This is a genomic window from Providencia sp. UF-224, from assembly GCF_058245955.1.
Genome location: NZ_JBSICC010000009.1, coordinates 1 through 57,671, shown reverse-complemented (window position 1 = coordinate 57,671; position 57,671 = coordinate 1). Strand labels below are relative to the sequence as shown.

General features: G+C 41.6%; 55 protein-coding genes, 1 tRNA gene and 1 pseudogene (1 of these 57 running past the window's edge). 25 read left to right on the top strand and 32 right to left on the bottom strand.

What is annotated here, in order from left to right:
• On the top strand, positions 1–315 hold the 3' portion of the coding sequence (hypA, locus tag AC4IFO_RS10715; RefSeq protein ID WP_219244791.1) for a hydrogenase maturation nickel metallochaperone HypA. The gene continues 27 nt to the left of window position 1, outside the view; 315 of the gene's 342 nt are visible here — the last part of the coding sequence; its start codon lies beyond the left edge, outside the window; it ends in the stop codon at positions 313–315.
• 21 nt (positions 316–336) lie between these two features.
• Positions 337–609 carry a hydrogenase maturation factor HybG gene (hybG, locus tag AC4IFO_RS10710; RefSeq protein ID WP_219244792.1) on the top strand — a complete coding sequence of 91 codons (273 nt, stop codon included), beginning with the start codon at positions 337–339 and terminating at the stop codon, positions 607–609.
• Between the two features lie 52 nt (positions 610–661).
• Here hybG and hycI read toward each other — a convergent pair whose 3' ends face one another.
• From hycI to AC4IFO_RS10655, 11 genes and pseudogenes are all read right to left on the bottom strand, one after another.
• Positions 662–1,114, bottom strand: a complete 453-nt coding sequence (hycI, locus tag AC4IFO_RS10705; RefSeq protein ID WP_490734384.1) for a hydrogenase maturation peptidase HycI — start codon at positions 1,112–1,114, stop codon at positions 662–664.
• A gap of 162 nt (positions 1,115–1,276) precedes the next feature.
• A pseudogene (locus AC4IFO_RS10700) lies at positions 1,277–1,648 on the bottom strand (formate hydrogenlyase maturation HycH family protein); the annotation flags it as partial.
• The gene (locus AC4IFO_RS10695; protein ID WP_273838393.1) at positions 1,641–2,423 is read right to left on the bottom strand and encodes an NADH-quinone oxidoreductase subunit B family protein; all 783 of its coding nucleotides are present in this window, start codon (positions 2,421–2,423) and stop codon (positions 1,641–1,643) included. The pseudogene AC4IFO_RS10700 and the gene AC4IFO_RS10695, both read right to left, overlap by 8 nt.
• The gene (hyfH, locus tag AC4IFO_RS10690) at positions 2,423–2,971 is read right to left on the bottom strand and encodes a hydrogenase 4 subunit H (RefSeq protein WP_219244795.1); all 549 of its coding nucleotides are present in this window, start codon (positions 2,969–2,971) and stop codon (positions 2,423–2,425) included. Before hyfH ends, AC4IFO_RS10695 begins: the two co-directional genes overlap by 1 nt.
• Before the next feature lie 14 nt (positions 2,972–2,985).
• Positions 2,986–4,719, bottom strand: coding sequence for a hydrogenase large subunit (locus AC4IFO_RS10685; RefSeq protein ID WP_490734199.1), 1,734 nt, complete (start codon positions 4,717–4,719; stop codon positions 2,986–2,988).
• Position 4,720: 1 nt separating this feature from the next.
• Positions 4,721–6,301: a hydrogenase 4 subunit F gene (locus AC4IFO_RS10680; RefSeq protein WP_490734197.1), complete on the bottom strand. Its 1,581-nt coding sequence runs from the start codon at positions 6,299–6,301 to the stop codon at positions 4,721–4,723.
• A gap of 4 nt (positions 6,302–6,305) precedes the next feature.
• Positions 6,306–6,956, bottom strand: a complete 651-nt coding sequence (hyfE, locus tag AC4IFO_RS10675; RefSeq protein WP_273803478.1) for a hydrogenase 4 membrane subunit — start codon at positions 6,954–6,956, stop codon at positions 6,306–6,308.
• A 12-nt stretch (positions 6,957–6,968) separates the two neighbouring features.
• On the bottom strand, positions 6,969–8,411 hold the full coding sequence (locus tag AC4IFO_RS10670; RefSeq protein ID WP_490734194.1) for a hydrogenase 4 subunit D: 1,443 nt from the start codon (positions 8,409–8,411) through the stop codon (positions 6,969–6,971).
• A 13-nt stretch (positions 8,412–8,424) separates the two neighbouring features.
• Complete coding sequence (locus AC4IFO_RS10665) at positions 8,425–9,375, bottom strand: respiratory chain complex I subunit 1 family protein (protein ID WP_490734192.1); 951 nt, start codon at positions 9,373–9,375, stop codon at positions 8,425–8,427.
• Between the two features lie 11 nt (positions 9,376–9,386).
• Positions 9,387–11,402 (bottom strand): hydrogenase 4 subunit B, encoded by a 2,016-nt coding sequence (hyfB, locus tag AC4IFO_RS10660; protein WP_490734190.1) that lies wholly within the window; start codon positions 11,400–11,402, stop codon positions 9,387–9,389.
• Position 11,403: 1 nt separating this feature from the next.
• On the bottom strand, positions 11,404–12,021 hold the full coding sequence (locus AC4IFO_RS10655) for a 4Fe-4S dicluster domain-containing protein (protein ID WP_219244801.1): 618 nt from the start codon (positions 12,019–12,021) through the stop codon (positions 11,404–11,406).
• Positions 12,022–12,738: 717 nt separating this feature from the next.
• Between AC4IFO_RS10655 and AC4IFO_RS10650 the strand changes: the two genes are divergently transcribed.
• Positions 12,739–14,145 (top strand): cytochrome c peroxidase, encoded by a 1,407-nt coding sequence (locus tag AC4IFO_RS10650; protein WP_490734188.1) that lies wholly within the window; start codon positions 12,739–12,741, stop codon positions 14,143–14,145.
• Positions 14,146–14,493: 348 nt separating this feature from the next.
• Here AC4IFO_RS10650 and AC4IFO_RS10645 read toward each other — a convergent pair whose 3' ends face one another.
• From AC4IFO_RS10645 to AC4IFO_RS10620, 6 genes are all read right to left on the bottom strand, one after another.
• On the bottom strand, positions 14,494–15,423 hold the full coding sequence (locus AC4IFO_RS10645; protein ID WP_490734186.1) for a nucleotidyl transferase AbiEii/AbiGii toxin family protein: 930 nt from the start codon (positions 15,421–15,423) through the stop codon (positions 14,494–14,496).
• A complete protein-coding gene (gene abiEi, locus AC4IFO_RS10640; RefSeq protein ID WP_490734184.1) occupies positions 15,416–15,949 on the bottom strand; it encodes a type IV toxin-antitoxin system AbiEi family antitoxin in 534 nt (177 codons plus the stop codon). The genes AC4IFO_RS10645 and abiEi overlap by 8 nt, the downstream gene beginning before the upstream one ends.
• Before the next feature lie 297 nt (positions 15,950–16,246).
• On the bottom strand, positions 16,247–16,885 hold the full coding sequence (gene dmsD, locus AC4IFO_RS10635; RefSeq protein WP_490734182.1) for a Tat proofreading chaperone DmsD: 639 nt from the start codon (positions 16,883–16,885) through the stop codon (positions 16,247–16,249).
• 63 nt (positions 16,886–16,948) lie between these two features.
• Entirely contained in the window at positions 16,949–17,800 is an 852-nt protein-coding gene (locus AC4IFO_RS10630) for a DmsC/YnfH family molybdoenzyme membrane anchor subunit (protein ID WP_490734180.1), read from the bottom strand.
• A 1-nt stretch (position 17,801) separates the two neighbouring features.
• Positions 17,802–18,419, bottom strand: coding sequence for a DMSO/selenate family reductase complex B subunit (locus tag AC4IFO_RS10625; RefSeq protein WP_206083314.1), 618 nt, complete (start codon positions 18,417–18,419; stop codon positions 17,802–17,804).
• Positions 18,420–18,433: 14 nt separating this feature from the next.
• Positions 18,434–20,869, bottom strand: a complete 2,436-nt coding sequence (locus tag AC4IFO_RS10620; protein ID WP_490734178.1) for a DMSO/selenate family reductase complex A subunit — start codon at positions 20,867–20,869, stop codon at positions 18,434–18,436.
• Between the two features lie 907 nt (positions 20,870–21,776).
• On the opposite strand from AC4IFO_RS10620, the gene AC4IFO_RS10615 reads away from it, so the two are divergent.
• The 13 genes from AC4IFO_RS10615 to AC4IFO_RS10555 all read left to right on the top strand — a co-directional run bounded on the left by AC4IFO_RS10615 (position 21,777) and on the right by AC4IFO_RS10555 (position 31,862).
• Positions 21,777–22,325, top strand: coding sequence for a tyrosine-type DNA invertase (locus tag AC4IFO_RS10615; protein ID WP_154627310.1), 549 nt, complete (start codon positions 21,777–21,779; stop codon positions 22,323–22,325).
• Between the two features lie 409 nt (positions 22,326–22,734).
• Entirely contained in the window at positions 22,735–23,049 is a 315-nt protein-coding gene (locus AC4IFO_RS10610; protein WP_206083310.1) for a helix-turn-helix domain-containing protein, read from the top strand.
• A 10-nt stretch (positions 23,050–23,059) separates the two neighbouring features.
• Positions 23,060–23,290, top strand: coding sequence for a helix-turn-helix domain-containing protein (locus AC4IFO_RS10605; RefSeq protein ID WP_490734175.1), 231 nt, complete (start codon positions 23,060–23,062; stop codon positions 23,288–23,290).
• 183 nt (positions 23,291–23,473) lie between these two features.
• Positions 23,474–24,010, top strand: coding sequence for a fimbrial protein (locus AC4IFO_RS10600; RefSeq protein WP_490734174.1), 537 nt, complete (start codon positions 23,474–23,476; stop codon positions 24,008–24,010).
• Between the two features lie 68 nt (positions 24,011–24,078).
• Entirely contained in the window at positions 24,079–24,615 is a 537-nt protein-coding gene (locus AC4IFO_RS10595) for a fimbrial protein (RefSeq protein WP_490734172.1), read from the top strand.
• 92 nt (positions 24,616–24,707) lie between these two features.
• On the top strand, positions 24,708–27,377 hold the full coding sequence (locus AC4IFO_RS10590) for an outer membrane usher protein (RefSeq protein ID WP_490734170.1): 2,670 nt from the start codon (positions 24,708–24,710) through the stop codon (positions 27,375–27,377).
• Positions 27,378–27,433: 56 nt separating this feature from the next.
• Positions 27,434–28,222: a fimbria/pilus periplasmic chaperone gene (locus AC4IFO_RS10585; RefSeq protein WP_490734168.1), complete on the top strand. Its 789-nt coding sequence runs from the start codon at positions 27,434–27,436 to the stop codon at positions 28,220–28,222.
• Positions 28,223–28,261: 39 nt separating this feature from the next.
• Positions 28,262–28,870: a fimbrial protein gene (locus AC4IFO_RS10580; protein WP_490734166.1), complete on the top strand. Its 609-nt coding sequence runs from the start codon at positions 28,262–28,264 to the stop codon at positions 28,868–28,870.
• 10 nt (positions 28,871–28,880) lie between these two features.
• Positions 28,881–29,417 carry a fimbrial protein gene (locus AC4IFO_RS10575; RefSeq protein WP_490734164.1) on the top strand — a complete coding sequence of 179 codons (537 nt, stop codon included), beginning with the start codon at positions 28,881–28,883 and terminating at the stop codon, positions 29,415–29,417.
• Positions 29,418–29,427: 10 nt separating this feature from the next.
• Positions 29,428–29,925 (top strand): fimbrial protein, encoded by a 498-nt coding sequence (locus AC4IFO_RS10570; RefSeq protein ID WP_434721022.1) that lies wholly within the window; start codon positions 29,428–29,430, stop codon positions 29,923–29,925.
• A 2-nt stretch (positions 29,926–29,927) separates the two neighbouring features.
• Entirely contained in the window at positions 29,928–30,440 is a 513-nt protein-coding gene (locus tag AC4IFO_RS10565) for a fimbrial protein (protein WP_490734161.1), read from the top strand.
• 18 nt (positions 30,441–30,458) lie between these two features.
• Positions 30,459–30,989: a fimbrial protein gene (locus tag AC4IFO_RS10560; RefSeq protein WP_490734159.1), complete on the top strand. Its 531-nt coding sequence runs from the start codon at positions 30,459–30,461 to the stop codon at positions 30,987–30,989.
• 6 nt (positions 30,990–30,995) lie between these two features.
• Positions 30,996–31,862, top strand: coding sequence for an MrpH family fimbial adhesin (locus AC4IFO_RS10555; RefSeq protein WP_490734157.1), 867 nt, complete (start codon positions 30,996–30,998; stop codon positions 31,860–31,862).
• A 627-nt stretch (positions 31,863–32,489) separates the two neighbouring features.
• Here the strand turns inward: AC4IFO_RS10555 and AC4IFO_RS10550 are convergent.
• The 8 genes from AC4IFO_RS10550 to AC4IFO_RS10515 all read right to left on the bottom strand — a co-directional run bounded on the left by AC4IFO_RS10550 (position 32,490) and on the right by AC4IFO_RS10515 (position 40,011).
• A complete protein-coding gene (locus AC4IFO_RS10550) occupies positions 32,490–34,436 on the bottom strand; it encodes a hypothetical protein (protein WP_490734155.1) in 1,947 nt (648 codons plus the stop codon).
• 106 nt (positions 34,437–34,542) lie between these two features.
• A complete protein-coding gene (locus AC4IFO_RS10545; RefSeq protein ID WP_490734153.1) occupies positions 34,543–35,244 on the bottom strand; it encodes a hypothetical protein in 702 nt (233 codons plus the stop codon).
• A 170-nt stretch (positions 35,245–35,414) separates the two neighbouring features.
• Entirely contained in the window at positions 35,415–36,251 is an 837-nt protein-coding gene (locus tag AC4IFO_RS10540; RefSeq protein ID WP_490734151.1) for a DUF932 domain-containing protein, read from the bottom strand.
• Positions 36,252–36,312: 61 nt separating this feature from the next.
• Entirely contained in the window at positions 36,313–36,756 is a 444-nt protein-coding gene (locus AC4IFO_RS10535) for an antirestriction protein (protein ID WP_490734149.1), read from the bottom strand.
• A gap of 115 nt (positions 36,757–36,871) precedes the next feature.
• Positions 36,872–37,210 (bottom strand): hypothetical protein, encoded by a 339-nt coding sequence (locus tag AC4IFO_RS10530; protein ID WP_490734147.1) that lies wholly within the window; start codon positions 37,208–37,210, stop codon positions 36,872–36,874.
• Positions 37,211–37,252: 42 nt separating this feature from the next.
• The gene (locus tag AC4IFO_RS10525) at positions 37,253–37,936 is read right to left on the bottom strand and encodes a helix-turn-helix transcriptional regulator (protein WP_036973759.1); all 684 of its coding nucleotides are present in this window, start codon (positions 37,934–37,936) and stop codon (positions 37,253–37,255) included.
• Between the two features lie 246 nt (positions 37,937–38,182).
• A complete protein-coding gene (locus tag AC4IFO_RS10520; RefSeq protein ID WP_490734144.1) occupies positions 38,183–39,067 on the bottom strand; it encodes a GTPase family protein in 885 nt (294 codons plus the stop codon).
• A 59-nt stretch (positions 39,068–39,126) separates the two neighbouring features.
• Positions 39,127–40,011: a hypothetical protein gene (locus tag AC4IFO_RS10515; RefSeq protein WP_490734142.1), complete on the bottom strand. Its 885-nt coding sequence runs from the start codon at positions 40,009–40,011 to the stop codon at positions 39,127–39,129.
• Positions 40,012–40,533: 522 nt separating this feature from the next.
• Here AC4IFO_RS10515 and AC4IFO_RS10510 point away from each other — a divergent pair.
• The 5 genes from AC4IFO_RS10510 to AC4IFO_RS10490 all read left to right on the top strand — a co-directional run bounded on the left by AC4IFO_RS10510 (position 40,534) and on the right by AC4IFO_RS10490 (position 44,369).
• Positions 40,534–41,169, top strand: a complete 636-nt coding sequence (locus AC4IFO_RS10510; RefSeq protein WP_490734140.1) for an inovirus Gp2 family protein — start codon at positions 40,534–40,536, stop codon at positions 41,167–41,169.
• 95 nt (positions 41,170–41,264) lie between these two features.
• On the top strand, positions 41,265–41,489 hold the full coding sequence (locus AC4IFO_RS10505; RefSeq protein ID WP_490734138.1) for a helix-turn-helix transcriptional regulator: 225 nt from the start codon (positions 41,265–41,267) through the stop codon (positions 41,487–41,489).
• A 127-nt stretch (positions 41,490–41,616) separates the two neighbouring features.
• On the top strand, positions 41,617–42,012 hold the full coding sequence (locus AC4IFO_RS10500; RefSeq protein ID WP_490734136.1) for a putative zinc ribbon protein: 396 nt from the start codon (positions 41,617–41,619) through the stop codon (positions 42,010–42,012).
• 308 nt (positions 42,013–42,320) lie between these two features.
• Positions 42,321–42,758 (top strand): hypothetical protein, encoded by a 438-nt coding sequence (locus AC4IFO_RS10495; RefSeq protein ID WP_490734134.1) that lies wholly within the window; start codon positions 42,321–42,323, stop codon positions 42,756–42,758.
• A 102-nt stretch (positions 42,759–42,860) separates the two neighbouring features.
• On the top strand, positions 42,861–44,369 hold the full coding sequence (locus tag AC4IFO_RS10490) for an SIR2 family protein (RefSeq protein WP_490734132.1): 1,509 nt from the start codon (positions 42,861–42,863) through the stop codon (positions 44,367–44,369).
• Positions 44,370–44,451: 82 nt separating this feature from the next.
• Here AC4IFO_RS10490 and AC4IFO_RS10485 read toward each other — a convergent pair whose 3' ends face one another.
• Entirely contained in the window at positions 44,452–46,059 is a 1,608-nt protein-coding gene (locus tag AC4IFO_RS10485; protein ID WP_490734130.1) for a DNA cytosine methyltransferase, read from the bottom strand.
• Positions 46,060–46,334: 275 nt separating this feature from the next.
• Here AC4IFO_RS10485 and AC4IFO_RS10480 point away from each other — a divergent pair, with 275 nt between their 5' ends.
• Complete coding sequence (locus AC4IFO_RS10480) at positions 46,335–48,098, top strand: MvaI/BcnI family restriction endonuclease (RefSeq protein WP_490734128.1); 1,764 nt, start codon at positions 46,335–46,337, stop codon at positions 48,096–48,098.
• Between the two features lie 151 nt (positions 48,099–48,249).
• Here AC4IFO_RS10480 and AC4IFO_RS10475 read toward each other — a convergent pair whose 3' ends face one another.
• The 4 genes from AC4IFO_RS10475 to AC4IFO_RS10460 form a co-directional block, all read right to left on the bottom strand.
• Positions 48,250–49,353, bottom strand: coding sequence for a PDDEXK-like family protein (locus tag AC4IFO_RS10475; RefSeq protein ID WP_490734126.1), 1,104 nt, complete (start codon positions 49,351–49,353; stop codon positions 48,250–48,252).
• 40 nt (positions 49,354–49,393) lie between these two features.
• Positions 49,394–50,644, bottom strand: a complete 1,251-nt coding sequence (locus AC4IFO_RS10470) for a tyrosine-type recombinase/integrase (protein ID WP_490734124.1) — start codon at positions 50,642–50,644, stop codon at positions 49,394–49,396.
• A gap of 197 nt (positions 50,645–50,841) precedes the next feature.
• A tRNA-Leu gene (locus AC4IFO_RS10465) sits at positions 50,842–50,926 on the bottom strand.
• Positions 50,927–51,170: 244 nt separating this feature from the next.
• A complete protein-coding gene (locus AC4IFO_RS10460; RefSeq protein WP_273839056.1) occupies positions 51,171–51,326 on the bottom strand; it encodes a hypothetical protein in 156 nt (51 codons plus the stop codon).
• 17 nt (positions 51,327–51,343) lie between these two features.
• Here AC4IFO_RS10460 and ampH point away from each other — a divergent pair, with 17 nt between their 5' ends.
• The gene (gene ampH, locus AC4IFO_RS10455) at positions 51,344–52,567 is read left to right on the top strand and encodes a D-alanyl-D-alanine-carboxypeptidase/endopeptidase AmpH (protein WP_490734121.1); all 1,224 of its coding nucleotides are present in this window, start codon (positions 51,344–51,346) and stop codon (positions 52,565–52,567) included.
• A 198-nt stretch (positions 52,568–52,765) separates the two neighbouring features.
• Positions 52,766–53,269, top strand: a complete 504-nt coding sequence (locus tag AC4IFO_RS10450) for a hypothetical protein (protein ID WP_490734119.1) — start codon at positions 52,766–52,768, stop codon at positions 53,267–53,269.
• Positions 53,270–53,324: 55 nt separating this feature from the next.
• On the opposite strand, the gene lptG is transcribed toward AC4IFO_RS10450, so the two are convergent.
• Both lptG and lptF read right to left on the bottom strand, forming a co-directional pair.
• On the bottom strand, positions 53,325–54,401 hold the full coding sequence (gene lptG, locus AC4IFO_RS10445; protein ID WP_219244846.1) for an LPS export ABC transporter permease LptG: 1,077 nt from the start codon (positions 54,399–54,401) through the stop codon (positions 53,325–53,327).
• Positions 54,401–55,498: an LPS export ABC transporter permease LptF gene (gene lptF, locus AC4IFO_RS10440; protein WP_490734116.1), complete on the bottom strand. Its 1,098-nt coding sequence runs from the start codon at positions 55,496–55,498 to the stop codon at positions 54,401–54,403. Before lptF ends, lptG begins: the two co-directional genes overlap by 1 nt.
• Before the next feature lie 339 nt (positions 55,499–55,837).
• On the opposite strand from lptF, the gene pepA reads away from it, so the two are divergent.
• A complete protein-coding gene (pepA, locus tag AC4IFO_RS10435) occupies positions 55,838–57,349 on the top strand; it encodes a leucyl aminopeptidase (protein WP_219244848.1) in 1,512 nt (503 codons plus the stop codon).
• Positions 57,350–57,671: the final 322 nt, after the last annotated feature.

Sequence of the window (57,671 nt, the reverse complement as noted above, 5' to 3'; positions counted from 1 at the left end):
GCCTTTGAAATCATTGAGCAACACGCCAAGCAAAACCATGCCCAGCGCGTCACAGGGGTGTGGCTCGAATTAAGTGCGGTCTCCTGTGTCGAAGAGTCAGCGGTGCATTTTTGCTTCGACATTATTTGTCGCAATACCCTTGCGCAAGGCGCTACGCTCCATGTGTCTACCGTACCCGCTCAGGCACAATGCCGCGATTGCCAACGTACCGTGCAAATCACCCAATTTGAAGCGGGCTGCCCACACTGTGGCAGCCGAAATTTGCACGTGGATAGCAGCAGTAGCATGCAGGTCAAACAGATTGAAGTTGAATAATATTCTATGTAGGAGTTTGTTATGTGTTTAGGCATCCCCGGAAAAGTGGTCAGCGTAGGCGAGTCCCCGATGGATACCGCCCAAGTTGAAGTTTGTGGCGTCAAACGCGATGTGAATATTGCGCTAGTATGTGAAGGGGAAACCGCAGCAATGATTGGCAAATGGGTGCTTGTCCATGTGGGCTTTGCGATGAGCATCATTGATGAACAAGAAGCACACGATACCCTTGCCGCACTCATGGCGATGGAAGAAGTCGAGGAAGATGTTGGCTACTTTTTGCGAGGTAATGCTTAAGTCGAGGACAAATCGCAGCGCCTCACCGCACTGCGATCTTCCCCCTAGGCGTTTATTCCCCCTCAAATAGGGTAAAGCCGCCTAACCCTTGCCACTGAGGTAATGCAGCATACACTTGTTGCACTGCCGAAATCACCTTCTCATTCATTGGCATATAAAAACCCACTAAGTCTGGCTGAATACCTAAGAAAATAATCTCTTCAATATCCTCTTTTAATTGGTCGATTAAAAAATTTAACGGCAAATTATGGGTGCTCATGATAAACATTTCAGCGATATCATCGGGGTCAATAATTCGTATTTCACCCGGTGCTAAACCAATATCGGCAGCATCCACAATCAATAAGCGCTGGGGTTTTAATGCACGCACTTGGTGAGATACACTTTCAGGGCTGCTCCCGCCGTTAATCGCCAGCCAGCCATCAATCGAGTTGGCTTCCATTAAATCGAATAACATCGGCCCGGCACCGTCATCCCCCATCATGCTGTTTCCGACGGCCAACATCAGGTTTTGCACAGAGGGTTGGTTTGGTTCGGCTAATACCTTGTTTTCAGCAAATTCATCATCTAATAATAGAGAGCCTTGTCGGGTTGTATGCCCCACGCCCTGCCGCTTCACAATCAAATAAATCGCGGGTTCCCGCTCAATTTCGCCGAGAAGCTGGATCAGCGTTTCGCTCCACGCTTGATAAGGGGACTGCGGGTCTTTAGCAAAACCATCTAATGCCAGCGCCAACATATTGGTGTGGGTCGAGTCGATATTAATTTCACCAAAGGTGATTAAGCCTTGTAACTTACGACGAGCCTCCCCCTCAGGTAAGGCTTGAACCCAAGACTGATAGCCCGCTAGCGGGCAGACTAACTCGGTTTTTAGGCAATCAATCATCCCAACGTGGTGACCTATCGCCAACGAGTAATACATCACTTGCTGGGCATCTTCTGGAATGTCATCGTCACTGTCGACAAACTTTTGGCGCAAAGACCAAAAAAAGACTTCGCCTTCCGTTGGCGAAGGGCTAGCCGAAGCTGGACTAGTCATGAATGCCTCCTTGCTTCAACACAGCGACTAAACGGTTAACAATGTCACGCAAACGAGGGTCTTGCTCTTCGTTGAGCCACGTTTGTAATGTGCTTTGAACTTGGACTGGGCTCGCGCCATCTAATAAGGATAAAAACCGGTCGCTAATTTCGCGGCCTTGGTAATAACCCGCTTGGCGGCGCGCTTCACGTTCGATCATCACCCGAGTGGCAAGCGGAATAGATGGCAATATAAGCTCAACACGCTCGTCATCGGCTTCATGATGGTCTTGCGCTGACAATTTTTGTTTCAGTAAACCCAGTGCCACGGCAAAGCCATAAATGGTCGCCGCAGGGGTTGGCGGGCAACCTGGGATCCACACATCGATAGGCACGATGTGCTCGCTACCACCCCACACGCAATACAGATCATGGAAAATACCGCCACCACAACCACAAGCCCCATAGGAGATACAAATTTTGGGATCAGGTGCGGACTCATAAGCCCGTAATGCAGGCATGCGCATAGCGCGAGTGACCGCTCCAGTGAACAGCAAAATATCTGCGTGGCGAGGGGAGGCAACCACTTTGATCCCGAAGCGTTCTGCGTCAAAAACGGGGGTAATTGCTGAGAAAATTTCGATTTCGCAGCCATTACAGCCACCGCAGTCAACACGGTACACATAGGCGGAGCGCTTGATGTCTTTGAGCAGCGTGCTTTTCAGCTTAGCCACTTGCTCATCCAATTGAATAGGCTGGCTAACGTGATGATTAATAGGAATATCTGGCAGACTCATTATTTATCTCCCTCAATGTGCAAGCGGAAATTTTGGCGGCCATTGTTCAGCAAATTGTTTTTTTGTTTACAGGATGGGCAGGTTTCATACATCGGGCGTAGCGCTTCAATACCGCTTTCTTCAATACCTGACGCCACCATTAACGCCATCGCGTAATCCACCGATTTTTTAGGGGCGAATGCTTCGCCACATTGGCGGCAATGTTGTAAGCGGAAGGTGCCTTTCATGTACAAGTCAGCCTTATTCATGACCGCCGTTTCGAATTCTTCCGTTAAATGAATGGCGCGAGTTGGGCACACTTCTTCACAACGGGCACAATAGATGCAGCGCCCGAGGAATAACTGCCAACGACGCTCACCGCTTGCCAAGTCAGTTTCCATGGTTAACGCATTGGCAGGGCACGCGGAAATACAGGCGCCGCAGGCAATGCATTGTTGCGGGTCATATTCAGGTTTACCACGAAATCCGTGAGCCACTTCAAGGGGCTTGAACGGGTATTTCACCGTCGCCGTTCCTGCATTTTGAAGGGTTTTAAACAGTTTAAACATAATATGCCCTCCGCCTATTTCATTATCGACGTTTTACGGTCGATACTGTGCTGCTCAAGTTCTTTGTATGCCACGGTTTTGGCTTTGCGTTTTTTCACGTCCACCAGCGTCACACGGTCAGTACAAGAGTAACAAGGGTCAAGGCTACCAATGATCAACGGCGCATCGGAAACCGTATTGCCTTGCAGCATATAGCGCAACACTGGCCAGTTGGCATAGGTCGCCGCACGGCAACGCCAGCGGTACAGTTTTTGGTTATCCCCTAACATGCTCCAGTGAACATCCTCCCCGCGCGGCGCTTCCGTATAACCCAGCGCAAATTTATGTGGCTGATAAGTAAAGCCTTCCGTGAGGATTGGCCCTTCTGGCATGTTATCTAGCGCGTATTCAATCATCGACAAGGAATCCAGCGTTTCTTTAATACGCACCATCACCCTTGAATACACATCGCAGCCATCAAGGCTGAATAAGGTTTTTGGTAAGTTGCCATAATCGGCAAATGGGTGGTCAAAGCGCACATCGCGTTTAAAGCCGCTCGCGCGGATCATCGGCCCCACAGGGCTGTAATCACGGGCAATTTGTGGTTCTAAACGCCCTACGCCAACAGTACGTTGTTCCATATTTGGCGTGCTCAGTAACATGTCCACCAATTGGGTTACATCACGGCGCATCTCCTGCACCAACTGAATGGTTTTCACACGCTGTTCTTTGAGGAAATCACGGCGAACGCCGCCAATCAGGTTCGTGCCGTACGTTTTACGTGCGCCTGTTAGCAATTCCGCCATGGTCATGGATTTTTCACGCACGCGGAAAAACTGCATAAACCCCGTGTCGAACCCGGTAAAGTGGCTTGCGAGGCCAATATTCAGTAAGTGGCTGTGAAGACGCTCGACTTCTAAAAGCACACTGCGAATGGTGTGCGCACGTTGAGGTACATAAATACCAAGGGCATTTTCCACCGAAGAGGTATACGCCACGCTATGGGTAAAACCACAAATTCCGCAAACACGGTCAGATAAAAACGTGACTTCGTTATAGCCCATGCGGGTTTCTGCCAGTTTTTCCATCCCACGGTGGACATAAAACATACGGTAATCCGCATCGACAATACGCTCGCCATCAACGAATAAGCGAAAATGCCCAGGTTCATCGGAGGTGATATGCAGCGGGCCAATAGGTACAACGCGGCTTTGGGTTTTGCTGTCGTTAATAAACTCGTAGGTTTCGGTGTCGGTGGTTGGCGCAGGGCGCTGGCGATAATCCATGGTGTCTTTACGCAACGGGTATAAATCTTCTGGCCAATCATCAGGCAGTACTAAGCGGCGTTCATCGGGCAAGCCAACGGGGCGCAGGCCGTACATATCGCGGATTTCTCGCTCCCCCCAAACGGCAGCAGGAACACGCGGCGTCACAGACGGGAACTCTTGGGTGATTGGGCTAACAAAGGCTTTCACTGTCACCCAACATTTTTCCCCTTCTTCCATGGAAAGCGCGTAATACACGGCAAATTGGCCATTGAGTGGGCGTTCATCATTGCCCCATAAAACAGGTAACCAACCGCCACAGCCGTAGTAAAGAAACTCCACCACCTCAGGTAGCATATCCGTTTTCACGGTAATGGTGAGCTGATTAGCGGTCTGCCACTCTTCATCCAGCACCGCATGGGGAAATTTCTCGCGCACTTGAGTCAGATAGCCAACGCCTTTGCGAACGCCTTGAAGGGTATCTGTATAGTTCTGATAGCTCACGTTATTTCTCCTGCACTGATGCGGTAGAGGCGCTAACACCCCACGGCCATTGGTAATGTAATTGAGTTGATTCTGTTGAAGTTGCCGCGCTATCGGTTAATACAATAGTGGCGGCATTTTCGAGTAAGCGGCTAACTGGTTGTGGAATGTGGGTTCCCATCACTAACATCAATACGATGAGGACTGCCATTGGCAACGTCGTTAAAATACCCAGTTCACCACGAGACACACAGTCGGGTTGCTCGCCAAATAAGGTTTTCGAGATCATGCGCACCAACCCGCCTAACACGATAGTGATCAACACCAAAACCAGCAGGGTTAACCAGAAATGATTAGCGGCGATCCCCGCGACCACAATCATGAATTCGCTGAGGAAAATATTGAATGGCGGCATACCGCCCAGAGCCAATGCGCCGCCGGCAAACACCACTGCCGTAAATGGCATAGTACGCAGTAAGCCTTTCACCACGGTGATATCTCGCGTGCCGTATTTCAGTAAAACGTTCCCTGAACCGCAGAACAGCAAGGTTTTACCCAAGCTATGGTTCAAGGTGTGCAGCAAGGCCGCTAACACCCCTAATGGGCCACCAATACCCAATGCCACTGCAATCAGCCCCATGTTTTCCACACTGGAATAGGCCAGCAGGCGTTTCATGTCTTTTTGCACTAAGATGAAAAATGCGGCAACGGCCACTGAGAGCAAGCCGAATACCAGCAATAGCGTTTGAGTGAATTCACCGCCAATCGCGGAGGTTACGATGATGTAGTAGCGAATGATGATCAGCAGTGCGCAGTTAAGCAGTACTGCGGAAAGTAACGCAGAGGTTGGGCTTGGTGCTTCACTGTGCGCATCAGGTAACCAAGCGTGCATTGGGAACAGACCCGTTTTGGTACCAAAACCAATCAGCACGAAGACAAACGCTAAATGCATCAAGGTTGGGTCAAGTAACTCGGTGTATTTCAGCACTTCGGTCCAGAAAATAGCGAGCTCAGGGTTTGGCATCACATTGACCGCATTGGCGTACACCAAAATTGTCCCAAACAGGCCAAATGCCACGCCCACGCTACAAATAATGATGTATTTCCACGCCGCTTCCAGTGACGAACGCTGCCCATAAATCCCCACTAAGAACGCCGAGCTCAGTGTGGTCGCTTCCACCGCTGCCCACATTAAAATTAGGTTATTACTGGTGATCACCAACAGCATGGTAAATAAGAACAGGTGGAAGAAACCATAGTAATTACATAAGGTTCCTACACTGATCTCGCCATCTGCCACTTCGTGATTCATGTAGCCGATGGAATATAACCCCGTTAAGAAGCCGACAATACCTAAAATAGCGAGAAATAACCCTGCGAGGCTATCGAGGTGGATCCAGTTCCCCGCCATCAGCAAATCACCGACCTCACTGATGGTATTGACCATCCACAATGACAAAACCAACAACACCACAATGCCGACAGTATGCACCAGTGTAACGGCGGGTTTTGCGCCGCTACCGAGCAATCGGCACGCAAAGGCCAGCAGTGAAATCACCAGCGGCGTTGCCATTAATAACGTTAACAACATACTTTGACTCATCTCATCACCCCTTCAGCGCGGTCAGTTGATCCACGTTCAGTGTGTTGAGCGTGCGATAAATTTTACGTGCCAGTACCGCCATGATAATCACGGCGAAAATCGCATCGGTGGCGATACCAATTTCCACCAGCTCAGGCGCTTTATAAGCCAGTAAAGCCAAGGTCAAGTGAGAGCCGTTTTCCATCAAGCAGTAACCAAACGCCTGTTTGAGGATATTGCGCTGTGTGACAATGCACAGCAGGCCTAACATAAAGTGACCGAGGGAAACCGCCAGCGCAGGTTTTAGCTCCGTGGCAATCGGCAATTTGATAGGCTCGACCACAAACCAGCACAGCACCACTATCACTGCCGCGGCTAGCATCAACCATGCAGGGCTGATCACCCCGCCATTGGCTGACGGGTCTGACAGCTTGCGAAATGCATAACCTAAAATCACAGGGACTAAAATCACCTTGGTGATAAATGCCGAACCCGCCCACATCGCGAGTTCAGGGGCATGGAGGGTCTGGGACAAGGTGCCAAAAATCGCCACTAACACCAGCGATTGCAAGGCATAGAACCAGCACGAGGTCACAGGACGCTTCGCCCCGATAACCAACAGCGAGGTGATCATCATCAATCCCGCTAAATTATTCACAATCATGGAACCAGTCATACTTTCTCTCCCTTAATTGAGCCAGATGACGGCTATCACGCTCGAACCGAAGGACATCACGATCAGCAAACCAATCACCCACTGCATTGCCCATGGCACAGCACTGCCGTTTGCCACGTCTTCACTTGGCTCACCGGGCACCACTTTGCCGAACCAGTACAGTAGCCATGCAAAGCTAGCGACCGATTCAATCAACACCAGCACCATAATTGGTGTGAGGATCCAGAAGTGTTCAGAAAGGGCGAAGCCTGCCGCGAAGATAGGGAATTTGCTGAAGAAGCCGTTAAGCGGTGGTACCCCTGCAATTGCCAGTGCGGCAACGCAGAAACCAACACCCAACAGCGGGTAACGTTTTGCTAAGCCGCGTAAACGTGGCAGCATCCGTGTTCCACAGCTATAACTCAGCGCACCCGCAACAAGGAAGAACAAGCTTTTGGCAAATGCGTGGTTGAAGATATAGGCGATACCGCCTTGGAACGCTTCTTTCGACCCAAATACGGATAACGACAGGGCAAGGAAGATGTAAGCCAGCTGAGTGATAGTTGACCATGCCAGCAGACGTTTCATGTCTTTTTGTGGCAGGTACATCATAAAACCATACACCAGAGTGATAACTGCCATCACCACACCGACCCAACCAATGATTTCAGGCACATGATCCGAGGACATCAAGCTACGGGCGAAGATATATACCCCGACTTTCACCATTGATGCCGCATGTAAGTAAGCACTCACTGGGGTAGGTGCTTCCATTGCATCAGGCAACCACGCTTGCAGAGGCAGTTGAGCTGATTTCCCCCACGCAGCGAATAAAATCCCACCAAACACAATCAAACTTGCAGACTCATTGAGCTGGCCAATGGCGCTCAGCGCGAATGTCCCTGTGTTGATAAATAAAGTGGCAGCAGCTAAATACAGCCCTAACGAACCAATGTGAGTGATAAGCAGCGCTTTCATCGCACTGCGTTGGGATTTTTCAGTTTGGTAATAACCAATCAATGCCCAAGAACATCCCCCCGTAATTTCGAAGAAGACTAACTGGCCTAAAATGGTGGAAGATAACACCACACCAGCCATTGCCCCGATAAATATCAGCAAGAATGCATAATAACGACGAGTTGGTCCATGGGCGTGCTCGCGGTTCCCCTCAGTTAAATAACCCGTTGAATATAAACAGATTAAGAAACCTAAGAACACGACTGCAAAGGCAATCAATGTGCTAACGCCGTCAATAGTGAAGCCGAATAGCTCGACATCCCCTGCTTGGATCAGGGTCAGCGTAGTGGCCACTTTGCCACCGGATAAATACAGCCAGCCGAGTATCCCCGTACCGATTGAAGCAATCAGTGCAACAACGGTGCTCAGCCACGGTGCCATACGAGTGGGCAAGCTACTCACCAGTAATGCGCCAATAAAGGGAATAAGTAGCGTGGCGAGTGCAATATTTTCTAACATGCTGTGTCGCTCCTTATAGGCCAGTGAGGTAAAAAACGAATCCGAGTGCCGCAACACCGAACCCTAACCACGTCACATGGTGCGTCAGTAAAAAACGCCCACGCGCCAGACTGTTTTCCACCAGCGACGCCAGCACAAAAATCACAAGTAATTTCACCAGCAACAGCACTAACGCAATCAGCAAGCTGCCCACCGTCAACACACTGGCATTACCAAATGGGAAGAAGATGGATAAAAACAGTACCGCCACAATCACTTGTTTGAGACCAATGCCCCATTTTACCAACGCTAAGCCTGAACCTGAGTACTCCGTTAATGGCCCTTCTTGAAGCTCTTGCTCTGCTTCTGCCACGTCAAACGGGATTTTCCCCATTTCAATAAAGGTGGCAAAACCACACGCTAACAAGGCTAAAAAAGTGGCGGTGGGCGAAATCCAGCCTTCACTCATCACCGAGCTAATGGTCCCGATATTGGTTGAGCCGGCAATCAGCGCCACCACCAATAGGCCAAGGAATAAAATCGGTTCGACTAATACCCCAAGCGTGAGCTCACGGCTTGCGCCAATTCCTGCGAATGGGCTACCCGTGTCCAAACCTGAGAGTGAAAAGAAAAAACGGAACAGCGCAAAAATGTACAGCACGATAATTAAGTCGCCCGCCCCGCTAAACAGCGAGTTCAACGTGAAAACGGGCAAAGCCATCGCCAACAGCAGCATGCTACCAAGCAGCACATACGGCATGATGCGAAAGATAGCACCTGAGTCACGAGGTGCAACGGATTGGCGTTTTAGCAGTTTGGTAATATCGCGATAATCCTGCCAAATACCAGGGCCTTGGCGCGAGTGCATTTTGGCGCGAATTTGCCGTGAAATACCGGTGAATAACGGGGTTAACAGCAGCAAAATAACGGCTTGAATTACGGCAAAGAGCCCCATCATCAATGTCGGTGTTTCTTGAATTGTCATGGTTTCTCCCCTTACGCCGCGATCACGACGAGCAGCACCACTAACGCAGCAACGACATACAGGCAATACAACCTGAAGTCCCCACCTTGTAAGCACTGCATGCGCTTCGCAATTCGATTAATACAACGGACGAACGGGTAAATAATTTTTTCATCCCAGAAAGGCTCAACTTTCCCCGCTCCTACTTTCGTGACTTCTAAGGTTTGCGCCAACCGCGCCGATGGGTCGAGTTGCTCACGCATACGGTATAGTGGTGCAAACATTGAACGCAGCGGTTGAGTAAAGCCCCCCGCAGATACTGACATGTCTTTTTCCCACGCGTAGCCACATGCCCACGCATCGCCTTTACGGCGAAAGCCCATTTGTTTGCCTTTGAATGCCAAGTAAATAATGAACGGAATAAGCGGTAAGGCGAGTAACAGAACGAAGGTCATCGCTGGGGAGATCATCGCTTGTGCCGCGCTATCTGGCATGAGCATCGCCCCTTGGGCAACCGTAATATCCGTGGCGCTGGTTAATGACATCGCCACATTCGCCAATACGGGGGCAATCACGCTGGCACCCACACCTAGAACCACACAGATAGCCGCTAAAATCAGCATCGCCGCGGTCATTGTCCAAGGCACTTCCCGCGCTTTGGTGGCTTGTTCGCTACGCGCGCCGCCACAGAAACTGACCCCATACACTTTCACAAAACACATCGCCGCCAATGCCCCTGTGATGGCTAACATCACAATAGCGATAGGGCCACTGATACGCATGATGAATGTGCCTTCGTGGCTCATTGAGAAAAGGGATTGATAGGTGTACCACTCACTGACAAAACCGTTTAAAGGCGGTAATGCTGAAATCGCCATACAGCCGATTAAAAAGGCGGTTGCCGTCAATGGCATCAGTTTCGCTAACCCGCCCATTTTCTCCATATCGCGGGTATGAATACGGTAAATCACCGCTCCAGCTCCAAGGAATAACAACCCTTTAAATACCGCGTGGTTGAGCAAGTGGTAAACCGCACCGAGCAAGCCAATAGTCGCCAGTACTGGCATGTTATTTGCCATACCGACTATGCCAACACCGACGCCCATCAAGATGATCCCGATGTTTTCGACGGTATGCCAAGCGAGTAAGCGCTTAATATCGTGCTCTGCCAGTGCGTACATCACCCCAAGGACAGAAGACACCGCGCCGAAGGCCAACACCACAATGCCCCACCAGCCTTGGGTAGCACCTAACAGGTCGATACCCACTTTGATGATCCCAAAGATACCAATTTTCACCATCACCCCTGACATCAAAGCAGAGGCATGTGACGGTGCTGCGGGGTGAGCTTGCGGTAACCAGCTGTGCAATGGGAGCATCCCTGCCTTGGCGCCAAAGCCAAAAAATCCCAATAAGAACACAACCGATGCCATGGTTGGCGAAAGAGTGAGTTGACGGAAGGAATCGAAATCTAAGCTGCCACTTTGCCGCCACATTAAGAAGAAGGCTATCATGATAAGAATCGACCCTGCGTGGGCAATAAAGAAATACAGCAGGCCAGCGCGAATCGATTTGTCGTCTTGGTCCGCAATAACCAGGAACCAAGATGCGAGTGACATCATTTCGAATAAGATAATGAAATAGAACGCATTATCCATCACCACCAAGGCCACCATCGAGGCGATAAACAGATTAAGGAAAAAACCCATGCTCCACGCCCCGCGTCCGTAATATTCTTGAACGTAGTTTAGTGAATACAGGGCGCTGACGGTGACCAACAACGAAATCACCATCACCATAAAGGCGGCTAAGCTATCCATTCGCACCACAAAATGGGCGAAGGGGAATGGCCCTTGTGCCATATACGTCAGTACTTCGCCGTTCATTAAAACGGGAATGGCGCTGCATAACCCCAATAAGCCACCGATAATCGCCGAAATTCCCGCCACATAAATGGCGATTTTTTCTTGGCGCTTAAACAGCAGCGAGGCAAACCCGCCGACGGTATATAAGGCAATTGACCACAAAAGTAATTGAAGCGCTGTCATGTTAGAGGTTCTCCTGCCGTGAGACAAAAATGTCGAACTCTGGCGGCATCGCATCGACAGACGCATTGCGGCGTTTCGCACTTTCGTTTTCCAATTGGTTTTCCTCAACCAGATGGAGGGCATCGGTTGGGCAAACCTTCACACATGCAGGGCCATCTTCGCTAAAATCACATAAATCACATTTCACGGCGATATTGCGAATACCCGCATTCCACGCTAAGAATGGGTTCATGGTCGGCAAGCTGTCTGGCACATCCAGCAGCATTTCTTTTGGCACATATTGCTCAAAGAAATCAGGCATATCGACAGGTTTACTGCCCGATGGCGTAATCGCCCCAAACGGGCACACTAGGCCACAAAGCTTACAGCCAATGCACAGGCTCTCATTCAACACGATCATGTCATTTTCATGTGTAATCGCATTCACTGGGCACACCCGCGCACACGGTGCATCATCACACTGACGGCACAGCATCGGGGCGGTTAGCTCTCCTACTTTCACCACACTTAGTCTCGGATGTGATTGTAATCCCTGTGCTTTATGTGTTTCTGAGCATGCAGCCATACAGGTATTACATCCGATACAGAGTTGCGGGTCGGCAATCACAAAGCGATTCATTCGCCTTACCCTCCAATCAAATTGGTCGAATTATTCATATTGATGGAGTTGTATTAGCATATTTCATGCCATGATTATTTTTGTTATTTATCAATAGATTAAATAAATACCATGGAAGGTTCGACACTAATGACGATGAAACGAAGGCGGCAAATGGCCATTATCGACACGCATCTACATCAAAAAAGATTTTTGGAGGGAATGAATTTAGGTGAGAATTTACTGGCTGAATTATTTTTAACGATTTCACGGTAATAAAATAAAAATAATTCGCTATTTTTACATCATTATTTTTAATTTACGCTTTATTTATTTCTTTATTTGATTCATTTTAAATATGCATTTAATTTGCAATAAATATAAAACCTGACTTAACTTATATTAAAACTGGTTAAATTTACTTAATTTATTTGAATTAGCAACAAAGTCATCATTAATGACCAGTCAGCAATAAATGATAATTTCAAATAAAAACAAAATCACGAAATAAATATAATTCAATAAAATCATCAAGTTAAGGCAAATAAAAAACGGTAAAAATATATTTTATTCTTATTGATAGGTAAATCTTATTTCAGCAATCGATTAAACCAATGGTTATCATTGATAAAAATCAAGAACCATTGCGCTTTATTTATCCATCATAGGCCGGCTGTAGAATTATATTAACTAAAAATATTTAATTATATTTGACCGCAATCTTCCAAGGATAGTGTAATGAAAAAACTTACTCGCATTACGGTCGCTGTCATATTTTTGCTTTTACTCGGTTATTTTGGGTTATCGGGATATGTGTGGTACCACGATGATCAACGAAGACAAAATAATGACATTCAGACATCTAAAATTGCAGAAAATAATCAAGTCCTCCAATTCTTTGCTGAAAAAGGATGCGATTACTGTCACACGCCGTCAACTGACTTACCTGCTTATGCCTCATTTCCAATTGCTAAACAACTGATGGAGTACGATATTCAGCTGGGTTATAAGTCCTTTAACCTCGAAGCTGCTCGCGCTGCGTTAATTGCTGGGGAACCGGTTCCTCAGAGCGAATTGAATAAAATTGAGTGGGTGATGCAGAACCACACCATGCCACCAACACGCTATGTCGCACTGCACTGGGCAAGTAGCGTAAGTGACGAAGAACGCGATAAATTACTCGGTTGGATTGCGAAGCAACGCGCAGAGCATTATGCCACCGAGGACACCGCGGCGGAGCACCGCAATGAGCCAATCCAACCCATTCCAAAATCACTGGATGTAGATGATAAGAAGGTGGCATTAGGCTTCCGTCTGTACCATGACGCTCGCTTATCTGGGGATAGCACCATCTCTTGTGCTCACTGTCACGCGCTAAACGCGGGTGGTGTTGATGGTCGTAAAACCTCTATCGGTGTTGGCGGTGCCGTTGGACCAATCAACGCACCCACTGTGTTCAACTCTGTGTTTAACGTCGAGCAATTCTGGGATGGTCGTGCTCCTGACTTGCAAGCACAAGCCGGTGGCCCACCATTAAACCCAATCGAAATGGCGTCCAAATCATGGGATGAAATCATTGTAAAACTGGATAAAGACCCGGTATTAAAACAGGATTTCAATGCGGTTTACCCTGAAGGGTTTACGGGCGACAGCATCACAGATGCCATCGCGGAATTCGAAAAAACCTTAATCACCCCAGACTCCCCCTTCGATAATTGGTTACGTGGCGATAGCACTGCACTGACAGCGCAACAGTTGCATGGTTACCAATTATTTAAAGAGAATAAATGTGCGACCTGCCACGGCGGCGTGATCCTCGGTGGTCGTTCTTTCGAACCTTTAGGTTTGAAGAAAGACTATGAATTTGGTGAAGTCACTGCACAAGACATTGGCCGCATGAATGTCACCTCTGAGGAACGCGATAAACTGCGCCAGAAAGTGCCAACTCTGCGCAATGTTGAGTTAACCGCACCGTATTTCCACCGTGGTGATGTGGCAACCTTAGATGAAGCAGTCAAACTGATGCTGCGTTACCAAGTGGGCAAAGAGTTACCACAAAAAGATGTCGACGATATTGTCGCCTTCCTGAAGAGCTTAACGGGTGTTTACACACCGTATGTCTCACAAAGCGAAGCGCAACAATGATTGATTGAATAATCTTTGCATAGCACCGCTGGCTTAGGCTACGGTGCTATTTTATTTGCCTCCCTCCGCTATTTTTATTATATTTCGAGCTGTGCATCTGCCATGCATCCATCCGCGGAAAGAGCCCTGCTCATGCTAACTCACTTATTCATTTATCTTACGGCCCTACCTGAATACGGGACAAGCTTCAGAGCAACGTGTATCGCTTGAACAAACCAATCCTAACGCTGATATCACTTTAGCCTCTGCACAGTAGTTGGTTGCCAATGAACTTGGCTTTTCAAGTTGGTCAAAGCTAAAAGCCCATGTCAATAAAGTGCCCCATAAAGTTCGGGCCTAAGTGGAGTGCTACATTTCAAATTTCTTCACTGTCTTCGGGTCTTTGCTTCCATAAATATCTGTTTGGATGGTAATCAGTAGTTCATGAAGTGTTGCTTGTAAAAAGGCAAGAAAATCAGGTTGAAGGAAGGTTCTCTCTACCACAGATACAGGTAAGAATCGCTTCATCTCACCCTTAAATTTTTCACTCGCCACCAATGAGGGTAAGGTTTCAATTCTTGCTTGCAGCCACCCTTCGAACTGATCATTGAGCTTATAATCGGCGACCTTTTTCATTACCAATTCAGCGTCTGGTTTTACCCCTTGTTGGTGCAGCCATACTAAATCCCACATATCTCTGTATCGAATATGACTGGTCGTGGCTGGGAATGAAACCAATTTATCAGCCATGATCTCAGTGAGCTCTTCCACTCGAATAATCAGGTCAGAATAGCCACTAGGAAGCTGCTCATAGTTCTTGGTGAGCATTCTTGGAGTGTGGGTATATGCAGGAATGTTGGCAATTTCCACTTTTATCCGCTGTTTGGGCAGGTCGCTTTTGCCTGGATTAGTGGTTACAGATATTTGCCATTTATCGACTTTAACATCCATATAGTCAGGTTCTTTTCTTAGCTCTTTTGGTTCTTTAACCACAACCTCCAGACCATAACGATCACCAACATACTTCTCAATACAAGCTTTGATCTCAAGCATTTGTTCTGAACAGAAGTCATGGCCACCAGCAAAATCCAGATCTTCACTAAACCTGTTGGACCCATAGCAAAGCCTGAGTGACGTACCGCCCTGAAATGTGATGTGCTTTAAAAGCCCTGCGGCGAAAAGCACATAAAGAATGTCATAATGTAGTAATTCCTTTTCTACGACAGGTCTATTCGCTGCGTAGTCATTTTCAGTAACGATGCTGTCAACCAATTCATTAAAATCAACAAAATCAGGCATAGTTTAATTCCTCACGTTGGATGAGGTGTGTATTTCTGCCGACCTTCAATAGGTCCTTAATAGCAGTCTCCTTTGTTGCAATTCTTAATGGTCCCCTTCCCTTCGCCGTAGTATTGAGGATTTCAGACGGTTTCTTGGCTGTATGGGTAACTTCAATAACCCCCCAGGGTGTAACAAATTCTCCAGACCGGCCTGTGGACATAATCGTAAGTCTATCAATAGGGATCTGTGAAATGACACCGTACTGAGATAAAGCGGATTCCAAACTGATGTAGTTGTAATGACCTCGTCGAATATTTTCGGCCAGACGTTCCAAAGGGTAAGGGCCCAATGAACCTTGGGAATAGGTATATACTCCTTTTGAAGCTCGGCGTAGCACACCACTTGCGATTAGCCGGTCAACCGATTTCTGCAATGTTTTCGAAGACTCATCAGGAAAAAGCATTTCTAAATCTTTGGTGAGGAAAATATTTTTACCTTTCTTACTGAACTTGTTAAAAACATTGGCCGCTGTCATTAATTCCATATTGCCCTCCACTAAATCACCCCATAAAAGGGGGTATTTTGTATACCTAAATATAATACACTGCATTTACCCCACAAAACAACCCCATTAAAGGGGGTATTTTGTAGAGCAAATGTCTAATAAGTGAAGTGACCCCGTAAAGTTGGGTTCTTTTAGTGAATCAGCTTGTAAGGCTTGATGCCGGTACTCAACCGGAGTCAGGCCTTTTAATCAGACTGTGATCCGCTTGGTATGTTTGGCGATTGGTTTAACGGTACAAAAGAGAGAAAGCCAAAAACTTGGCTTTCTTTTCAGGTATTACTCAGGCGCATTCCCTTTGTAATACACCGTTTTTTGCATAACGGGTAAAGATAATTGTTTTTGAATTCCCGCTAGCGTTTCTTGCGTTAGCATGGCGAGCCCACGGTAAAAATTGCTATTGGCTTGCGTGGCGAAAACATCAAGAAAATGTGCCGACCAAGGTAGCAAGTGCCACGCTAGCAATTCCTCAAAGTCATTGCGCCTATCTTGCTCTGCCAGCCATGCGGCTAACATCAAAATCAAACCGATATGGTCTTCTGGCTCTTTTTGCGTTGTGGCAGGTTCAATACCTTTTGAACGCATCCATTGGCGCAACTCAACAGTAGAATCCCCAAAAATAATATTTTCTTTATCTAACCACACTGAACCCCAAGGTGGTGCAGGTAAGGCATAGGGGCCGATAAATAACCGCTGCCACGCTTCATCAAGTGGCTCATTTTGTTTTGTTGAATCTGCAAATAATGTGTTAATTTCATTGAGTGATGCCAACGAAAATGGCCACTCTTCATGCCATGTTGGCTCTCGCAAAATCGCGATAAGCTCCGCGTTATTTTCACTGTCTGGAGCAAAATAAAATAAAGAACCCAAAACCCGCCCCGTTACAGCAACGTGTTCAAGAAATTGCGCATCATGCATATTAGTTGTCTCTGCGTTTTCAACGTAGGGAAACTGGCTCCCTACGTTGAGATGTTTTACTGATTAGGCGACTGCCATTCCTACTGTCATATGTAGACCATAGAACAGCCCGCGTCCAATTAATTCACCGAACAACACCAATAATGTGCCGATGAACAAACTGATAACGGATGGCTGGTTTTGCTTCATTAGCGGTATAATCCATAACATCAAACCAAGGCTTGTTGCTACTAAACGAACCATTTGCAGCGTACCAAAATCGGGAACTAACGCACTCGCGCTTTGTACTGATGTTGCTATCAGCGCAATTTCACCACTTTGTACCAACACAGACGCAATCGTAACCACATACGCCACGATGCTAATCAGTGCGAGTCGCCCACTGTGACACGGGAACTTGGCAATACGTAATAACAGCGTGCCGAGTATCGGCCCCACCACAAAGGCCGTCATAAAGAAGCCAATCGTAGTGTGTGGCGTGTTCCATGTCGGTACGGTGCTTATCATATAAACACGAGTCATTGCCCAGACAAATAGCAGCCCCATCGCCATCGTAACCAGCAACCAAATTTTGCCGAGCCCTTCAGGCATTTTTTTCAGCGCCGCCAGCAGCCACCATAAGCCCCCTAATGCAAAAAAGAGGGAGCCAAATAGCACTTCATTACTGAGTGACGATGAAAAAACACGGTTCATTGAGTTGAACGCACGTAGCGGCGAGCCCATATGCATCATGGAAGCCAAGAATCCTAAGCCCATCAGCACCCACAAAGCCAGCATCGCATTCACAATACGTTGCTTTTGTGTTTTATCATCTGTCGATAACCACGCAAGTCCTGTGACAATCAGTGCACCCGCAATACTTTGTCCTAATACCGTAAACAGGATCAGCGGCCATTCGTGTAATCCGTTGCCCATCTTATACCTCCCTTGGGTTAGCTAAGTGGCCCGTGGTATCGTTCACTGGGCGGCTATTAGCATTCGGCTTAATGACAATATTCGGTTTGGTGTAATGCGCTTCTGGCAATGGCGCGATTTCTGCCAATGTGCCATAGGTTTTACGCAGCTCTTCGATTGGGCCAAAATCCAACGCACGCAGCGGGCAAGATTCGGCACAAATCGGTTTTTTTCCTTCCGCGACACGCTCATAACAGCCATCACATTTTGTCATGTGCCCTTTTTCGGCATTAAACTGCGGCGCACCATATGGGCATGCCATGTGGCAGTAACGGCAACCGATGCAAACACTTTCATCCACCACCACAAAGCCGTCTTCTCGCTTATGCATTGCGCCACTTGGGCACACTTTGACGCACGCAGGGTCTTCACAGTGGTTGCACGAAATTGACAGATAATAACTGAACACATTTTGGTGCCAGACGCCGTTATCTTCTTGCCAGTCACCGCCCGTGTACTCGTAAATACGCCTAAAATTCACTTCAGGAGATAAATTTTTGTAGTCTTTGCACGCTAATTCGCACGTTTTACACCCCGTACAACGGGCTGAATCAATATAAAAACCATATTGTGTTGTCATGATTTATCCCCTCCCTATACCCGAGCTACTTCAACAAGATTACTGTGCTGCGGGTTACCTTTTGCCAGCGGCGACGGGCGCTGCGTGGTCAGAACGTTAAGGCTTCCCCCATGGTCTATCTTGTTTTCATCTGGCGCATACCACGCCCCTTCCCCCATTGCGACAACACCTGGAATGATCCGCGGCGTCACTTTGGCATTGATGTGCACTTCACCACGGTCATTGAAAATACGCACCATATCGCCATTTTTGATATTGCGACGCGCAGCATCAATCGGGTTGATCCACATTTCTTGCAAACAAGCAGCTTTAATCACGTCGACATTGCCATATGTAGAGTGAACGCGGGATTTATAATGGAAGCCACTCAATTGCAGTGGGTATTGCTCGGTCAGTTTGTCCTCATGGCTTTCAAAGCCCGGGGAATACATCGGGATTGCCGAAATCAAGTCACCTTCTTCAAGGGTCCACGTTTTGGCGATATCCGCTAAGCGGTCAGAGTAAATCTCAATTTTACCGGACGGGGTATTTAATGGGTTCGCTATTGGGTCTTCGCGGAACGCTTTGTGTGCCACGACGTGCCCTTGCGGGTTCATTTTTTTGTAAATCCCTTGCTGCTGGAAAGTTTCAAAATCAGGCAGCTCAGGTAATTTTTCTCTTGAAATTTCATATAGATGACGTAACCATTCTTCTTGTGTACGCCCTTCAGTAAACTTATCTTCAACCCCCATACGGCGGGCGATTTGCGTACACATCTCATACACGGTTTTGCTTTCAAAACGTGGTTCAATGGCTTGGCTGGCAAAAATCACATAACCCATGTTACTGGCAGCACCATCAAGGCAAAAATCCATTTGTTCCGATGCAGTGCAATCTGGCAGAAGAATATCCGCATATTTTGCCGATGCAGTCATGTGGTTATCAATCACCACAATCATTTCGCATTTTTTATCGTCCTGAAGAATGTCATGGGTCTTATTGATATCAGAGTGCTGGTTAATCAAGCTGTTACTGGCGTAGTTCCAAATAAACTTAATTGGCACATCCAGTTTGTCTTTACCACGAACACCATCGTGGGTTGCTGTCATTTCAGGGCCGCGTTCAATGGCATCAGTCCATAAGAATACGGAAATGCTGGTTTTTACTGGGTTCTCAAGGGTTGGCATACGCTCAAAGGGAATATCGTAATTTCCTTCACGCGCTCCTGTGTTACCTCCGCTAATCCCCACGTTTCCTGTTAAAATCGGTAACATGGCAATCGCACGAGCAGTTTGCTCGCCGTTTGAATGGCGCTGTGGCCCCCAGCCTTGGCTAATATAAGCTGGCTTCGCACTACCGATTTCTCGCGCGAGTTTGATAATTTTATCAGCTGGAATACCGGTAATTTTTGCTGCCCATTGAGGCGTTTTTTCAATGCCATCATCCCCTTGCCCTAAAATATAGGCTTTGTAATGGCTATTTTTTGGTGCATTCGCAGGGAGCGTTTTTTCGTCATATCCAACGCAATATTTGTCTAAGAACGGTTGATCAACCAAATCCTCCGTGATCAACACATGGGCAAGCCCCGCCACTAATGCGGCATCAGTCCCCGGACGAATTGGGATCCACTCATCCTCGCGCCCCGCGGCGGTGTCAGTATAACGAGGGTCGATAACAATCATTCGTGCATTGGAACGCTCACGCGCTTGCTCTAATTGGAAAGTGATCCCCCCGCCGCTCATTCGAGTCTCCGCAGGGTTATTTCCGAACAAGACTACCAATTTAGAATTTTCGATATCAGAAACGCTGTTACCCGCGCCACTGCCGTAGGTATACGGCATTGCGCAGCTAATTTGTGCTGTGCTGTATGTACCATAATGGTTTAAATAACCACCGGTGCAGTTCATTAAACGTGCAATTGGCGAGTTCGCAGGCGGCCATGAACGCGCAACTGTACCGCCCAATGTCCCTGTCCCATAATTTAAATAGACCGCTTCATTGCCGTAATCTTTAATAATACGTTTAAGGTTACCGCTAATGAGGTCGTAAGCTTCTTCCCAGCTGATTTGCTTAAATTTCCCTTCACCACGCGCACCAACACGCAGCATTGGGTATTTCAAACGGTCAGGGTTGTACACGCGACGGCGCATGGAACGACCACGCAAGCAGGCTTTGACTTGGTGCTTATCACCATACACGTCATCCCCCGTATTATCGGTTTCAACGTATTTGATTTCGCCATCCACCACATGCATACGCAGCGGGCAACGGCTTCCGCAGTTAACGGTACACGCGCTCCAGACAATTTTTTCTTCGGGGGTTGGCGCCGCTACAGTGGCATTGGCGACATTGCTAAAAGGTAAACTTAATGCACCGCTAGCAAGCGCAAGCCCGCCCACAGTACTGGTTTGCATTAGTTTTCGACGGCTGATCTCCGATTGGAGTAACCCATCAGATAATGCTTTATCCATATCTGCCTCACTTAACATTGCTTCTTAAAGTTATAAAATAATTTTTGAAATTTATTTTTGGTATTTTCACTTCTCTGATTTCAATCGTTATTTTATAGCGGGCATATAGATGGGTATTGTGCGTGATCAATAATGTACGACAAAAGTAAGAAAGATAAACTTGAATTAAAAATTAACATTAATTTGTTGTTTTTCAAAACGTTAAATATAAACTGAATTTTTTAAATTTAGTGCATTACAAATCAGAGTTTATCACTAGATAAACAATCACATTATTCCAATATAGCCAATTTATTCGATATATTATTCCTGTGCCTTAAAATTAAAATAACTACCAAGAGTTGTTTTTCTAATATAGTTTTTTATTGAGAGAATGGTCTTAAGCTATTTAATCTAGCTAACTTAGAAGGGCAAAAAAAGAAAAAATTGTAAATTAAAATTTATACTCCGCATGTTAGAATTTAAAAAAATCGGAACGTTAATTCAATTACCTTTTTAAATAAATCATCATAATACTCTATTTATTTTAGATATTAATATTATATAAAAATAATTTCTAGCCCCCCTTATTTTTGTAACCGTCAAAAAATGGTTAAAAATAATTTATTAATTCTAATCAGTACACTAGTGTTGGTTCAACGACTGGATTTGTTAATTTTATGGGCATCACCTATGCGAGTTTAGCAAGCAAATAGTCTATTTCCCCTCACATTTAAAGGCAGGCTAAAAAATCATTTTACAGAGACAAAATTTTAGTTAATTAGGCTTTGATTGTTGAGTTAGTAGACAATAAATGAACTTTTATTCTAACCATAGAATAAAGTCATTATATTTATCTAAAAACTAATGTGTTAGGTTGTGTAATTTAGATATGATTGGCTTTTTCTGACTAAAATGGGAAACGCTCATGTCCACTCGTAAGTATTTAACTCCCCAAGAAATATCTCGACTTTTAGCTGCTTGCCGTTTGTCTCGACACCCCGAACGTAATTCTTGCTTAATTTATATGAGCTTTATACATGGCTTGAGAGCAAGCGAAGCCCTATCGCTAAAACTATCTGATCTTAACTTAGAAAGTAAAGAGCTATATGTACATCGTTTAAAGAATGGCTTTTCAGTGAATCATCCACTCATTGATGAAGAAATCCCACTTATTAAAGCTTGGTTAAATGTAAGACGTACATGGAAAGGAGAAGAAAGTCAGTGGCTATTTTTATCAGAAAGAGGAACAGCCATGACTCGTCAGCGCTTTTACCAACTGTTTTCACGACTCGGCGAGTTAGCTAAGCTGACTTTAGGTATTCATCCTCATATGTTAAGGCATGCATGCGGTTATGCATTAGCGGATAAAGGTGCAGATACGCGTTTAATTCAGGATTATTTAGGACATACCAATATACAACACACTGTGCGATATACGGCGAGTAATCCAGCAAGATTCCGAGGGGTATGGTGAACAAAAACCGACTAAAAGAGTTGTCAAAATGCACCAAATTGACAAACGTAATGAATTAGGTGCATCTTAAGTTAAATGAAAATACTCGTCAAATACGTAGCGTGTAAATAACGCTATGTATATATTACTAAAAGCAAGTACACCTCATTATGAAAAATCATTGAATTCATTAATTTTTTCATCTATTCAAACTCTTCGTAACACTCCAAGCTTACACGCCGTAATATTTTGAAATGATTTTTATGAATTATTCAACCAATAATTCATAAAATAAAAAATTAAATACAAAATAATAATCAGTATTGAAAATATTACTCTAGTAAAGCATTACTATTGTCAATTTGGTGCATTTTGACAATAGTTAAACAACCGTTAATAGATAACCTATTTATTTCACGGAGAGAATTTTATGCCATCTAACTTATCTCCTAAGGAAATTGTTGGGAGCAATATACTTAGAGCCCGTAGAGCAAAAGGCTTAAGTGGTTCTGATCTAGCTGATTTACTTTTATGCTCACAACAACATGTGTCACGTATTGAGCGTGGAGTTATTCGGCTGCATTTAGAACAAATTCAGCAAATTGCTAGCTCGCTTGATGTCGATATCAATTATTTATTAGATGGCGTTGGATTTCAAAATAGCTCAATAAATTATATCCATAATATGGAGTGTTATTTTAAATCTGAAGGATTATTTTCCCTATCTAGTCAATGTCTGAAATAGGATTGACATTATGTTAATAATCACAAAAACACAAAAATTTAATATTATTGTCGGAAGGAAAGTAAAAAAATACAGAAAGGAAATGAAATTAACCGCCGAGGAGTTAGGGCAATATATTGGCGTAAGCCAGCAACAAATTTCTCGTTATGAATCAGGCGCAAACCATATAAATATTGATTTTCTAGCTCAGTTTTCAGAGTTATTTAAGGTGCCAATTCAAGTTTTTTTAACAGACGACTAAATATATTTTTTGATTTTAATTTTTAATTAATAACTCAATTTTATTTTTTAGGATTTGATTTTTTGAATCAAGTCCTCGGGCTTTGCTTTTTCCAGTTCATTGCAAATAGAGTGTCTGCAATGAGCAATGAAAACTGACACTCATACTTTATTTAACTTAACAAAAACATAGGACTTTATATTCATGAAAATGAAATCTATTGCAATGGCAACTTTTATGGCTCTAGGATTAGCTTCTGCAGCAAATGCTGCTGATCAAGGCCACGGTAAAGTAACGTTTAAAGGCGCTATTATCGATGCTCCATGCTCAATCTCTCCTAGCTCAATCGACCAAACTGTTGAATTAGGCCAAATTTCTAACATGGCATTAGTTGATGGTGGTAAATCAACTCCACGTACGTTTGAAATCACTTTAGAAAACTGTGATATCACTAAACTGACTAAAGGCGTTCAATTAACCTTTAGTGGTGCAGCTGCATCTTTCGATAATACAAATAAAACATTAGGTATTGTTGGTACTGGTGCTGGTGCTGGTGTTCAGATCACTAATGGTAGCGGTAATGTGGTGACTTTAGGAACAGCTGCACCATTCCAACAAATTCAAAATGGTGATAACACCCTGAATTTCGCAGCTTACTTAAAAGGTAATGGCGGCGATATCAGCACGATCACTGCTGGTGACTTTAGCTCAGTAGCGGATTTCACTCTGTCTTACGAGTAATTCATCCTGAGCCAACAAAATTTATTTGTTGGCTCATTTCGACTGAATTGAGTGTAAGAGAGGAAGCAATGAATAATTCGATAACCTTTGGAATGTTTTCATTGATCTTAAGTTTAAGCCTGTTAACCGCGGCATCGACTGCAAAGGCTCAAGGCTCAGTGAATATGAATGGAAGCATTATTGAAACAGCATGTGCTATTGATGTCGGCAGCCGTGATCAAACTATTGATATGGGAAGTATTGCACTGACTCAAATTCGCCGTGATGGGCAAGGACCAGCTCGACCTTTTGTTATCCGATTAGTGAATTGTGTTCTTGAACGCCAAAATCCTGATAAGCCGAATTGGCAATACTTTCGTATAACATTTGATGGCTCCCATGATAGGGGATTATTTGGTGTTAGCGGACAAGCTCAAGGTGTTGGATTACAAATTCAACGTGAGGGGGATGGCGAAATTGCCATACCAGGCCAAGGAATGTCCGTAAATTCACTTACGGCCGGAGCAAAAGATCTCACCTATCGGCTGCGATTGGTGGCAAATAATCGCCCATTAGCATCAGGTCAATACCACAGTCAACTACGTTTCAAACTGGATTATGAATAGTCGGTTCCTCTCATGAATGAAGATCGCCTTTAACAGGTGAGCTTCATGAGCGAAATGACATTACGGATAAAAGAACGCAAAAGAAGGTCGAGATGATGACCCTGAATTTCATTCACACGCCTGTGTTACGGATAACTCGGCCTTGCAGATTAGGGCTTTTAGTCGCATTGGCTATTAGCTTTGGTGGTCACGCATCCGATATTAAATTTAATATGGATATGCTAGACGTCAATGATCGTAGCAATATTGATTTAAGCCAATTTTCGCGCCCAGGTTACCTCATGCCTGGTGAATACAGTTTTACGGTTTTCTTAAACAAACAAAGCATGCCGGAAGAAACTGTCTTTTATTATGCACCTAAAGATGAATCGGATGAGAGCCTCCCTTGCCTGAGTCCCACTTTAGTTGAAAAGTTCGGTATCAAGCCTGAACTGATGTCAACATTAAAGTGGTGGCATGATGGACAGTGTTTATCTCTTGAAAGCTTACCAGGAACTGAGGTTAAAGCCGATCTTGCGACTTCGGCTATGTATATCAGTCTGCCGCAAGCCTACCTCGAATATACCGCTGAGAATTGGGATCCTCCAGCTCGCTGGGAAGAAGGGTTACCTGGCGCACTGTTTGATTACAACCTCAATGCCCAAGTCGGACAACAAACTCGTTCAGGACAACAAACCAACTACAGTACCAGCGGTAATGGTGTTGCTGGTGTTAACTTGGGAGCTTGGCGTGCTCGTGCAGACTGGCAAATGCGTATTGATAAGCAACAAGGACAAAGCACGACTACGTCCTTAGATTGGACTCGCTATTATGTCTATCGAGCCATCAAATCATTAGGTGCAAAACTCACCTTAGGTGAAGATTATCTAACCTCTGATATTTTTGATAGCTTCAGATTTACAGGGCTTAGCTTGGTTACGGACACCAATATGCTACCGCCTAATCTACGTGGGTATGCTCCAGAAATTACTGGGGTAGCAAAAAGCAATGCAACCGTCATCGTAAGCCAACAAGGACGAATTATTTATCAAACTCAAGTTGCTGCGGGTCCATTTCGTATCCAAGACCTGAACGATGCATTAGCTGGGCAAATCGATGTTGAAGTTAAAGAACAAGATGGCTCAACACAGCGCTTTACGGTAAATACTGCAAGTGTTCCGTATTTAACACGACCAGGACAACTGCGCTACAAATTAGCCGCTGGACGCCCAACAAATTGGCGTCACCATGTGAGCGGCGATACGTTTTCAAGCGGTGAGTTCTCTTGGGGAGTTAACAACGGCTGGTCACTCTATGGTGGTGGAATTGGCGCGAAAAACTATGCATCAGCGGCTATTGGGGTTGGTCGCGACTTAATGGTATTTGGCGCATTATCATTCGATATCACCCATGCTCGAGCGCATTTAGCTAATTTAAGTGATGTGGGAAATAAAACGTATCGCGGTAGTTCATACCGCTTAAGTTACTCAAAACGTTTTGATACTTATAACAGCCAAGTGACATTTGCGGGATATCGATTCTCAGAACAAGGCTTTATGAGTATGTCTGAGTATTTGGATGCTCAGGAAACGGGTGCTCGTCAATACAATAGCAAAGAAATGTATACCATTTCTTATAACCAGCAATTTTCAGAGTTAGGGCTCAGCGCATTTATCAACTATTACCACCAAACCTATTGGGATCAGCCCGATAATGACCGCTACAGCATTTCATTAGCGCGTTATTTTGATATTGGTAAATGGAAAAACCTTAGCCTCAACTTGACTGCGTATCGAAATCGTTATCGTGAAAGTAATGATGATGGCGTATATGCCTCGCTCACAGTGCCTTGGGGAGAAAAAAGCTCTGTTAGTTACAACAGTAGCTGGGATAAAAATGATAACTCACAGCGTGTGAATTACTACAGCACTATCGATGAAAGAAATAATTACCAACTAAGTACGGGGTGGGCACGCTCAGGTGCACTCGTGAGTGGCTATTACACCCATCAAGGAGATTTAGCACAGCTCAATGCAAATGCAACTTACCAACAAGATCGTTATCGGTCAGCAGGATTCTCTTTACAAGGTGGCTTCACTGCAACGGAAAAAGGTGCCGTACTACATCGTAGCAGCCAAATTGGCGGTACTCGCATATTTGTTGATACCGATGGTGTACCTAATATCCCATTACGTGGTTATGGATCTATTGTACGTACCAACCGCTTTGGACAGGCAGTTATTAGTGATGTGAATAGCTATTACCGTAATCAAGTTAGTGTTGATTTGAATGCATTGCCAGATGAAGCGCAAGTCTCCCAATCGATAAAGCAAGGTACTTTAACCGAAGGAGCGATTGGCTACCGTCAATTTGATGTTGTGGCTGGAAGCAGTGCAATGGCGTTGTTAAGGCTGTCGGACAATAGCACACCGCCTTTCGGAGCAATTATCTTAAACGGTCGTGGTCAGCAGGTCGGTATGGTGGGTGATGATGGAAATGCCTATCTCACGGGTTTAAACGCAAAAGATACCTTGCAAGTCCGCTGGGATGACCAAGTACAGTGTGAAATAACACTCCCTGATACCTTGCCAGAAGATGAATATTTGCAAGCAAACTGGTTATTACCGTGCCACAACCCAGGAACAAAAGCAGCATCGTCAGCAACCATAAAGACGCAATCAGCCAGCCGTGCATTAGAGGCTGTACCGAAGGCATCAGAACTCGTTGTGCCCGTTGTTGAAAAAACAGTTCCAAAGGAATCAAGTCGTTGGTTACAAAAATAATAAAAATGATGGTATGCAAAAACGGTGAGTTCTCCTTAACCCTAGAAGATAACAATATGATGAATAACATGATGAAAAATAAAATGATGAATAAAAAAAATGCCCATAGAGCAGTATTTGCATTGGTTGGAGTTGTATTAACTTCAGCAACGCTATCTTCTGCTCAAGCGGCGGTTGCATTAGACAGAACTCGAGCGATTATTACGGGAGATGAAAAATCGATCAGTTTAAATATTAGCAATGAAAACAAACAATTACCTTATCTCGCTCAAGGTTGGGTGGAGAATGAAAAAGGTGAAAAAATAAGTGACCCATTTACGGTGTTACCACCAGTACAGCGTATTGAGCCTGGTGCAAAAAGCCAAATAAAAATTCAAGCTCTGCCAAGTGCCGCTTCGCTGCCACAAGACAGAGAATCAGTGTATTACTTTAATTTGCGAGAGATCCCACCGAAAAGTGATAAGCCCAATACACTGCAATTGGCATTACAGACACGTATCAAATTGTTTTATCGGCCGAAATCAATTATTCCAACACGTGAACAAATGGATAACCCATGGCAAGAAAAAGTGACTCTTACGCGCCAAGGCAACCAATATACGATTAACAACCCAACCGCATATTACGTTTCTTTTGTCGATGCAGTACCAAGTAAAAATGGACAAACAGTCACCGGTTTTGAGCCTGTAATGGTGGAACCAAAGAGCAGTAAAGCACTAAACGTTAGTGCAGATGCATTAGGCAATAAACCTGTGCTGACCTATATCAATGATTATGGTGGTCGCCCAACGCTGTCGTTTACATGTCAGGGAAATAACTGCCATGTGGTACCTGAAAAAAAATAGACTGATTTGAAATGCGTGATGAAATAGCAGGAGAATATCATGGCAAACACAAGCAGGATGCTCCGTTATGTGGGCTTAGGAAGTTTAGCGCTGAGTTTATTCAGCAATGTGGCAGCGGGAACAGCCCTAAATAAAGTTGATAACTGGGATGTCGACGGTTCACATGGCACGCTATATGTTCATGGTGCCTTGACGGAGAGTGCTTGTCGCTTAGCAATGTCATCAGCATACCAAACGGTTAATTTGGGGACTGTAGGAACAGGGCAGCTTCAGCATATAGGGCAAACAGGTAACCCAGTTGCGATTGAACTACGTTTAGAAGATTGTCTAAGCGGTGAAAGTCGCAGCCGCACTATGCAGGGAAATCTTTTGTGGAGTCAGCAAATGCCAGCAATGAAGATTCGCTTTTTGGCTCCTATAGATATTCAAGACGCTCGCTTGGCTGCGGTTGCAGGTGTTCAAGGGATTGGTCTGCAATTCAGTGATGCTGCGCGTTCACCAATTAACTTAGGTGAATACAGCACACCACAGCTGGTTTCACCTGGACAAAATCAATTAACTTACTATGTGACACCAGTTCGTACCTCTGCTCAACTAAATGCTGGGGCTTATCAGGCGTTAATTAGATTTCAGGTAAGTTATGAATAGGGGCATGGAGATGAGAGGAGCTTATTTTCTTACGATATGCTTTAAAACACTTGTCCTAGCAGGAGTGTTTTTCTTCGGCGCGCTGATTTTACTAAGTTTTTCTCACAAAGCTATCGCTGCTGATTTAACCTCGAATATTCAAATTCGTGTAACAGTATATGGTGAGCCAGAATGTACTCTTGGCGGTGCAACAACAACCTCTGTCGATTTTGGCGATATACATCAGGCAAAAATTGATGGCACCTATGGTCGCTCGCCTATCAATTACAATTTGGTATGTAATGGCTTACATAAGAATGCATTAAAGATGACGCTGAAGTGGACTGATAGGCAAATCAATGGCGAATCATCAGTAACAACGAATCTTACCAATTTAGGTATCGCTATTTACCGTGATGGGACTCGATTGAGTAATGGCGCAACACTCAATTTTAATTATGGGAATTCGCCTGCTTTATATGCCGTCCCCGTTAAACCTACAGGGGTAAATTTAACATCAGGTGGTGATTTTACTGGCAATCTTACGATGGTATTGGATTACCAATAGGATGATATCAATGAAATTATTCCGTTATCTTCTCTCGGTCTGCATGATGCTTAGCCTATTTAGCCAAAGCCAAGCAACAACACTTGGTATCCAACTAAAAGGTCGATTATTGGTGACACCGCCCGAGTGCATTTTGAATAACAACCAACAAGAAACTATACATTTTGGCGATATATTGCTCCCGCGTATCGATGGAGTTCAATACAAGCGCACTGTACCGATGGGACTCAGCTGCACAAATCTAGTGAAAAACACTATAAAACTCACGCTTGTCGGTGATGGAACATCATTTAATAGCAATGGCGCATTGAAAACGAGTAACCCAAAACTAGGGCTTTCTTTTTATGTGAACAATGCTAAGCAAGTTATTAACCAGCCTTTCAATGTGTTATATACAGCGCTGCCAACCTTAGAAGTTGCTCCGGTAAAAAATAGTGACGCCAATTTTACGAATACTGATGGCGGATTTTTTACAGCGCTGGCAACACTGAAAATTGAGTATCAGTGAGAATGATTATGTGGAATAACAATCAAATTAAGCATTGGATGGCAGGATTTATAATGGTGATGTCCATATCTTCAGCACAGGCGAATTGGGCATTTGATGGCACGTTAATTATTCCCCCTGTATGCCAATTAAGCCATGACGACCCTATCAAAGTTTCATTTGGTAAAGTTGGTGTACGAAAAGTCAATGGTACCGCTTTCAAGCAACCTATTCCCTTTCAACTAGATTGTGTTGGCGATATGGCTCAACCGTGGGATATCAGCTTAATATTCGGAGGAACACTCGCAGGGAATGGATTTGATAATGCGACATTAAGAACGGTGGCACCGTTAAATAATGGCAAATTAGGAATTCAAATTCAGAAAAATGGACAACCCCAACCATTGAATGAAGCTTTTTTGATTAATGCAGCTTCTCTGCCATCCCTTTCAGCGGTTCCGGTTATGCGTTCGGGAAGCGAACTCGTCGGGGATAATTTTACTGCATCAGGCACGTTAACCATTATTTTTGAATAGGAGGCAGCTGTCATCACTATGAATATTAAACGTAATATGAGCTTTGCCTTTGGCTTATGGTTTTTGGGTACCACCATGGCCTTTTCTGCAAATGTGGAATTTGATGGCACGTTGATTGAGGATGCTTGTGATGTTTACCCCGGCGACGAATCTATTGAATTAGATTTCGGTACAATAGTTGATAAATACCTGTATCTGAATACTCAAACAAATAGCCAACCTTTTACCATTCGATTAATTAATTGTGATTTAGCATTAGGCCATGAAGTAAAAGTCACATTTATTGGCGCAGAAAGTTCAGCTTTACCTGGTTTACTGGCGCTAGATGCCGGAAGTCAAGCATCCGGAGTGGCGGTTGGTATTGAAAGTATTTCTGGCGCAGCTATCAAAATTAATAGTGGTAGTTATACCCAAGGGTTGTATGCCGGAAATAATAATGACCTAAGATTTCAAGCATATGTAAAGGCCGAACCAATCGCATTGCAAAATAAATCAATTGTGCTCGGTTCATGGGCTGCGAGCGCCACGTTCAAATTAGATTATGAGTAAACCATTATGTCTGCTAAAAAAATAAAAATACATGGAATATTAAATACAGGCCGTTTAAGTATTTTATTATTAATCATCGCGCTAACGTCTCTATTTCCATCTCGTCCTGCCAATGCAATCGCATATGTAATGCCTGTGAGCATGACCTCTGGGGCTTGGCCTCGTGTTGTGATGGACATTCTCTCTTGGAGTGAAACAAGCGGTGTTACTAACCCTTGTTATGGGCCAAATGAATGCTGGATAGGCCCTGATGTTCTGTATGCAACTGGTGCACCGTCATTGAGCGGCTCTTGCATAGATTATGGTAACTGCATTCGAATTAACCAATATCAAACACGAGAACAAGTTGCGGCTGCTTTTCGTAGTGCAAAAGGTATTCCTTATCGTGCATCGTTTGTCATTGATAGCCCAAATGCAACTTGTATTGGATTATTCTATGTTAACAATAGACCAACTGCGGGTCTTAGGAATGCGATCCAATGGCCTGGTAGTGTCTGTGGTAAAATTCCACCTACAAATCAAACATGCAGTATTTCTTTACCTGCCTTTATTGATCACAAGGAAATTAGTAACACAAGCTTAAATGGCAAGACAAGTTCAGTTTCTGGCAATATCACCTGCACACAAGCTACAAATATCAATCTATTTGCTCGTTCAACGACAGGTGAGAGTTATATATATTTAAATTCGACATCTAACTTTTATTCAAATCCATTAATTAACAATCAAAGTGGTTGGAGTGGTGCCAATATGAATATTTCTGGAAATAATGCGCCGAATCCATTTACATTTACGTCTGAATTACATGCATCTGGAACGGTAACCCCTGGATATTACACTGGTAATGCTGTAGTCATCATTGCATTTAATTAGTTAATCAAAACCTTAAAACGCAACCATTCACCAACTTAATATATGAACAGCGTATTCCACTTAAAATACGCTGTTTTTATCAAAAAAATTTTAGTCATCTTCATTCCAGCGATATATTTATAGATTTAGCTTTTCAAGACTGATAAAAAGCGCAAAAACTGTAATCAACTTATTATTGTTCTCTACAAATTTCATTCTTCATTTTTATGATTGAATTATATATTTTCATTAGTTGCTTTTATGGCATCTAAAGTAATAGAACCTGATATATCTGATGTCGGTTTAGTCAGATTGAAACCCACTAAATTTAAAACAATGATATTTAACCCCAAAAAGCGAATTAGACTACAAAAAACTAAAACGGACAAATCTAGAAGACTGAAAATTCGAGAGGAACCTTGCAAATACTGGGTTTTAGATACAACGTCTCTTGATGTTCTTATGGTGCGAAGGCCGGACTCGCAAATAAAGACTAACAACATGAAATTTAAATAATATATTTTTAATGATTATTTTTATACCCGCAAATGTACCCATATTAAAAACTTACTTGATACATAACTAGGCATTGATAAATAAGATCATCATTTTCATAATTCAACATCTATGCTCTCTTATATAAAGATCTTACAGACCCTTTTGACAACGACGAAGAAAACGAATTTCTATCATTTTATTAAAAAATGGGCTTAACTTATCCAAAATTTTGGATGCTTCAACATCATTTATATTGCATTCACCATCACGAAATATAGCAATCATCGCACGAAATAAATAGTCATATAGTGATAATCGTTTATCATTTTCTAACTTTTCTTCTTTATATTTATTCAATACAGCTACAACAGATTCATAGCTATTACCTGATGCTCCTATACTACTACAAATATATCCCCAATAATTAATATTTGCTTTATTTAATAGGTAAATAAATACATCACAAATTAAAACACGCTCACAAGCCTTAAAACAAACATTAAGAGTATAGCTATGATAAAATGATTGTAGTTCAGTTAATAAGGATAGCAATTTTTCCTTGTTATTAGTTTCATCAAAAAAAACATCATTTTTCAATTGATAGTAGCTAAATATATCGTTTGGATTGCACGGATCATGCATTTTATTAAAGAATCTCAGATTCCACCAATTTTTCTGTTTTGCAGGAATATTATTACAAAACCAACTATCAGCCGCAGGGATCATTTCTTCTATTAACCAATAATAGGTTGTTAGAGCATCCCAATAATTACGGGGACCAATGGACTCATTTTCATTATCAAGCTCATAATAACTTGGAGGTTGCCAAATCAAAACTACATATTGGTCGTTAATCCGACTTGAATCATGTCTGGCATATAATGTTACATGATGGCCATCATTCATTTTTTCATTTTTATTACGAGTATGAACCATAATGTACTGTTCTGTAGAATCAAAAATAAACCATTCATTAATTGAGTTAATATAGTCATTTTTTTGACAAAAAAGATGTATGCGTCTCCATAACCATAATGGTAATTTAATTAGCTTAATATTATCACCAATAGGCGTACTACTTGGAAAGTTAGTTGTTCTACAAATTCGATCTAGCTTTTCCATTCGAAATCGATAATCCTTCCAAAGCTCATCAAAAGCATCACAGAGCGCCTGTGTTTCATTCAATGTTAGCTTAAGGCGGCAGTTTCCAATATCACAATAATAATCTGAGTCACCACTTTCGTTCCTGAGCCATGGCCTAACTCCTGCCTCTGGTGAACTTCCTGTCCCCTCAAAAGCATAATTCAATAAATTACTTTGGCTTATAGTCATCAAAACATGATTATAACGACCATTTCTAAAATCAATAAAACATGAAAGAGTATTACTATTAAAACTTGGTAAAAATGCTTTAATTAAAATATGATTGTTTTGAAAGGAAAAGGCATCTCCAATTATTTTTTTATGCGGTTTTTTATAATTCCTCCAAGCTGATGACTCTCTATAGTCCCATAAACCATAGTTTTTTATATTTAATAAAGCTCTTTCTCCATAAAAAAACTCCACCCAAGCTTCATGACAAAATCGATACAAGATGTCTGGGCAATATAACTCCCTTAACCATTCATGAATTTTTTCTTTATCTAAAAGACTATGTTCTATATTTTTTTCTAATAACTCCCCTTCTTGAAGCTTCCATTCAGAAATTAAAGCAGCTGAAGCTTTTCCACTCATTAAAATATAAAATTCATGAATATTAAAACTCCATTTTTTTTGATTATTATAAAACCTTTTAATAGTTTCTCTATAATCGCTAACTCTAAAATCTTTATAACGTTTTACTTCATATAGAGAATATATTTCTTGCCCACTATTTCTTCGGTGCGAAAAAACATCAGCGCCAAACTGTGATTGACCAGAAACACCAATGGTCATAGCATCAATAAGTTTACCATTTTCACTTTCTAACCGTTTTTTAATTATCTCACAACAAAAAAATTCAAATGTTTTAGGGGCCATTTGCTCGAGAGGCAAATATGCATCTACTTTTCCGATAGGAGGACCTAGTTTTACAATTAATTTATCCATATGAGCCATTCAATCTTTCCACTATAGTTTGTATAAATTAAATTATCCTTATAAGCTCTTAAAATGCAGGTATACTTTCCACATTTTGCTATAACTTTAGCTTATAAACTAGCGCTCAAATTATTATTATAACACCTAACACCAAATGCAAATCATCCTCATTCCAATCATATTCTTCTTGGCTTGCACCAGCTTCTAACAAAAACTTTGTTGCAGTAAAAATTTCAATTCTCGTAGATACTTCTTCTGGTATCTCATCACTCAAATCTCTTATATATCTTTGGTATTTTTTCCTTGTTGCTTCTACTCTTCTCTCTTCATCCTTGAGAGTAATACAGTAGTTTCTTCCTGATTGCTTATTATATGACTCAAAGGAACAATTTAATGCTAAGCCTAAATTAGAATTACCCGTCGGTCCAGAATGTTTAAAATACTCAAACTGTCGACTTATATCAGATAATAAGAGTTTTTTAGCTGGTTTATCCCCTTTTACTTCAATTGCGCATTTAGGTATATCGATGCCAGATTTTCTTTCTAAAATTGCAAGATCAATCCTACCCGACCGCTTAGTTTCTGCTGTCTTTCTAATTATACTCTTTGAAAAAGGAGTATAAGGTTCCAGCCTCTTAATCAAAGGTACCGTCGCACTAATAAAATGTTTTGTGGAATATTCAAATATAATCTTCTCATCATCATAAATAAAATTTTTACTTTCAGCCAAAGATAGGCCTATAGATACGGTAGCTACATACTCTGTCGTAATTTTCCCCCCAGAAGTAAAGTTCATCAGCTTGATCATTTTGGCTGATTTTTGCATGCCTATTTTTACTGATTCAATAATATCTATATTGTTTATTTTTTCACCACTGAATGATATGTGTATTATTCATTTAATAGTATTTTGAAAATTTCATTTTCATAGATTTATTATAAAAACAAAAAGATAGTAAGCACATTGTTTTATGCAAAAACAATGTGCTACCTTTCTTAAACTCTTTCTCTGCCTGAAAAATGTTCATGCATCTTATCTGTCATCACCCACAACGCTTTGTTCAATTTAATATCCCCATCGATACCATTCACCGAACGAGTGCGAGCACGTCTGCCTTTAGCATTCCTTCCCGATAAGCCTCCCTTGATTAAATTTTCCTGCAAACGTTGGTATACCGTCCACAGATCATCTTTCTTATCTTCCCAACGACGAGGCTGCAATACTTGTTCCTCGGTAATAGGTTGATGCTCTTCACCAAAGCGATACGTCAAAGCTGCTTGTGCCAAGGCTTGCTGTGCTGGTGGAGGTAACATGAGAGATTGCATTTGTTCACGTTTTTCTGCCACTGAATCAAACGTTTCTAGCACCTCATAAGCCCCTTCAATCACCTTGCCTACAACATCGCCCTTGTGCGGCACACGCACTTCACCAAAGGTATCTCCGCAAACTAAACCATTTTGACACACCGCTCTAAATAACCCCGGCAGCATTTGATAACTACTTGAACCATCATGACTATTTAGGAGTATAATTTCAGGGACTTGGATTCCTGTGATTTGGTCATGGCGACGTAGCCGTAACATGTGCTTAGTATGCTCTCGACGGCTGGCATCACGTACACGAGTTTGACAAGCAAAGAACGGATAAAAGCCTTCTTTTTGTAGGCTGTCGAGTAAGGTAATGGTCGGAATGTAAGTGTACCGTTCACTACGTGAATCGTGTTTTTCTTCTGAGAAAACACTCGGTACGATACGAAATAATTCTTCGGTGATTAACGGGCGGTCACGACGAATACTATTCGCTGCACCAAAGCGGGAAGCTAAGCGAGTCATAATAAATTTCCTTGAATATAAATAAGATAGGTAAAACTGAAAGAATGAATTAAGAAAGGCGTTAATCGATAAGATGGAAAATAGCTGAACTTTCAAGGTGTTGGATGGCATAGTCACGAAGCTGATAGAAGCGTTCGACCAATACTTCACTTTCGGTTCTAAATGACCACTGGCTGTACAGCATCAAACAGATGGCAACGCCAGCCGCTTCTGGGCTGAGTTCCGCTTCATTACCATTGTGCATATTGAATAGCGTGAGTTTTTCAGGGGCTAAATCAGGATAAATAAACGCACCGCCATTGGGTAAGGTGCAGTATTCCCAATAGCCGCCCGTATATTCATCACAGAACTGGCCCATGATAGTGAAAATCACCACTTCAAACGTGGCGAAGCCTTTAACGGTCCCAAAGTGGGTTTGCCAAAAATCCTGCCTTTCTGATAGCGTCACTATATTGGCTTGAATATGTACAAAGTCATCACTAACTAATATTGTTGAATTCATCATGTATTTCCTTTGAATAAAGACAAATAAGCCTGTCGGTCACCCGACAGGCTTATTAAATGAGTATAAATTTATATTAGAAATATCCGGTGTATTAACAGGCAAATAAAAAAGTGACTTAACGCATATATGCCCATTCATTAGTACACTCCATTTTGGAGCCTTTCAACGTGCACTGACTTATTAAGATATTCCCGGGATACGGTCTAGACTTCAGCCCTATGGTTTCATTAGCCAGCAATTTCTGAGTGCTTGTATCATAGATATCGACACCACATAAATAACTATTTGCGCCTACCTGCCCACAAGATTGAACACCTTTAACTTCCCCTACTCGATAGTAAGTTGTTTCCTCACCACTGCATCCTTTATACAAGACACCAATACCAAGGATAGCCAATAAAATTATTAGGGTTCTTGAATGATCAATTAATTTATTGAGTAATTTTGAAAACATTATGTTTACGTTCCATTAATTAAATATAAAGAAAAACAGGTACTAATAATCAATACCTGTCATTGTTCGTTGAAAACTTTCGAAATAAGGTAACCCTCGAATGAAGTCATCTTCCTGTGATAGTTGGCAGATATCTTGTCTTCGATAACTCATAATCTCCGTAATATGAACAGCTTGAATTTTATCCAGAGGAATAACGACTAACCGATGAGTGAAACAAGCAATGAGATACCAGTGTGCGCCTTGAAGCACTAAGCGATAAGGTGTCAGTTGTAACCACTCGCTATCTGTTTGTTGAATGCGAATATCAACGGTTGACGTAATTGCCGTAATAATTCGATAAAAACATTCTGCGCTGGTGGGATGTACCTCAATTGATGTATGCCAAGCTAAACAAGGATAATGAATGTCACTATGCAGTAAGTGATTAACAGCCTTGCGTGTTAGTCCCGGAAAATAACGAGATAGCCCTACTTTTTGTAAAAAGGTGAAAATATCGGGTGGACGCCAAGCCGTTAAACGTCCAGACAAACGATATCCCTCTTTATCTGAGATAAGGTCAAGATGAGATAACCGCTGATTAAAATCTCGTTGAAGCGTTCTTTCCGACACGCCAAATTCATCAGCGAGCGCTTTTAAGGATAACGTTTCCCCTGCCAATAATCGGCTAATAATCAGTGATAGCCGAACCGCTAAGCGGTCATGACGAGCCTCATTACCCTGCATACCCCTCATCTCCTGTGCCATATAAAACAAGCCTCAGTATAAGAAATGCACCAGACAGGATATGTCGCGATTTAAAATTAAATGAAAAGATTTTCAAGAAATAGAAACATCTAATATATTGATTTAACAATATATTAATTCCATCAATCTAAAACCTTTTGGGAACGACACACCCTGTCGAACCACATTGAGCAAGATATAAACAAAAACGTCTATTTAGCGTTGTTTTGCGCTATACCTGTTACGTTAAAATAACCATCGCCACAATGAAGCCACTGCATCTACTAAAACGTCTTTGGCTTTTATTAATACCGTTTTCAATAGTGTTGATAAGGGAAGTTCATGGATTATGGAATCGATAGTTTCCATCACACTCCGGTTAAATCCCTGACGAGCAATACATTCAACCGGCTGAGTTCGGTATGGCGTTTGTAATTGACTGACCACGCTACTGCTAGCATGTGATGGCAACGCTGCAATTAATGTCTCCACAAATTGAGCCAATTGATATGATTCTTTCGCTGAAATAGCAATGACGGGATGTACAGGCAAAAAGGTACGCTGAACCCTATCTACTTTCTGCTGTAAGTGCTGATATTGTTTATCTGAAGGACTATGCTGTTCAAGATCCCACTCTCGACATGGTTCAATTTTGTCTGCTTGATTTAAAACAAAAAGGAACCGTGTTTTATCATAGCCACACTGTTCTGTTAGAAATTGATAAGTCAATTCATCCGATATCCACGCACGTTCATCAGCCCTCAATACCCAGATAATTAAATCGAGTTTCGGTAATAATTGCTGATATTGCGAGTGATAAGCATCGTTGCTCGCGATACTTTCACCGACACCCGGTAAATCAACGAAAGTTAATGTTCGTGTGCCTAGCTGCATTTCAAAATGTTTAGCTTCATGCGTACCGCTGTGAATATCACTGACAGGCGAAACATTAGTTTGAAATAAAGCATTACATAAGCTGGACTTACCGACACCTGTTTTCCCCATTAAACCAATCGTCGGGGAATAGTGAATGATGGCATTCAATTTGCTTTCGATTTGAGCATGTAGATGTGAAAGGGATTGAGGCAGTGTTTTAGTTAATACGTTAGAAATGAGGTTTGGTGTTGACATAATAAATTATCTCCTTGATAAATAGCAAAGAGATAATATAGGTTTGAAAATAAATACAATTAACGTGACACAGAGTGCTGAACGCTCTCATTCAGTTCATCCATTCTAATCATACCTTTAGTTTTTATTTTAATATTATCGGTATGGATATAGAGAATAGGCTCTTGTCTACTTTTTGAAACTAAACTCATGAAATAACTAGTCGGTTTTTCCGTATCTAAAAAATCAATAAAGTACCCACCATATTTCCCTTGAGTTAAACTGAACTTAGGTTTCCCTTTATTATTAAATTTCGTCATGTAATTAATATACCGATAATAATTAATGCTATTGTAATCATAAATTCTAAATGAACTATTTTTTATATCTACAAATATCATATCCCATAAGAATTCAATAAAGATCTTCACATAAGGCTCGTCATTATATTTTATTTCTATAACTTTAATTTCAACTTGATTAACAAGATGGATGATAAAATCAAAAAATTTATAAATACTTTCATTCCCTTTAGCTCTAAATTTCACTCTTTCGCTTATAAGTTGATGAACTAAATCATGGCGTTTTAACATATTGAGAAAATTAAATTCATCTTTAGCATTAATGAATTCTCCCTTTTTTTCTATTGGTATGCTTAGATAACCATTCCCTCTGCATTTAATAACCTGTCGAACTAAATCAATGTGTAGCTCTTCTTCACAAGTATGACCATGTTTATCATCGTGACGATTTTTGTTCTTATAGTAAATATGCATCAAGTTGTTAGATAATTCTTTTGACCCTATTTTAGTAAAATTATCATCTTTCTCATCCTGATAGTCTAAGCTCTCTTCTGGAATTGTATCTTCAAGAATTTTATTAATTGCAGCGGATCGTGATCCTTGCTTATCAAGATAGTTCTGTACTTTTGTCGAGGTAATGTTAACAGTGACACGCTTAGCCATATCGTTACCCTACTTCAAATTCATCAATCGTTTTCTGTGAAAATAGCTACATGGCTACCCTACCTACAATGATACCTTTGCCTGCACACCTATTCTAGATTCGAATGCAATGGTGTACTTCAATGCTTCATATCCAGATAATTCCCTACAATACAGTGCAGCATTTTATACAAAGAAATGATTTTAAACAAATAAAATAAAACAACAACAGTAATTGGGCAAAAAGCAATCAGTAATGTAGATGCTCTCAGTAATATCTTTTTATCCTATATCGACATTATGATGCATCAATGTCAGAGTTAAAATAGGCTTGAAAATGACATAGCTCAGTAGGCTAAAGCTACTTTCTAGCGTTGGTATAGTAATATATATACCTATTCATAGATCCCTAGCATACATAACGACATCTACCAGATACTCCTACCCATAAGACAACAGTTAATCTTCTAGTCATTACCATTCATCAATAAAAAAGTTCTTACCCTATGACTTTATGCTGTTACATAACGAGATAGGGCAAGCATGAAACCACATAATGAAACTAAGACAAAGAAGCTTAAAACAATCAATCCAAATATCAGTAGGAAGATAGAACGAACCTTAAAAACAGCCTTAGATAAACATCCTCGATTATTTATTATCAGAATAGATCTTCGGTTCCCACAACACACCGAATGTAAGAAAGATTCTCGCGTGATATCACGGTTCTTTGATTCTTTAAAAGCCCAGCTAAAAGCTTATGAGTTGAAAAAACGTAAGCAGGGTCAACGTGTCTATCCTAATGGGTTAAAAAACCTATGGGTTAGAGAGATAGGCCCTAAAAGTGAGAATCCTCATTATCACTGTGTTCTGCTCTTCAACAAGGATGCCTTCTTCACATTAGGTCGCTTTCAATGTGATGACGAGTGGGGGAAAACAACCACGAATTTATATTCAAGGATCAATCAGGCATGGCATAGCGCACTAGGAATTGAAATGCTGAATGATGGGATTATTCATGTCTGTAGTTACGATATTAATCCTATCCGATACCTGCATAAAGGCTCTGATAGCTTTGAGAAGGATTATAAAAACTGTGTTGATAAGCTTAGCTACCTTGCTAAGGATTACAGCAAACCCTACAAAGATGGAAACCGAGTCGTAGGTTGTAGCCGATAATTAATCACTGAGGGACGGATGTCATGACACCAAGTGATATCCCTTTCCTTCAATCGATATCGCTTCTGAATTTAATTCAAGCAGGAGCTTTTCTCATGACAAACGCAACGGCTACTTCAGTACCCACTTCTCTCCTCACTGACCAATTTATTGATATGAAATTCATTACTCAGTTAACAGGCTTAACCGACAAATGGTTTTATAAACTCATTCAAGATGGCGAGTTCCCTAAGCCGATTAAATTAGGTCGTAGCTCACGCTGGCTCAAGAGCGAAGTGGAACTATGGCTATCTGCACGAATTCAAGAATCACGCGCTTAGTTTTCACTGACTCATCCTCTCTTCTTTTCAGCATTCCCCACATAACCTAGCAGCCTGTTAGACGGTACTCCGTCGGGTTTCGTGCGCCTGTTAAGAAGAGATAATTTCTTACTAAGGTAACCATGCTATGACAACAACATTACCAGAATTAGAGACGCCTCGCCTGTATATTGCAAATACCCCGAACCTTAAGCCTATCGGTGTCCGAGCGGCGGTTAGTGACCCTTTAATACAATACTCGTGCCTTCATTGTGGAGAGAACCTGAGCTTAATAACCGATGACGAAACTTATTGGTTTGAGCATAGTGATAAATCATCAGAGAAACGTTGTATCCACTGCTTGAGTTTTATCAATCAGCAAATCAGAAATGAAATGCAGGAAGGTATTTATCGATGGTTAAAACCTTTAGAGCCTATAACAGACTGGTTTTGTGTGCTTTGCCAAAATGAATACAGTGGTTCAAAGTACTGTCCTACATGTAAGGATGGTATCTATAGCATTGCTGCACTAAGTAAAGATTAAGGTTGATTAAAAGGAACATACTGCAAAATAGGGGCTTCAGTGCAAGCCCCCATTAATAGGAAACGTTTCGAGGACATGTTGTATTACACGATAAAGAGTTGTCTATATGATTGACGTGTTCATATGCCCTACTATTAACTGTGCAACGACAGTATGAAGAATGAGTACCGCTACAATAAATATAGGCTATCAGGCAGACAAGTTTTATGCTTCACTGAAGGGGCAGGATATGCCAGTATAATGACTCAAATAAACTACAATCTAGTACGTTTAGAGTGGATCACACGTAAGATAATTAGAGGACCATCATGCCAGTTTTTCGTAATGCACTGCTTTCTTTTTTCGCTGTAGGGTTACTCTCTCCAATAGCGATGGCAAATACCCATACTGTCACTGTCTTCCAATGTGTCAATAAAAATCAAAAGCAAGTTAATATTAGCCTTGTGAATGAGCAGTATATTTATCAGTTCGGCAAACTCAATCAAAGACCTGATATCGTTATTACGAGAAAATCTGAACAATTAGAAGGACGCTATTTAAATCCAAAAGGAGATACGGGGGCAGCTCAAATCTATGAAATGGACTTTAGAAATGGTAACTATACTTATACCATTTCCTCTTCTTATTTTGATTCAAAACATGAAGCTCAAGTGGATGTATATCAAAACGACAAATTGCTAACTACCGTCAATTGTTTACCGAATACTATTGTTGATAACCTTAGTGAGCACATTTTTGCCATATAACGCATTATTAACGAATAGCTTTTGGCGATATACCTTTATGTTTAGGATGGCAGCCAGATGAGCAGTGACGGATAGTACTAAAAATAATTGACCGAGGTATATATGAATATAAATGAATTTATAGGGCAATACCGTAACCACCCCGTATTATTCATAGGTGCAGGTATGAGCCTAAGATACCTAGATAATGCCTTTACATGGGATGGATTGTTAAAATTCATTTCATTTGAGCTGAAAGGTAATAATGAGTTCTATTTAGATATAAAAGCTGAGTGCCAAGATAATGGTAAATATGATTATACAAAAATTGCAACAAAGCTTGAAAATGAATTCAATAAAGATTTAGGAAATAACAGGAATGGAAAGTTCAAAGAAATCAATGATATTTTTTATCATGAAATGGAGCGAGAAAACTGCCTTAGTCGATTCAAAATTTACATTTCACATTTAGTTAGTAAACTTTCCTATAAAGAAGAAAAAAAAGAAGAACTAGCTGAGCTAAAAAAGATTCGTAAAAATATAGGTTCAGTAATTACAACAAATTACGACTCTCTTATAGAAAGTATATTTAGCTTTGAACCTCTTGTAGGAAATGATATATTATTAAGCAATCCTTATGGTTCAGTTTATAAAATTCATGGTTGTTGTTCAGATCCATCTAAGATAATCATTACCGATGATGACTACTCCAAATTCAATGAAAAGTATGAATTAATACGTGCGCAGTTACTTTCTATTTTTATTCATAACCCAATCATATTCATGGGATATGGAATTGGTGATGATAATATTAAAAGTTTACTAAAAACAATATTTACTTATGTTGAACCAAACTCAAATGACGCAAAAAAAATCAGACATAATTTTTTATTAGTTGAATACAGTGAAGGCTCTAGTTCACATGAAATTAGTGAGCATGATATAGATTTAGAAGGTTTTTCAACAATACGAATAAATAAATTAAAAACGGATGATTTCAATGAGATTTATAAATCATTGTCTAGTTTAAATTTACCAGTTTCAGCTATGGATATTAGAAAAGTTCAAAGTATTGTAAAAGATATATACTCTGGTGCAAGAGAAGATGGCAGCAGTGTTACAGTTAACATAACTGAAGATATTGACTCTCTTAATAATAACGATAAAATTCTAGTAATAGGTTCTAGAAAATCAATCAGTTATGAACATAGAAATGCATCAAGCTTTATGTCAGACTATTTTGAAATAATTGAGGAATCGAACCATCCATTAATTCGACTAATAGATAAAATTAATATAGCCAGCTCTCAATGGTTTCCTATTTATGGCTTCAACTTAATTTACCCAGAACTTGAAAAAGCAGAAACATTAAAAGAACAACAATTAAAAAAAATAAAAGATAATATAGAACGTTTGCCTATTAGTGCAAAAACAAAACATACTAATATAGAAGAAATTTATCATGATGAATCAATAACGGGAGCCAATAAGCTTAATGCTATAATGTGGGGCACATGGAATAATAATCTTAATTTAGATGAAGTTGAAAACACTTTAAAGTTAATGCCTGATAAAAAAGGGACTGGATACAGAAGAATATTATGTGCCTATGACTATAAAAAAAACCAGTAACTACTAAATAACCGCCAAATAGTGGCGGTTATTTAAAAATTTTAACCGGAAGGTTAATTAACAAATGGTTAAAGTATACTTGTTAATTTTTAGTTAGCTGAATAAGCAACTCAGTAACCACTTTACCAATTGCCAAACCTAGTAACGGTGGCACAGCATTTCCCACCTGAGTATATTGAGGTACTTCAAATTTACGCATTTGCCCACCAGTAGTCACTTTTGAGCGAAATACAAAGTTATCAGGAAATGACTGAATCCTTGCCATTTCTCTAACCGTGAGAACCCTCAATTCATTTTTATCATAATGACATGCATCATCAGGTATCGATAAAGCCGCCGGCGCAGGTTGATTAGGATCTAACGCTTTTTGTGAATGCTTCTTAGTTGGGTGATTTCGTAAATATTCAATAAAACTGTCTTTTGAATCGAAACATTCAATTTTGTTGTTATCTTTTAAAAACTCATAGCCTTTTACTTGTTCCCAGACTACATCTGATAATGAGCAAGAATCACCTTTCAATATATCGAATATTTCTTTCTTTACCGTTGTACTTTGGCTTTGTTGTACAACTTGGTATAACCGAAATCTACGCTGAACATGATAACCATTACTTCTATGGTCGTGGTTACTTAGCTTCTCATGCTCTAACAATACAGTTGAGAATGTTTCATTCAAGCTTTCAACAAATTTCGATGATTTTGTCGGAGATGTTTGTTTTAAATCATCTAAAGCTTCTTTGACTGATACAGGCTCATGACCAATAAAATGGTGCAAAAATGAACCTTCAAACAACGAAATATTCTTCACTGGGTCATAACATTCAAGTGTTCCCATGACCGCTTTGTCTGGGTTATTTTGAACAAGTTTGTAGAATTTCTCTGATGAAAAAAGTAATTGATAATCAATGCTCTCACTATCAAAAGAGCTTTTGATATCTTCAAATATATCAGAGCGTATTGCTATCATGATAAAACGAGGTCTGTTCTGTGGGACGCCTGCAAACCTAGCGTTCACATGTAAGCATAGTGGAATATATTTTTTTTCAGCAAATGCTTTTGCAACCTCAAACCAAGCATAAAAGGGCTTTCCATCGCTATCTTTGAATGCCCTTAAGATCCCTGTTACATTCTCTAAAACAGCAATTTTAGGTTGCACATACTCAACAAACTTAGCAAATTCCCAAGGAAGCATATTTTTGTCGCTATCTTTTTCCCGTAATCCAGCCATACTAAAACCTTGGCATGGAGGGCCTCCAGAAACAAGATCAACACCACCACCTGAAAAACCTGATATTAACGCTTGGCGTAGTCCTTCCTTACTTTCAATAAGCTTGTTTAACTCAATGATATTCCCTATTAATAAATTACCTTTCAAGCTTTTAATATTTTTGGGGATATCAGTAATACTACTTTTATCTGCATATTCAGGGTATTCAAATGGATTTTCTCTTAGCCGAGGTAATAACTTCTCATGCTTACTACTGATCCAAAATGAATGTTTAGGCTTTTTATCTTTTTTAGCAAGATCTTGATAATCTTCATTAAAAAAGTTATATGAAAATGTTTCTGCCGCCATAGGCGATAACTCATTAGCCAATAATAATTCAAATCCTGCTTTTTCAAGACCTAGAGAAAGCCCCCCACACCCAGAGAAAAGCTCTATATGATTGAATTTATTTTCTTTTTTCATAGCCTATATAAATATACAGTATTGATAATAATTGACAGATTCTAAAGGAATTATTTAGAAATGTCCAGGCCTAAATTTCAATTTCATTGACAGAGTTTCTCTGAAATTATAGAGTCCATTTATGGCTTAGAGAGAAGCCTTCAGCCCAAGCACGCAAAGACTTCCGAGTCCTCTCTGTAATTTTTAAGTTTCAATATCTATGCATCACTTATTTATGGGCAGTAAGAAATGGTGCATGTATTTGTTTCTGAAACTCAATTACAGAGAGGCTATACATGTCACAACCCCCACGTATTACTGCGTCAAAATTCGAAAAGCTTAAAAAACAAGCAAAAGAAATCAAGAAAGAAAAAAATATACCCCATACTGAAGCACTTGAAATTGTTGCTAGGCTTAATTGCTTTGGTAATTGGAAAGCTGTAGTTAAAGCCCGTGATAATGATGCTAGTATCAAAACACCTACACCTAATGTATCTCAGGCTTTTGTTGATGACTCCGATGTCGTTTTAGATGCTAGTGACCAGCAATTACTTCAGCAAGAACGGACTGAAGATATTGATGAAGTAACAAAATTACGAGTCAACAATAATAAAAAAATTCTTGCACAATTAGCTATCGAGTTTTCTATTTTTGAACCAACTAAAACAGGATTAAAAAAAGGGATATTAGATGCAACCCAAGTCGTAAGAACTCACTTTGAAATAACAAATTTTCATCACTATGAGCAACAAGGCCAAGGGGCGAAAGAATATGGTATAAATAAAACAGCCTTTTTACTCACATCTGAAAATCAGATACCAACCACTGTTAGTTTATATCGCCCTAAAACGAAAAAAGGTGATCCAAGGATGTGGTTCCCCGGCCTTCAACATTTCACATTCGCCGGAGCACAAATTGCTATTGTTATTCATAATGACTGTGCCTATCTAATAGATCTAAGTTCAGTAAATCTGACCTTAGAACTGGAATCTACAGCAAGTCAGCTAAGAAAGTTCGTTGATAATTACTTAAGCGAAAATAATGCTATTGCTAATGAATTACTCAACAAGTTAAAAGAATTAGCAAAAACGCCAATAAAAGCGACACATGTTGGTGATACCGCAGTAGGTATGTCTATTGAAGATGCATTAGGTATTCAAGCAAACTCAAGTAAGTTACCAGATTATAAAGGCATTGAACTAAAGTCTGGGCGTAATGCAGAAAAAAATAGAACAACTATTTTCGCTCAAGTTGCTGAATGGGAAATAAGCCCCTATAAGAAAAGTGCTGAGATTCTGGATAGATTTGGTTACTTCAGAGAAGATGATTTTAGGCTCTATTGTACCATTAGTACGCGAAAGCCTAACAGCCAAGGATTAGTATTCAAGGTTGAAGAGGATATCTTACAAGAATGGTGTGCTGAGTATAAAGATGATAAAAATATATTTAAAGAGCACGTAGCAAGTTGGAGTGGCAAACTACTTCGCAAACGGTTAAAAGAAAAACATTCGGAAACATTTTGGATTGAAGCTAAAAGTCAATTCATTGATGGCGTTGAATATTTTCATCTAATTTCTGTTACTCATACAAAAGCTCCCCTCTTGAACCAATTAATGCCTTTGCTTGAAAATGGAACCATAACGATGGACCATTTGATTAAACGTTCAGCCAAAAACGGTAGAGTATCAGTATCGGAAAAAGGGCCATTGTTTAAAATTAATCCAAGAGATCTGGGCTTAATTTTCCCTGAGCCAGTTAAGTACAATTTAACTGTAAATACTGGGATTCAAAAATCTATTATCACTAATAATAAAGAGATAAGTGAACACCTACCAACAACAACATGTCCTATTTGTAATGGTAAGTGTCGATTAGCTAAAGAGGATTGCCCTGTTTGTAACGGTATGGGGTCAATAAAAATAACTGAAGTTAAAAATATCAATCTCGCTAATTATAATGAATTTAAATGTCCCGATTGTAGGGGAAATATTACATTAGAATGCTCTACTTGTGGTAGTTCTGGATTTATTAATAGAGAAAAAGCACTAGAATTAAAATAATTTTTTTAAAATTTAAAACCTAACTTTAATCAAAAAATATTTAAAATTAATAATCGTTGAGATTTCCCTCAACGATTAAACCATTCTATAATGTTTATTATCAAGTTATAAATTACCTAATCGATAAATAATTATAATGAATATAGCTTTGTTAGAGCAATTTTGGTCTTTTTTCTTTCTCAAATCTATCCATTAGATCCAATTTATGTGCTAATTTTTTCAGAGCTACATCTTGATCGAAATTTTCTAATTCTTCTTCTGTAAAATGAGCTTTGTAGCAACGATAAGTACCCTTCAGTTCATTCCATATATCTGTACAGTCTTCCTCTTTGAAATGCTCATCTGCTACTTTACGTTGAGTATCATTAACAACACTAGAATAATAATTAATACAAAACGACTTTCCTTTTCGTGAGTCTAAAAACAGAACTACATCAGAATCAGTGGGCCATCCCTTTAATGCAAATCTGATTGCTGGATAGCCGTGCCAATGAACAATAACTGAGTATAATTCAGCATTAAGCTTCACAGACAAAGCTTTATGCAATTGATCTTTATATGCTTTCAATACTTTATCTTGCATGTTTTGTGCTTGCTTTATTTTAGCTAAATTAGACAAGATAAAATTTATATTTTCATCTGAAACTTCTGGCTTACTCATTATATTTTCCAAGTGTAAAATAAATTCACGAAGCAAAATCACCCATTTATTTAGTGGTTCTGAAATAAAGTAGCACGAGAGCTTATCCTTAATAGAATTAATTAAGGTAGCATAACTTATTCCAATCCATTTTGGATTCTTTTGTGAAACACTCCCTGATGGTGACAAAATAATGAAAATACTTTTTTTGTTATGAGAATCATTTTTTTTTGAAACATGATTTTCATAATCTTTAAATGGGTTATTTTGTTCATGAAAAATTTTATTTTCAATCACCATAATCCACTGCTGATTCTCTAGTAACAAATCTATTCTTTTACCCGTTTTAGTTCTGATTTCACGCTCTGGAGGTGAAATCAGAGAGCAGTCTATTTTTTTATATTCATCAGGTAAAATAGCAACTAATGCTTCAATAACCAATGCACCTAAGCCATGAGATTCATTATCATCGAGAAAAAATGCAAGAATATCAGTTGTCGGATTTTCATAATACCCCCGGCTACCGATGCAAAAGATAGATGTTTCTTTATCTACGACTTGATTATATTGGTTCAATTCATCAAGAAATGATTTTATTTCTTCATAATTATTCACATTCAACCTTCCTTGAAATTAAATTCAGACATAAATTAATCTATCTTTTCCCAAACCCAAACGCCCCCACATGTCTTTCCCTATTCGCATCCAGATAATCAGCCCACCATTGCACCATCAGCCGTCTTTCCTCAATATGCTCTGCCTTATGAATATAAGCAGCCCTCACTGAGTTACGTTCTTGGTGGCTCATCTGCCTTTCTACTGCATCCTTCGACCATAGCCCCGACTCAATTAACGAGCTACACGCCATTGTTCTGAAACCATGACCACACACTTCTGTCTTAGTGTCGTAACCCATCACACGTAATGCATTGTTAACCGTGTTTTCACTCATAGGTTTTCTAGGATTGTGATCGCCGATAAAGATCAGTTCGTGGTTGCCACTGAACTGATAGATCTGTTTTAAGATCTCAATGGCTTGTCGGCTTAAAGGGACTAAATGAGTAGTGCGCATTTTTGATCCGCGATGGGAGTGCTTAACCCCTTCTATCGCTTCGCGTTCAGCGGGGATCGTCCACATGGCATTTTCAAAATCGATTTCATCCCAACGAGCAAAGCGCAGCTCACTGGAACGAATGAAGACTAACAAGGTAAGTTTGACTGCAAGTTTAGTTAAAGGTCTTCCCTTATAATCATCGATGCCTTGTAAGAACTCAGGTAGGCGTTTAAGCTCTAATGCGGCTCTATGGACTCGTTTACCAGTAGCAACTGCGCCAGCCATATCTTGGGCTGGGTTATAGTCGATTAAACCACTTTGTACTGCATAGCGCATGATGGCTGTTACACGCTGTTGTAAACGTGCTGCCACTTCAAGACGTCCAGACATCTCTACGGCTTTAATCGGTTCGAGTAGGTCACGAGTTTTCAGTTCGGTAATATTGCGTTTACCAATAGCAACAAAGATATTGTCCTCAAGGCTTTTGAGGACTCGATGGCTATGACCTTCTGACCACTTCTTATTGGTCGCATGCCAATCACGAGCGACTTTCTCAAAGATATTAAATTCCTTTTGTTGCTCTTCTTTCACTTCTTTGCGTTTCTCACTAGGGTCTACCCCACTGGCGACAAGCTTTCTTGCTTCATCTCGTTTTTCGCGAGCATTCGCTAGGGAGACATCAGGATACACGCCAAATGCTAACATCTTTTCTTTACCGCCAAAGCGATAACGGAAGCGCCAATATTTAGAGCCATTAGGATGAACCAGAAGAAATAGTCCGTTACCATCTGTCAGCTTATATGCTTTATCTTCAGATTTTGCAGAACGAACCTTAGTATCGGAAAGTGCCATTTTAACTATCCTCGCAGCCGAATTGCGGGTACAAAACTTTATCGAATCGGCATATACCCGCAAATGTACCCACATCATTAACTTGATGTCGGTTGAGTTGAGTATACGTTGGTAGAGTTAAAATGCGAGAGGAACCTTGCAAACACTGGATTTTAAATACAAAAAAAGACGTCCGTTGACGTCTCTTGATGTTCTTATGGTGCCGAAGGCCGGACTCGAACCGGCACACCCGAAGGCGGTTGATTTTGAATCAACTGCGTCTACCAATTCCGCCACTCCGGCACTGAAGTGATGTGTTTCTTGGAAAACGCTGCCATTATACTTGCCTTGTGTCCACTGGCAACACTTATTCGTGCTGGAGGTGATTGTTCGATTAAAAATAAAGCATATTGAACAATAATATTGGGATCGAGTAGGAAAGCTTCTTTTGTTTATATATTGATTAATGAGTATGTTAGTTTTTTGCTAATTATTTTTATCGTATCCATGCTTGGGTGGCTAGCGATAGACTATTATTTTTGTTAGTTTAACCGCAATCTAATGCAATGTTGAAAGGCTTTATCATGGGTTTTGTTGGGTGGATAGCGACAGGGGTCGTTATTGGCATCTTAATTGGTGCAATAATGCGAATTTTCGCTAAGAAAAAATAAGATTGGCTGAAAAGCCACTTGCAAACAATCATATCGGCTGGCTCCAAACATGAAGAAATCATTTCTAAAAATCCTGTCTGTATCCGCGTTGTCCCTTGCTTTAATGGCATGTTCAACCAAGACAGAGAAAACACCTAAGTTTTTACAAGGTAATGATGTTGAATCCTCAGATTGGCAGGTTTTTGAGGGAGATAGAAGGACTTACGAGCGCGTCGCTAAGATTGTCGATTTATATGCTAATCGTATTTTTAATGAAAGTGATGCACGAGGTATGGCGATTATCGTGATTGATAATAACCAAACGCTATCTCGTTATTATGGGGAAACCGCGCCAGGTAATGGGAAAAAACCCGGCCCTAATTCATTAATTCGTATCGCATCAGTGACCAAATTAATGACAAGCGAAATACTCATTAAGCTTGAGCAAGACAAAAAACTGCTGATCACTGATCCATTACAACAGTACGCTTATCAAGGTGTTACCGTACCTGATAACGCCAGTGGACAACCTATCCGCCTGTATCATCTTGCTAGCCACACCAGTGGTTTACCCCGTGAACAGCCCGGTGGAAAATGGGGTCGACCTGTGTTTATTTGGCCGACACAAGATAACCGCTGGACATGGCTAAAAACAGGCAAGTTGGATGCGACCCCAGGAACTGAAGCCTCCTATTCCAACCTTGCTTACGATTTACTGGCGGATGCGATGGTAAAAGCGACAGGACAGCCATATCCGCAATTATTTAGCCACTATGTGACCTCACCTGCGAAGATGACGGACACCACTTATACGCCAAGTAATGCACAATGTGCTCGTTTAATGGAAGGCACGAAACCAAGCCCTTGCCATAATACCCTTGCGGCCGCTGGCAGTGGTGGTGTGTATTCAACGCCAGCGGATATGCAAAAATGGATGCAACAATTTTTATCCACTGACACTAATTTGCGTAAAGCGACCGCAGCGCGTGAACAGGGTATTTATTTCCCTCGCGAAAAGCTTTTAGAAATTAAAGGGATGGATGTTGCTGGTCACGCTGACGGGTTAGGTCTAGGTTGGGTTTATATGAAACCGAAAAATGGCATCCCCGGCATTTACCAAAAAACCGGCGGTGGTGGTGGGTTTAATACCTATATGGCGATGATCCCACAGCAAAATATCGGCGTTTTTGTAGTGATGACACGCAAAGATAGCAGTAAATTTAGTAAGTTAACGGTTGGAGTTAATGATTTAGTTGCTTCTCTTTCATCTAACCATGCGTATGGGAAACATTGAAAGGGTACCGTCGACGCTTTACAGGCAATGGCGAGCTATACCCCTACTCTAAAACGTGGATTTACCCGCGTTCTTACATTAATTGCAACAACAGCCTGACCCGTTCAGGCTGTTTTTCCTTTCAGCGCTTTGTGTAATACCTCGCCCAACCTAAACGATATTCTTAAACCCTCTTCGGCTACAAAGACAGGATTTAAGATGAAAGTCGCTTCTTTTTTATTAGCTCACGTACTTCGCCCCAGCCCCACTAAACAAGAAAAAGTCTCCGAATTAGTGCAACAGCTCAGAAAAATCCATAATCACCAAAGTGCTTTTCCTACCCCTAAAAAGCCCGACAATATTGAGATAGACCTAAGCCAGTTAGATTATCCCCCGTTAAAAACAAATAAAATTAAGTTGGAAGACACAAAGGAATATAAGCAACTGGTTAGCGATACACGCCAGCAAGTCTGGAATGAATTTGCAAAAATAGAACGAAAAAATGCCTACACTATTCAGCAATCCTATACTGCCAATGGCGGATTTTTCTCTTATGCGCAGCAATTAGCCAATAGAAGCGGCTCGAACGTTATTGGTGTTAAAGGGGAATATATCAGTGCAACGGAAGGAAATAAGCAGCAATACATCTTATTTCGGCCACAAACTAAATTGCTCGAAATCATCAGCAATTTGGGTAATTATTTTCTGAGTAAGTGGCAATAAACGAAAAAGGCTGTGATACCTGAAGGATCACAGCCTTTTATCAACAATAAAATAATTATTTTCTTTTAACTAACAAGACGATACTGACAATTAAGAACAGTAAACTCGGTAATATAGCAGCAATAATCGGTGGAACTGAATAGACAAGGCTCCAGTTACCAAACCCTTGGTTTAGCACGTAAAATAAGAAGCCGCCAACAATCCCTGATACTACTCGCACTCCCATAGGTACTGTACGTAATGGCCCGAAAATAAAGGAAACTGCCATTAACATCATCACCGCCGCAGATAGCGGAGCTAAGATTTTTTTCCATAAACTCAGCTCATACACCGCCGCCACTTGGCCGCTCTCTTTTAAGTATGAGACGTATTGATACAGCCCACGAATTGATAGCGAGTCCGCATTCAGAGAGACAATCCCCAGTTTTTCGGGGGTCAAGTTGGTTTTCCAATCAACAGTAAGCCGTTGTGAACCTGTGATTTTTTTCTCGCTGCTTAAAATCGATTCATCCACTTGTGATAATACCCACTGCTGATTCGCTGTATCGTATTCACCACTTGAAGCAAACATAACCGATTTTAATTTTTGTTGTTCATCAAAGCGATAGATAGAAACGTCTTGGATAGATGTTGAGTTATTGATACGCTGAATATGAATGAAATCACGACCATCTTTCGCCCACATCCCTTCGTCAGTCACCACTAATGAATTACCAACAATTTTTTCTGCGCGATAATTTCGAGCCCACTGTTCACCCGCAGGCGCGACCCACTCACCGATAAACATCGCCACAATCACCAATGGGATTGCGGTTTTCATCACGGACAGGGCGATTTGCAAACGCGTAAAACCAGAGGCTTGCATCACCACCAGTTCACTCCGCGAAGCCAGTGCACCTAGCCCCATTAAGGCACCTAACAATGCCGCCATCGGAAAGAAAATATCGATATCTTTTGGTACGGTCAGTAAGGTGAAAACGCCTGCACTGAGTGCGGTGTAATCACCATCACCCACTTTGCGAAGCTGCTCGACAAATTTAATGATCCCAGACAGCGAAACCAATAAAAATAGCGTCACCAAAATGGAATTTAGGATGGTTCGCCCGATATATCTATCTAAAACTCCAAACATCAAGCAGCCCCTTTACTCAGTTTAAGACGCATACGGCGCATTGGGACAGTGTTCCACGCGTTGAGGATCACCGCCAAGACCAAGTAGCCTAAATTCACCGCCCACATGGTATAACGCGGGTCAAGATCGCCTTTATCAGCACTATTACGCAACGTACTTTGCAGTAAGAAGAAAATGAGATACAGCAACATTGCAGGCAACATACTGAGCACGCGCCCTTGACGCGGGTTCACTTCACTTAATGGCACGACCATCAAGGCCATAACCACCACAGAGAACACTATCGTTAAACGCCAGTGAAACTCCGCATTCACCTCTGGGGTATTTTCATCCCACAGTTGCAGCATGTTCTTTTGCTCAACACGGTCATTGCGGGTTTCTCCTGATTGGTGGTCTACAATCGCTTGGTAATTCACAAAATCTGTAATACGGAAATCACGCAATAATGCAGTTCCTTCGTAGCGTGTTCCTTCATTAAGAACAACCACTTGGCGACCATCTGGGTCTTCTTTCATGTAGCCGCTATCTGCGACGACGACAGAAGGACGTTGTTCATTCGCTGCGCGTAATTGGGCAAGAAAAACATTTTTGAAATTACTGCCCTTAACATCACCAATATACAGCACATAGTTGCCATCTTTGGTGGTTTTAAACTGCCCTTCTACCATCGCCGCAAGGCCTGGATTTGCTTTCGCATCTGCCAGCACTTGTTCTTGATATTGCGATGACCACGGCAGCATCCATGTAATATTGGCAATCGCGACCATCGCTGTGATTGCGGCAAGGACTAACGCGGCTTTGACTAACACACTTTTGCCCAAACCACAGGCATGCATCACCGTAATTTCGCTTTCAGTGTAAAGTTTACTGTATGTCATCAATAGCCCAAGAAATAGGCTTAAAGGCAAGATAAGCTGCGCCATTTCGGGCACACCTAACCCCAACAAAGGAAGTACTAAGTTTGAGGGAATATTGCCCTGAACAGCTGCGCCCAGAATGTCTATCGACTTCTGGCTAAAAAAGATTAGCATCAATACAAAAAGTATGGCTAACTGACTTTTCAGGGTTTCCCGTACCAAATATCTAATAATGATCACGCTTATTACGCCTGTGAAAACTTGTCTTTTGGGAAGAAAATGGCTAAGTTCGTTAAATGTCTGCCATTTACTAACATATACTCTGGTTTATTGTATGGCTAGAATGATATAAAAGCATTCTCTATACTGATTGAAATATCAGAACATGCTTAATATTCGTGAAACCAGATATACTTGCCATACTTCACGTTGTTTCGCGGTAAACAGCATACAACGTGAGTTATTTCGCGTATAGATGGTTAGTTTAACATAAAGAGTTTATTCTCTATGAGGTAGATCATGCGAAACGCTAATTTTAGCGGGAGCATCGGCCTTTGTCTTTAAGATTCAGGAGAACGCATGGAGTTTAGTGTAAAAAGTGGTAGCCCGGAGAAACAACGCAGCGCATGTATCGTTGTCGGTGTCTTTGAACCACGCCGTCTGTCCCCAATTGCTGAACAGTTGGACAAAATCAGTGACGGTTATATCAGCGCCCTGCTGCGCCGTGGCGAACTTGAAGGTAAAGTAGGTCAATCCCTGCTACTCCATCATGTGCCTAACGTTCTGTCTGAACGCATTCTACTTATCGGTTGCGGTAAAGAACGCGAATTAGACGAGCGTCAATTTAAACAAATTATTCAGAAGACAATCAGTACGCTGAATGAAACAGGCTCAATGGAAGCAGTGTGCTTCCTAACTGAATTACATGTAAAAGGCCGCAATAACTACTGGAAAGTCCGTCAAGCCGTCGAAACAGCAAAAGAATCGCTGTATGTGTTTGATCAACTGAAAAGTAATAAAACAGAACATCGCCGTCCACTGCGTAAATTGGTGTTTAATGTACCAACACGCCGTGAACTGACCAGCGGTGAGCGTGCAATTTCTCACGGTCTGGCTATCGCCTCGGGTGTTAAAGCCGCTAAAGACTTGAGCAATATGCCGCCAAACATCTGTAATGCGGGTTATTTAGCGTCTCAAGCGCGCCAATTAGCAGACCTTTCAGACAGCAAACTGACCACTCGTGTGATCGGTGAAGAGCAAATGAAAGAGCTGGGTATGAATGCCTATCTGGCGGTGGGTCAAGGTTCACAAAATGAATCGCTGATGTCCATCATGGAATATAAAGGCAACCCAGACCCAGATAGCAAACCAATCGTACTGCTAGGTAAAGGATTAACCTTTGACTCAGGTGGTATTTCAATCAAACCTGCCGATGGCATGGATGAAATGAAATACGATATGTGCGGCGCCGCGTCTGTTTACGGTGTGATGCGCTTTATCACTGAGTTACAACTGCCTATCAACGTGATTGGGGTTCTGGCTGGCTGTGAAAACATGCCGGGTGGCCGTGCTTATCGCCCTGGTGATATTCTTACGACCATGTCAGGCCAAACCGTTGAAGTGTTAAATACCGATGCGGAAGGTCGTTTAGTGCTGTGTGATGCATTGACCTACGTTGAGCGTTTCGACCCTGAATTAGTTATCGATATCGCAACCTTAACAGGTGCGTGTGTGATTGCGTTAGGTAGCCACTATACAGGCTTGATGTCGAACCACAATCCGCTAGCCCATGAGCTGTTAAATGCATCTGAGCAAGCGGGTGACCGTGCATGGCGCTTACCGTTAGCGGATGAGTATTTTGACCAAATCACGCCGAACTTTGCGGATTTAGCGAATACCGGTGGTCGTCCTGCTGGGGCTATCACTGCGGGCTGCTTCCTGTCTCGTTTTGCGACCAAATATAACTGGGCGCACCTTGATATCGCAGGAACAGCATGGCGTTCAGGTGCAGCGAAAGGGGCAACAGGTCGCCCTGTTTCTATGTTAGCGCAGTTCTTATTGAACCGTGCTGGCTTAAATGGTGACGAATAATCCCATTTAGTGACTTAGCAGTACCTTGTCCGTAAAAATATCCCGATGAGCAATAGCGATTCGGGATATTGTTTTTTGGGTTTTCGCTACATGCATAAAGCCATTTTGAGGCAGCTATAAAAAAGTATATAATTCAGCGTAGATATAATCTTGCGCTGACCGCTGAATAAAGCGTTGCCAACACCCCTACAAATTTACGTATGGCACTTTTAGCTATACCCTAAATAATTGAATTTGTAGGTAGGCGGCAAGTGCTTGAGGCCTTAGGAGCATACAAAAGTATGTGACTAAGGTGAAAGCGCGAAGCCAACACCCCTACAAA

Bases quoted from the DNA above. Each gene is read 5' to 3' on its own strand.
- AC4IFO_RS10495 (WP_490734134.1), top strand. From the start codon at position 42,321: ATGCCAGTTTTTCGTAATGCACTGCTTTCTTTTTTCGCTGTAGGGTTA.
- AC4IFO_RS10605 (WP_490734175.1), top strand. From the start codon at position 23,060: ATGTTAATAATCACAAAAACACAAAAATTTAATATTATTGTCGGAAGG.
- hyfB (WP_490734190.1), bottom strand. From the start codon at position 11,402: ATGACAGCGCTTCAATTACTTTTGTGGTCAATTGCCTTATATACCGTC.
- AC4IFO_RS10480 (WP_490734128.1), top strand. From the start codon at position 46,335: ATGTCACAACCCCCACGTATTACTGCGTCAAAATTCGAAAAGCTTAAA.
- AC4IFO_RS10620 (WP_490734178.1), bottom strand. From the start codon at position 20,869: ATGGATAAAGCATTATCTGATGGGTTACTCCAATCGGAGATCAGCCGT.
- AC4IFO_RS10540 (WP_490734151.1), bottom strand. From the start codon at position 36,251: ATGACTCGCTTAGCTTCCCGCTTTGGTGCAGCGAATAGTATTCGTCGT.
- AC4IFO_RS10585 (WP_490734168.1), top strand. From the start codon at position 27,434: ATGATGAATAACATGATGAAAAATAAAATGATGAATAAAAAAAATGCC.
- pepA (WP_219244848.1), top strand. From the start codon at position 55,838: ATGGAGTTTAGTGTAAAAAGTGGTAGCCCGGAGAAACAACGCAGCGCA.
- hycI (WP_490734384.1), bottom strand. From the start codon at position 1,114: ATGTTGGCCGTCGGAAACAGCATGATGGGGGATGACGGTGCCGGGCCG.
- AC4IFO_RS10505 (WP_490734138.1), top strand. From the start codon at position 41,265: ATGACAAACGCAACGGCTACTTCAGTACCCACTTCTCTCCTCACTGAC.
- AC4IFO_RS10515 (WP_490734142.1), bottom strand. From the start codon at position 40,011: ATGGCTAAGCGTGTCACTGTTAACATTACCTCGACAAAAGTACAGAAC.
- AC4IFO_RS10550 (WP_490734155.1), bottom strand. From the start codon at position 34,436: ATGGCTCATATGGATAAATTAATTGTAAAACTAGGTCCTCCTATCGGA.
- AC4IFO_RS10600 (WP_490734174.1), top strand. From the start codon at position 23,474: ATGAAAATGAAATCTATTGCAATGGCAACTTTTATGGCTCTAGGATTA.
- AC4IFO_RS10655 (WP_219244801.1), bottom strand. From the start codon at position 12,021: ATGAATCGCTTTGTGATTGCCGACCCGCAACTCTGTATCGGATGTAAT.
- AC4IFO_RS10615 (WP_154627310.1), top strand. From the start codon at position 21,777: ATGTCCACTCGTAAGTATTTAACTCCCCAAGAAATATCTCGACTTTTA.
- AC4IFO_RS10680 (WP_490734197.1), bottom strand. From the start codon at position 6,301: ATGAGTCAAAGTATGTTGTTAACGTTATTAATGGCAACGCCGCTGGTG.
- AC4IFO_RS10625 (WP_206083314.1), bottom strand. From the start codon at position 18,419: ATGACAACACAATATGGTTTTTATATTGATTCAGCCCGTTGTACGGGG.
- hyfE (WP_273803478.1), bottom strand. From the start codon at position 6,956: ATGACTGGTTCCATGATTGTGAATAATTTAGCGGGATTGATGATGATC.
- AC4IFO_RS10450 (WP_490734119.1), top strand. From the start codon at position 52,766: ATGAAAGTCGCTTCTTTTTTATTAGCTCACGTACTTCGCCCCAGCCCC.
- AC4IFO_RS10545 (WP_490734153.1), bottom strand. From the start codon at position 35,244: ATGCAAAAATCAGCCAAAATGATCAAGCTGATGAACTTTACTTCTGGG.
- AC4IFO_RS10595 (WP_490734172.1), top strand. From the start codon at position 24,079: ATGAATAATTCGATAACCTTTGGAATGTTTTCATTGATCTTAAGTTTA.
- AC4IFO_RS10580 (WP_490734166.1), top strand. From the start codon at position 28,262: ATGGCAAACACAAGCAGGATGCTCCGTTATGTGGGCTTAGGAAGTTTA.
- AC4IFO_RS10535 (WP_490734149.1), bottom strand. From the start codon at position 36,756: ATGATGAATTCAACAATATTAGTTAGTGATGACTTTGTACATATTCAA.
- AC4IFO_RS10470 (WP_490734124.1), bottom strand. From the start codon at position 50,644: ATGGCACTTTCCGATACTAAGGTTCGTTCTGCAAAATCTGAAGATAAA.
- AC4IFO_RS10645 (WP_490734186.1), bottom strand. From the start codon at position 15,423: ATGCCTGATTTTGTTGATTTTAATGAATTGGTTGACAGCATCGTTACT.
- AC4IFO_RS10590 (WP_490734170.1), top strand. From the start codon at position 24,708: ATGATGACCCTGAATTTCATTCACACGCCTGTGTTACGGATAACTCGG.
- AC4IFO_RS10510 (WP_490734140.1), top strand. From the start codon at position 40,534: ATGAAACCACATAATGAAACTAAGACAAAGAAGCTTAAAACAATCAAT.
- AC4IFO_RS10520 (WP_490734144.1), bottom strand. From the start codon at position 39,067: ATGTCAACACCAAACCTCATTTCTAACGTATTAACTAAAACACTGCCT.
- AC4IFO_RS10490 (WP_490734132.1), top strand. From the start codon at position 42,861: ATGAATATAAATGAATTTATAGGGCAATACCGTAACCACCCCGTATTA.
- AC4IFO_RS10555 (WP_490734157.1), top strand. From the start codon at position 30,996: ATGTCTGCTAAAAAAATAAAAATACATGGAATATTAAATACAGGCCGT.
- AC4IFO_RS10565 (WP_490734161.1), top strand. From the start codon at position 29,928: ATGATTATGTGGAATAACAATCAAATTAAGCATTGGATGGCAGGATTT.
- abiEi (WP_490734184.1), bottom strand. From the start codon at position 15,949: ATGGAATTAATGACAGCGGCCAATGTTTTTAACAAGTTCAGTAAGAAA.
- AC4IFO_RS10485 (WP_490734130.1), bottom strand. From the start codon at position 46,059: ATGAAAAAAGAAAATAAATTCAATCATATAGAGCTTTTCTCTGGGTGT.
- AC4IFO_RS10610 (WP_206083310.1), top strand. From the start codon at position 22,735: ATGCCATCTAACTTATCTCCTAAGGAAATTGTTGGGAGCAATATACTT.
- hybG (WP_219244792.1), top strand. From the start codon at position 337: ATGTGTTTAGGCATCCCCGGAAAAGTGGTCAGCGTAGGCGAGTCCCCG.
- lptG (WP_219244846.1), bottom strand. From the start codon at position 54,401: ATGTTTGGAGTTTTAGATAGATATATCGGGCGAACCATCCTAAATTCC.
- AC4IFO_RS10460 (WP_273839056.1), bottom strand. From the start codon at position 51,326: ATGATTGTTTGCAAGTGGCTTTTCAGCCAATCTTATTTTTTCTTAGCG.
- AC4IFO_RS10570 (WP_434721022.1), top strand. From the start codon at position 29,428: ATGAAATTATTCCGTTATCTTCTCTCGGTCTGCATGATGCTTAGCCTA.
- ampH (WP_490734121.1), top strand. From the start codon at position 51,344: ATGAAGAAATCATTTCTAAAAATCCTGTCTGTATCCGCGTTGTCCCTT.
- AC4IFO_RS10560 (WP_490734159.1), top strand. From the start codon at position 30,459: ATGAATATTAAACGTAATATGAGCTTTGCCTTTGGCTTATGGTTTTTG.
- AC4IFO_RS10695 (WP_273838393.1), bottom strand. From the start codon at position 2,423: ATGAGTCTGCCAGATATTCCTATTAATCATCACGTTAGCCAGCCTATT.
- AC4IFO_RS10665 (WP_490734192.1), bottom strand. From the start codon at position 9,375: ATGACAATTCAAGAAACACCGACATTGATGATGGGGCTCTTTGCCGTA.
- dmsD (WP_490734182.1), bottom strand. From the start codon at position 16,885: ATGCATGATGCGCAATTTCTTGAACACGTTGCTGTAACGGGGCGGGTT.
- AC4IFO_RS10575 (WP_490734164.1), top strand. From the start codon at position 28,881: ATGAGAGGAGCTTATTTTCTTACGATATGCTTTAAAACACTTGTCCTA.
- AC4IFO_RS10500 (WP_490734136.1), top strand. From the start codon at position 41,617: ATGACAACAACATTACCAGAATTAGAGACGCCTCGCCTGTATATTGCA.
- AC4IFO_RS10670 (WP_490734194.1), bottom strand. From the start codon at position 8,411: ATGTTAGAAAATATTGCACTCGCCACGCTACTTATTCCCTTTATTGGC.
- AC4IFO_RS10650 (WP_490734188.1), top strand. From the start codon at position 12,739: ATGAAAAAACTTACTCGCATTACGGTCGCTGTCATATTTTTGCTTTTA.
- AC4IFO_RS10630 (WP_490734180.1), bottom strand. From the start codon at position 17,800: ATGGGCAACGGATTACACGAATGGCCGCTGATCCTGTTTACGGTATTA.
- AC4IFO_RS10530 (WP_490734147.1), bottom strand. From the start codon at position 37,210: ATGTTTTCAAAATTACTCAATAAATTAATTGATCATTCAAGAACCCTA.
- AC4IFO_RS10525 (WP_036973759.1), bottom strand. From the start codon at position 37,936: ATGCAGGGTAATGAGGCTCGTCATGACCGCTTAGCGGTTCGGCTATCA.
- hyfH (WP_219244795.1), bottom strand. From the start codon at position 2,971: ATGTTTAAACTGTTTAAAACCCTTCAAAATGCAGGAACGGCGACGGTG.